At 67.6% G+C, this 54,725-nt stretch carries 61 protein-coding genes and 1 riboswitch (2 of these 62 only partly in view); of the genes, 34 read left to right on the top strand and 27 right to left on the bottom strand.

From position 1 onward, the window contains the following. On the bottom strand, positions 1-40 hold the 5' portion of the coding sequence (locus BN2156_RS30180; RefSeq protein ID WP_090518498.1) for a copper chaperone PCu(A)C domain-containing protein. It extends 539 nt beyond the left edge of the window; the window shows 40 of its 579 coding nt (coding positions 1-40); the start codon lies at positions 38-40; its stop codon lies off the left edge, out of view. A gap of 297 nt (positions 41-337) precedes the next feature. Here BN2156_RS30180 and carD point away from each other — a divergent pair, with 297 nt between their 5' ends. Genes carD through rlmB form a run of 5 tightly spaced genes read left to right on the top strand, consistent with a single transcriptional unit; the run spans position 338 to position 4,348 of the window. Next, positions 338-826, top strand: a complete 489-nt coding sequence (carD, locus tag BN2156_RS30175; protein ID WP_029369378.1) for an RNA polymerase-binding transcription factor CarD — start codon at positions 338-340, stop codon at positions 824-826. Between the two features lie 6 nt (positions 827-832). Next, entirely contained in the window at positions 833-1,513 is a 681-nt protein-coding gene (gene ispD, locus BN2156_RS30170; protein ID WP_090518497.1) for a 2-C-methyl-D-erythritol 4-phosphate cytidylyltransferase, read from the top strand. Further along, a complete protein-coding gene (ispF, locus tag BN2156_RS30165) occupies positions 1,507-1,983 on the top strand; it encodes a 2-C-methyl-D-erythritol 2,4-cyclodiphosphate synthase (protein WP_090518496.1) in 477 nt (158 codons plus the stop codon). Before ispD ends, ispF begins: the two co-directional genes overlap by 7 nt. Before the next feature lie 19 nt (positions 1,984-2,002). Further along, complete coding sequence (gene cysS, locus BN2156_RS30160) at positions 2,003-3,403, top strand: cysteine--tRNA ligase (protein ID WP_090518495.1); 1,401 nt, start codon at positions 2,003-2,005, stop codon at positions 3,401-3,403. After that, positions 3,404-4,348, top strand: coding sequence for a 23S rRNA (guanosine(2251)-2'-O)-methyltransferase RlmB (gene rlmB / locus BN2156_RS30155; RefSeq protein ID WP_090518494.1), 945 nt, complete (start codon positions 3,404-3,406; stop codon positions 4,346-4,348). A gap of 74 nt (positions 4,349-4,422) precedes the next feature. Here rlmB and BN2156_RS30150 read toward each other — a convergent pair whose 3' ends face one another. After that, entirely contained in the window at positions 4,423-5,688 is a 1,266-nt protein-coding gene (locus BN2156_RS30150) for an SLC13 family permease (protein WP_090518493.1), read from the bottom strand. Positions 5,689-5,759: 71 nt separating this feature from the next. Here BN2156_RS30150 and BN2156_RS30145 point away from each other — a divergent pair, with 71 nt between their 5' ends. Further along, a complete protein-coding gene (locus BN2156_RS30145; RefSeq protein WP_090518492.1) occupies positions 5,760-6,737 on the top strand; it encodes a glycerophosphodiester phosphodiesterase in 978 nt (325 codons plus the stop codon). Here the strand turns inward: BN2156_RS30145 and BN2156_RS30140 are convergent. Genes BN2156_RS30140 through mrf form a run of 3 tightly spaced genes read right to left on the bottom strand, consistent with a single transcriptional unit; the run spans position 6,730 to position 9,110 of the window. Then, the gene (locus BN2156_RS30140; RefSeq protein ID WP_090518491.1) at positions 6,730-7,653 is read right to left on the bottom strand and encodes an MBL fold metallo-hydrolase; all 924 of its coding nucleotides are present in this window, start codon (positions 7,651-7,653) and stop codon (positions 6,730-6,732) included. The two genes, BN2156_RS30145 and BN2156_RS30140, sit on opposite strands and share 8 nt — an antisense overlap. Positions 7,654-7,668: 15 nt before the next feature. Beyond that, the gene (locus tag BN2156_RS30135; RefSeq protein ID WP_090518490.1) at positions 7,669-7,923 is read right to left on the bottom strand and encodes a type B 50S ribosomal protein L31; all 255 of its coding nucleotides are present in this window, start codon (positions 7,921-7,923) and stop codon (positions 7,669-7,671) included. Beyond that, positions 7,920-9,110, bottom strand: a complete 1,191-nt coding sequence (gene mrf / locus BN2156_RS30130) for a ribosome hibernation factor-recruiting GTPase MRF (RefSeq protein WP_090518489.1) — start codon at positions 9,108-9,110, stop codon at positions 7,920-7,922. The genes BN2156_RS30135 and mrf overlap by 4 nt, the downstream gene beginning before the upstream one ends. Before the next feature lie 72 nt (positions 9,111-9,182). Here mrf and rpmB point away from each other — a divergent pair, with 72 nt between their 5' ends. The 8 genes from rpmB (at position 9,183) to BN2156_RS30090 (ending at position 13,718) form a co-directional block, all read left to right on the top strand. Further along, positions 9,183-9,419 (top strand): 50S ribosomal protein L28, encoded by a 237-nt coding sequence (rpmB, locus tag BN2156_RS30125; protein ID WP_090518488.1) that lies wholly within the window; start codon positions 9,183-9,185, stop codon positions 9,417-9,419. Further along, positions 9,419-9,583, top strand: a complete 165-nt coding sequence (rpmG, locus tag BN2156_RS30120) for a 50S ribosomal protein L33 (RefSeq protein ID WP_090518487.1) — start codon at positions 9,419-9,421, stop codon at positions 9,581-9,583. Before rpmB ends, rpmG begins: the two co-directional genes overlap by 1 nt. Next, positions 9,583-9,888, top strand: coding sequence for a 30S ribosomal protein S14 (gene rpsN, locus BN2156_RS30115; RefSeq protein ID WP_090518486.1), 306 nt, complete (start codon positions 9,583-9,585; stop codon positions 9,886-9,888). Before rpmG ends, rpsN begins: the two co-directional genes overlap by 1 nt. After that, positions 9,885-10,142: a 30S ribosomal protein S18 gene (gene rpsR / locus BN2156_RS30110; RefSeq protein WP_090518485.1), complete on the top strand. Its 258-nt coding sequence runs from the start codon at positions 9,885-9,887 to the stop codon at positions 10,140-10,142. Before rpsN ends, rpsR begins: the two co-directional genes overlap by 4 nt. Positions 10,143-10,152: 10 nt before the next feature. After that, positions 10,153-10,249, top strand: a riboswitch (cobalamin riboswitch). A 40-nt stretch (positions 10,250-10,289) separates the two neighbouring features. Further along, the gene (locus tag BN2156_RS30105) at positions 10,290-11,261 is read left to right on the top strand and encodes an ABC transporter substrate-binding protein (RefSeq protein ID WP_090518484.1); all 972 of its coding nucleotides are present in this window, start codon (positions 10,290-10,292) and stop codon (positions 11,259-11,261) included. Continuing rightward, the gene (locus BN2156_RS30100) at positions 11,261-12,277 is read left to right on the top strand and encodes a FecCD family ABC transporter permease (RefSeq protein ID WP_090518483.1); all 1,017 of its coding nucleotides are present in this window, start codon (positions 11,261-11,263) and stop codon (positions 12,275-12,277) included. Before BN2156_RS30105 ends, BN2156_RS30100 begins: the two co-directional genes overlap by 1 nt. Beyond that, on the top strand, positions 12,274-13,059 hold the full coding sequence (locus tag BN2156_RS30095; RefSeq protein WP_090518482.1) for an ABC transporter ATP-binding protein: 786 nt from the start codon (positions 12,274-12,276) through the stop codon (positions 13,057-13,059). The genes BN2156_RS30100 and BN2156_RS30095 overlap by 4 nt, the downstream gene beginning before the upstream one ends. Next, positions 13,056-13,718 (top strand): (2Fe-2S)-binding protein, encoded by a 663-nt coding sequence (locus BN2156_RS30090; protein WP_090518481.1) that lies wholly within the window; start codon positions 13,056-13,058, stop codon positions 13,716-13,718. Before BN2156_RS30095 ends, BN2156_RS30090 begins: the two co-directional genes overlap by 4 nt. On the opposite strand, the gene BN2156_RS30085 is transcribed toward BN2156_RS30090, so the two are convergent. The 4 genes from BN2156_RS30085 to bluB form a co-directional block, all read right to left on the bottom strand. Further along, positions 13,719-14,435 (bottom strand): TIGR03943 family putative permease subunit, encoded by a 717-nt coding sequence (locus tag BN2156_RS30085; protein WP_090518480.1) that lies wholly within the window; start codon positions 14,433-14,435, stop codon positions 13,719-13,721. Continuing rightward, positions 14,432-15,391: a permease gene (locus tag BN2156_RS30080; RefSeq protein ID WP_162491024.1), complete on the bottom strand. Its 960-nt coding sequence runs from the start codon at positions 15,389-15,391 to the stop codon at positions 14,432-14,434. The genes BN2156_RS30085 and BN2156_RS30080 overlap by 4 nt, the downstream gene beginning before the upstream one ends. Positions 15,392-15,458: 67 nt before the next feature. Next, positions 15,459-16,220 carry a LamB/YcsF family protein gene (locus BN2156_RS30075; RefSeq protein ID WP_090518478.1) on the bottom strand — a complete coding sequence of 254 codons (762 nt, stop codon included), beginning with the start codon at positions 16,218-16,220 and terminating at the stop codon, positions 15,459-15,461. A 9-nt stretch (positions 16,221-16,229) separates the two neighbouring features. Continuing rightward, entirely contained in the window at positions 16,230-16,889 is a 660-nt protein-coding gene (gene bluB / locus BN2156_RS30070) for a 5,6-dimethylbenzimidazole synthase (RefSeq protein WP_090518477.1), read from the bottom strand. 81 nt (positions 16,890-16,970) lie between these two features. On the opposite strand from bluB, the gene BN2156_RS30065 reads away from it, so the two are divergent. From BN2156_RS30065 to BN2156_RS30055, 3 genes are read left to right on the top strand one after another with little or no spacing between them, the layout of a single operon-like run. Beyond that, positions 16,971-18,083 carry a hypothetical protein gene (locus BN2156_RS30065; protein WP_090518476.1) on the top strand — a complete coding sequence of 371 codons (1,113 nt, stop codon included), beginning with the start codon at positions 16,971-16,973 and terminating at the stop codon, positions 18,081-18,083. 24 nt (positions 18,084-18,107) lie between these two features. Continuing rightward, positions 18,108-19,268, top strand: a complete 1,161-nt coding sequence (aztD, locus tag BN2156_RS30060; protein ID WP_090518475.1) for a zinc metallochaperone AztD — start codon at positions 18,108-18,110, stop codon at positions 19,266-19,268. A gap of 39 nt (positions 19,269-19,307) precedes the next feature. Further along, positions 19,308-20,135, top strand: a complete 828-nt coding sequence (locus BN2156_RS30055) for a methyltransferase domain-containing protein (protein WP_159402875.1) — start codon at positions 19,308-19,310, stop codon at positions 20,133-20,135. Here BN2156_RS30055 and BN2156_RS30050 read toward each other — a convergent pair. Then, on the bottom strand, positions 20,119-21,249 hold the full coding sequence (locus BN2156_RS30050; protein ID WP_090518473.1) for a GTP-binding protein: 1,131 nt from the start codon (positions 21,247-21,249) through the stop codon (positions 20,119-20,121). The genes BN2156_RS30055 and BN2156_RS30050 overlap by 17 nt on opposite strands. Before the next feature lie 57 nt (positions 21,250-21,306). On the opposite strand from BN2156_RS30050, the gene BN2156_RS30045 reads away from it, so the two are divergent. From BN2156_RS30045 to BN2156_RS30030, 4 genes are read left to right on the top strand one after another with little or no spacing between them, the layout of a single operon-like run. Further along, complete coding sequence (locus BN2156_RS30045; RefSeq protein ID WP_090518472.1) at positions 21,307-22,302, top strand: metal ABC transporter solute-binding protein, Zn/Mn family; 996 nt, start codon at positions 21,307-21,309, stop codon at positions 22,300-22,302. Then, positions 22,302-23,078 (top strand): metal ABC transporter ATP-binding protein, encoded by a 777-nt coding sequence (locus BN2156_RS30040; RefSeq protein ID WP_090518471.1) that lies wholly within the window; start codon positions 22,302-22,304, stop codon positions 23,076-23,078. Before BN2156_RS30045 ends, BN2156_RS30040 begins: the two co-directional genes overlap by 1 nt. Then, positions 23,078-23,944, top strand: a complete 867-nt coding sequence (locus BN2156_RS30035; protein ID WP_090518470.1) for a metal ABC transporter permease — start codon at positions 23,078-23,080, stop codon at positions 23,942-23,944. Before BN2156_RS30040 ends, BN2156_RS30035 begins: the two co-directional genes overlap by 1 nt. 11 nt (positions 23,945-23,955) lie before the next feature. Then, a complete protein-coding gene (locus tag BN2156_RS30030; protein WP_090518469.1) occupies positions 23,956-25,056 on the top strand; it encodes an Rv3575c family transcriptional regulator in 1,101 nt (366 codons plus the stop codon). 69 nt (positions 25,057-25,125) lie between these two features. Here BN2156_RS30030 and otsB read toward each other — a convergent pair whose 3' ends face one another. Both otsB and kstR read right to left on the bottom strand, forming a co-directional pair. Further along, a complete protein-coding gene (otsB, locus tag BN2156_RS30025) occupies positions 25,126-25,869 on the bottom strand; it encodes a trehalose-phosphatase (RefSeq protein WP_090518468.1) in 744 nt (247 codons plus the stop codon). A gap of 3 nt (positions 25,870-25,872) precedes the next feature. Beyond that, on the bottom strand, positions 25,873-26,550 hold the full coding sequence (gene kstR, locus BN2156_RS30020; protein ID WP_090518467.1) for a cholesterol catabolism transcriptional regulator KstR: 678 nt from the start codon (positions 26,548-26,550) through the stop codon (positions 25,873-25,875). A gap of 201 nt (positions 26,551-26,751) precedes the next feature. Between kstR and BN2156_RS30015 the strand changes: the two genes are divergently transcribed. Then, positions 26,752-28,881, top strand: coding sequence for an acyl-CoA dehydrogenase family protein (locus BN2156_RS30015; RefSeq protein ID WP_090518466.1), 2,130 nt, complete (start codon positions 26,752-26,754; stop codon positions 28,879-28,881). Here BN2156_RS30015 and BN2156_RS30010 read toward each other — a convergent pair whose 3' ends face one another. Then, entirely contained in the window at positions 28,882-29,499 is a 618-nt protein-coding gene (locus BN2156_RS30010; RefSeq protein ID WP_090518661.1) for a TetR/AcrR family transcriptional regulator, read from the bottom strand. It lies immediately after the preceding gene. 60 nt (positions 29,500-29,559) lie between these two features. Between BN2156_RS30010 and BN2156_RS30005 the strand changes: the two genes are divergently transcribed. Beyond that, positions 29,560-30,075: an Rv1443c family protein gene (locus BN2156_RS30005; RefSeq protein WP_090518465.1), complete on the top strand. Its 516-nt coding sequence runs from the start codon at positions 29,560-29,562 to the stop codon at positions 30,073-30,075. On the opposite strand, the gene BN2156_RS30000 is transcribed toward BN2156_RS30005, so the two are convergent. Beyond that, positions 30,004-30,573: a hypothetical protein gene (locus BN2156_RS30000; protein WP_162491023.1), complete on the bottom strand. Its 570-nt coding sequence runs from the start codon at positions 30,571-30,573 to the stop codon at positions 30,004-30,006. The genes BN2156_RS30005 and BN2156_RS30000 overlap by 72 nt on opposite strands. Positions 30,574-30,601: 28 nt before the next feature. Then, entirely contained in the window at positions 30,602-31,660 is a 1,059-nt protein-coding gene (locus tag BN2156_RS29995; protein WP_090518463.1) for a ferredoxin--NADP reductase, read from the bottom strand. 168 nt (positions 31,661-31,828) lie between these two features. Here BN2156_RS29995 and hsaA point away from each other — a divergent pair, with 168 nt between their 5' ends. The 6 genes from hsaA (at position 31,829) to BN2156_RS29965 (ending at position 38,035) form a co-directional block, all read left to right on the top strand. Further along, positions 31,829-33,019 carry a 3-hydroxy-9,10-secoandrosta-1,3,5(10)-triene-9,17-dione monooxygenase oxygenase subunit gene (hsaA, locus tag BN2156_RS29990; protein WP_090518462.1) on the top strand — a complete coding sequence of 397 codons (1,191 nt, stop codon included), beginning with the start codon at positions 31,829-31,831 and terminating at the stop codon, positions 33,017-33,019. Between the two features lie 3 nt (positions 33,020-33,022). After that, positions 33,023-33,913: a 4,5:9,10-diseco-3-hydroxy-5,9,17-trioxoandrosta-1(10),2-diene-4-oate hydrolase gene (hsaD, locus tag BN2156_RS29985; protein ID WP_090518461.1), complete on the top strand. Its 891-nt coding sequence runs from the start codon at positions 33,023-33,025 to the stop codon at positions 33,911-33,913. A 3-nt stretch (positions 33,914-33,916) separates the two neighbouring features. After that, a complete protein-coding gene (gene hsaC / locus BN2156_RS29980; protein ID WP_090518460.1) occupies positions 33,917-34,816 on the top strand; it encodes an iron-dependent extradiol dioxygenase HsaC in 900 nt (299 codons plus the stop codon). Between the two features lie 11 nt (positions 34,817-34,827). Continuing rightward, entirely contained in the window at positions 34,828-35,397 is a 570-nt protein-coding gene (hsaB, locus tag BN2156_RS29975) for a 3-hydroxy-9,10-secoandrosta-1,3,5(10)-triene-9,17-dione monooxygenase reductase subunit (RefSeq protein WP_090518459.1), read from the top strand. Between the two features lie 173 nt (positions 35,398-35,570). Continuing rightward, on the top strand, positions 35,571-37,049 hold the full coding sequence (locus tag BN2156_RS29970) for a hypothetical protein (RefSeq protein ID WP_235625542.1): 1,479 nt from the start codon (positions 35,571-35,573) through the stop codon (positions 37,047-37,049). A gap of 146 nt (positions 37,050-37,195) precedes the next feature. Next, on the top strand, positions 37,196-38,035 hold the full coding sequence (locus BN2156_RS29965) for a mycofactocin-coupled SDR family oxidoreductase (protein ID WP_090518660.1): 840 nt from the start codon (positions 37,196-37,198) through the stop codon (positions 38,033-38,035). Here the strand turns inward: BN2156_RS29965 and BN2156_RS29960 are convergent. Beyond that, entirely contained in the window at positions 38,028-38,621 is a 594-nt protein-coding gene (locus BN2156_RS29960; RefSeq protein ID WP_090518457.1) for a TetR/AcrR family transcriptional regulator, read from the bottom strand. The two genes, BN2156_RS29965 and BN2156_RS29960, sit on opposite strands and share 8 nt — an antisense overlap. 153 nt (positions 38,622-38,774) lie before the next feature. Here BN2156_RS29960 and BN2156_RS29955 point away from each other — a divergent pair, with 153 nt between their 5' ends. Further along, the gene (locus tag BN2156_RS29955) at positions 38,775-38,999 is read left to right on the top strand and encodes a ferredoxin (protein ID WP_090518659.1); all 225 of its coding nucleotides are present in this window, start codon (positions 38,775-38,777) and stop codon (positions 38,997-38,999) included. A gap of 3 nt (positions 39,000-39,002) precedes the next feature. After that, positions 39,003-40,286: a cytochrome P450 gene (locus BN2156_RS29950; protein WP_090518456.1), complete on the top strand. Its 1,284-nt coding sequence runs from the start codon at positions 39,003-39,005 to the stop codon at positions 40,284-40,286. Here BN2156_RS29950 and BN2156_RS29945 read toward each other — a convergent pair. The 9 genes from BN2156_RS29945 to BN2156_RS29905 form a co-directional block, all read right to left on the bottom strand. Further along, positions 40,267-41,505 carry an NAD(P)/FAD-dependent oxidoreductase gene (locus BN2156_RS29945; RefSeq protein WP_090518455.1) on the bottom strand — a complete coding sequence of 413 codons (1,239 nt, stop codon included), beginning with the start codon at positions 41,503-41,505 and terminating at the stop codon, positions 40,267-40,269. The two genes, BN2156_RS29950 and BN2156_RS29945, sit on opposite strands and share 20 nt — an antisense overlap. Further along, positions 41,502-42,905 carry an NAD(P)/FAD-dependent oxidoreductase gene (locus BN2156_RS29940; RefSeq protein ID WP_090518454.1) on the bottom strand — a complete coding sequence of 468 codons (1,404 nt, stop codon included), beginning with the start codon at positions 42,903-42,905 and terminating at the stop codon, positions 41,502-41,504. The genes BN2156_RS29945 and BN2156_RS29940 overlap by 4 nt, the downstream gene beginning before the upstream one ends. After that, positions 42,902-44,326 carry an FGGY family carbohydrate kinase gene (locus BN2156_RS29935; RefSeq protein ID WP_090518453.1) on the bottom strand — a complete coding sequence of 475 codons (1,425 nt, stop codon included), beginning with the start codon at positions 44,324-44,326 and terminating at the stop codon, positions 42,902-42,904. The genes BN2156_RS29940 and BN2156_RS29935 overlap by 4 nt, the downstream gene beginning before the upstream one ends. Continuing rightward, a complete protein-coding gene (locus BN2156_RS29930) occupies positions 44,323-45,801 on the bottom strand; it encodes an amino acid permease (RefSeq protein WP_090518452.1) in 1,479 nt (492 codons plus the stop codon). Before BN2156_RS29930 ends, BN2156_RS29935 begins: the two co-directional genes overlap by 4 nt. An 86-nt stretch (positions 45,802-45,887) precedes the next feature. Further along, entirely contained in the window at positions 45,888-46,667 is a 780-nt protein-coding gene (locus BN2156_RS29925) for a DeoR/GlpR family DNA-binding transcription regulator (protein ID WP_090518451.1), read from the bottom strand. A gap of 84 nt (positions 46,668-46,751) precedes the next feature. Further along, positions 46,752-48,143: an aldehyde dehydrogenase family protein gene (locus BN2156_RS29920; protein WP_235625541.1), complete on the bottom strand. Its 1,392-nt coding sequence runs from the start codon at positions 48,141-48,143 to the stop codon at positions 46,752-46,754. Beyond that, positions 48,125-48,922 carry a carboxymuconolactone decarboxylase family protein gene (locus BN2156_RS29915; protein WP_090518450.1) on the bottom strand — a complete coding sequence of 266 codons (798 nt, stop codon included), beginning with the start codon at positions 48,920-48,922 and terminating at the stop codon, positions 48,125-48,127. The genes BN2156_RS29920 and BN2156_RS29915 overlap by 19 nt, the downstream gene beginning before the upstream one ends. Beyond that, the gene (locus BN2156_RS29910) at positions 48,919-49,719 is read right to left on the bottom strand and encodes a mycofactocin-coupled SDR family oxidoreductase (RefSeq protein ID WP_210436727.1); all 801 of its coding nucleotides are present in this window, start codon (positions 49,717-49,719) and stop codon (positions 48,919-48,921) included. Before BN2156_RS29910 ends, BN2156_RS29915 begins: the two co-directional genes overlap by 4 nt. After that, the gene (locus tag BN2156_RS29905; RefSeq protein ID WP_090518449.1) at positions 49,719-50,549 is read right to left on the bottom strand and encodes a mycofactocin-coupled SDR family oxidoreductase; all 831 of its coding nucleotides are present in this window, start codon (positions 50,547-50,549) and stop codon (positions 49,719-49,721) included. Before BN2156_RS29905 ends, BN2156_RS29910 begins: the two co-directional genes overlap by 1 nt. 85 nt (positions 50,550-50,634) lie before the next feature. Between BN2156_RS29905 and BN2156_RS29900 the strand changes: the two genes are divergently transcribed. Beyond that, on the top strand, positions 50,635-51,195 hold the full coding sequence (locus tag BN2156_RS29900; protein WP_090518448.1) for a TetR/AcrR family transcriptional regulator: 561 nt from the start codon (positions 50,635-50,637) through the stop codon (positions 51,193-51,195). Here the strand turns inward: BN2156_RS29900 and BN2156_RS29895 are convergent. Next, positions 51,192-51,962: an alpha/beta hydrolase gene (locus tag BN2156_RS29895; protein WP_090518447.1), complete on the bottom strand. Its 771-nt coding sequence runs from the start codon at positions 51,960-51,962 to the stop codon at positions 51,192-51,194. The two genes, BN2156_RS29900 and BN2156_RS29895, sit on opposite strands and share 4 nt — an antisense overlap. A gap of 15 nt (positions 51,963-51,977) precedes the next feature. Then, on the bottom strand, positions 51,978-52,889 hold the full coding sequence (locus tag BN2156_RS29890; RefSeq protein WP_090518446.1) for a LysR family transcriptional regulator: 912 nt from the start codon (positions 52,887-52,889) through the stop codon (positions 51,978-51,980). A 118-nt stretch (positions 52,890-53,007) separates the two neighbouring features. Between BN2156_RS29890 and BN2156_RS29885 the strand changes: the two genes are divergently transcribed. Beyond that, the gene (locus BN2156_RS29885) at positions 53,008-54,336 is read left to right on the top strand and encodes an MFS transporter (RefSeq protein ID WP_090518445.1); all 1,329 of its coding nucleotides are present in this window, start codon (positions 53,008-53,010) and stop codon (positions 54,334-54,336) included. Continuing rightward, positions 54,333-54,725, top strand: the 5' portion of a protein-coding gene (locus tag BN2156_RS29880; protein ID WP_090518444.1) for a 3-hydroxybutyrate dehydrogenase. Its footprint extends 354 nt past the window's final position; 393 of the gene's 747 nt are visible here — the first part of the coding sequence; it begins with the start codon at positions 54,333-54,335; its stop codon lies beyond the right edge, outside the window. Before BN2156_RS29885 ends, BN2156_RS29880 begins: the two co-directional genes overlap by 4 nt.

Genomic DNA, 54,725 nt, shown 5'->3' with positions numbered 1-54,725 from the left:
CGGCCAGACCGGCCGAGGCGCGCATTGCGAAGCGGTTCACTCAAGCCTCCTGAGCTGGGTCGGCGTACTTCGACTATGCACAGTAGTAGGTGGCGTCGGCGGGTGGAATGCGAGGGCCGGGCAGTTGGGGCCCCAGGCGGCTCGAGAACAGGTGGCTCAGGCCCGCAACCGCTTTGCGGGGGCACCCATTTCGGGTGCTCGGAGGGCTCGGGGGTTGCACGCTTTCGTCACCATGTCAACCCCTGTTCTTCACCTGCAGTGCCCCTGACCTGCGCAGTTGGTGCGCGTGTGATCCAGGCCCGTGTTAGCATGGAGTAGCGAAAGGGGCTCGAATCAGATGATTTTCAAGGTCGGAGACACCGTCGTCTATCCACACCACGGTGCTGCGTTGATCGAGGCGATCGAAACCCGGACCATCAAAGGCGAGCAGAAGGAATATCTCGTACTGAAGGTCGCCCAGGGTGATCTGACCGTTCGAGTACCCGCAGAGAACGCCGAGTACGTCGGAGTCCGCGACGTCGTGGGCCAAGAAGGCCTCGACAAGGTTTTCCAGGTGTTGCGTGCTCCGCACACCGAAGAGCCGACCAACTGGTCACGCCGCTACAAGGCCAATCTCGAGAAGCTGGCTTCCGGTGACGTGAACAAGGTTGCCGAGGTTGTCCGCGATCTGTGGCGTCGGGATCAGGAACGCGGCCTGTCCGCGGGTGAGAAGCGAATGCTGGCCAAGGCCCGGCAGATTCTGGTCGGCGAGCTTGCGCTGGCCGAGAACACCGATGACGCCAAGGCGGAGACCATGCTCGACGAGGTTTTGGCTGCCGCGTCCTGACGCGTCGTGGCAACAACTGTCGCGGTCGTCCCGGCCGCCGGCTCTGGTGAGCGGCTAGGCGCGGGCAGACCCAAAGCGTTCGTCAATCTGGGGGACAAACCCCTGCTGGAGCATGCCCTGGATGGGCTGCTGGCTTCAGGGGTGATCGACAAGGTCGTGGTCGCGGTACCGCCTGCGCTCACCGATGAGGCCATCTTGGTGTTCGGGGAGCGCGCGCAGATCGTGGCCGGGGGAGCCGACCGCACCGAATCGGTGGCGCTGGCCTTAGACGCGCTGGCAGCCGCAGGCGATCCCGATTTCATCCTCGTGCACGACGCCGCCCGGGCGTTGACCCCTGCGGCGCTGATCGCCCGGGTGGTCACTGCGCTGGCCGACGGGCACGCCGCCGTCGTTCCCGGCCTCCCGCTGGCAGACACGATCAAGGCGGTCGACGCCAACGGTGCCGTGCTGGGGACACCTGAGCGCGCCGGTCTGCGGGCCGTGCAGACCCCGCAGGGATTCCGGACCGACGTGTTGCGTCGCGCCTATCAGCGAGCCGGTGCCGGCGCGGTCACCGACGACGCCTCGCTCGTCGAACAGATCGGTACGCCGGTGCAGATCGTCGAGGGCGACCCACTGGCGTTCAAGATCACCACGCCGCTGGACCTGTTGCTCGCCGAGGCCGTCATGGAGCGTGACGCATGTTGATTCCGAGGGTCGGGCTGGGAACCGACGTCCACCCGATCGAGCCGGGGCGGCCTTGTTGGCTGCTGTGTTTGGAATTCGAAGACGCCGACGGCTGCGCCGGACATTCCGACGGCGACGTTGCCGCGCACGCCTTGTGTGACGCGCTGCTCAGCGCGGCGGGCCTGGGCGACATCGGCGGCGTCTTCGGCACCGACCGGCCGGAATGGCGCGGGGTCACCGGCGCCGACATGCTGCGGCACATCCGCGGTTTGGTGCAGGCCGCGGGCTTCGAGATCGGCAATGCCACCGTGCAGGTGATCGGCAACCGGCCCAAGATCGGGCCGCGCCGCGACGAGGCGCAGCGGCTTCTGTCGGAGCTGATCGGGGCGCCGGTGTCGGTGTCGGCCACCACTACCGACGGCCTCGGGCTGACCGGACGGGGTGAAGGATTGGCCGCGATTGCCACGGCGTTGCTAGCTACTGCTGAATAGCCCGGTAAGCTGGCACGTCGTGACCGAACTGCGGCTGTACGACACCATGGCGGGTGCCGTACGAGACTTCGTACCGCTGCGGCCGGGGCACGCTTCGATCTACCTGTGCGGTGCCACCGTCCAGGGGTTGCCGCATATCGGTCATGTCCGTAGCGGAGTCGCGTTCGATGTGCTGCGCCGCTGGCTGACCGCCAATGGATACGACGTTGCGTTCATCCGCAACGTCACCGACATCGACGACAAGATCCTCAACAAGGCGGCCGACGCCGGCCGGCCGTGGTGGGAGTGGGCCGCGACGTACGAGCGGGCGTTCAGCGCAGCCTACGACGCGCTGGGCGTGCTGCCGCCGTCGGCTGAGCCGCGGGCCACCGGCCACATCACCCAGATGGTCGAGCTCATCGAGCGGCTGATCGAGCGGGGCCACGCCTACTCGGCGGGCGGCGACGTCTACTTCGATGTGCTGAGCCTGTCCGACTACGGCGCGCTGTCGGGCCACCGCATCGATGACGTGCACCAGGGTGAGGGTGTGGCGACCGGGAAGCGCGATCAGCGCGATTTCACGTTGTGGAAGGGCGCCAAGCCGGGCGAGCCGTCCTGGCCGACGCCGTGGGGCCGGGGCCGCCCCGGCTGGCACACCGAGTGCGTGGCGATGTGCGAGGCCTACCTGGGCGCGGAGTTCGACATCCACGCCGGCGGTATGGACCTGGTCTTCCCGCACCACGAGAACGAGATCGCCCAGGCGGTTGCCGCGGGTGACGGCTTCGCCCGGTACTGGTTGCACAACGGCTGGGTCACCATGGGCGGCGAGAAGATGAGCAAGTCGCTGGGCAACGTGCTCTCGATTCCCGCTGTACTGCAACGGGTTCGGGCTGCCGAGCTGCGCTATTACCTGGGTAGCGCGCATTATCGGTCCATGCTGGAATTCTCCGAGAATGCGCTGCAGGACGCGGTGAAGGCCTACAGCGGCATCGAAGACTTCCTGCACCGGGTACGCAACAGGGTCGGCGCCGTGGCCGTCGGCGACTGGACGCCGAAGTTCGCGGCCGCGCTACATGACGACCTCGCCGTTCCGATCGCTCTGGCCGAGGTCCATGCCGCCCGCGCCGTGGGCAACCGGGCGCTGGACGCCGGTGACCACGCGGGCGCCATGGCACAGGCCACCTCGATCCGGGCGATGATGGGCATCCTGGGCTGCGATCCGCTCGACGAGCGCTGGGAGTCCCGAGACGAGACCTCTGCCGCGCTGGCCGCGGTGGATGAACTGGTGCAGTGGGCCCTGGCGGGCCGTGCCGAGGCCCGGACCAATCGGGACTGGGCGGCCGCCGACGCCATCCGGGATCGGCTCAAGGCAGCCGGCATCGAGGTCACCGACACCGCAGACGGTCCTCAGTGGGCACTGGTGGACGGGAACGGAGCGTAGATGGCCGGGAATTCGCAGCGGCGCGGCGCAGTGCGCAAGCCGGGGACGAAGAAGGGGCCGACGGTCGGGTCCGGTGGCGTGCGGCGCCGCGGGCTCGAAGGCCGCGGGGCGACGCCACGGGCAGATCAGCGACCGCACCACCCGGCTGCCAAGAAGGCCGCCAAGGCGGCGCGTCAGGCGCAGGGGCGGCACAAGAAGACTGACGACACCGAGTTGGTGCTGGGCCGCAACCCGGTGGTGGAGTGCCTGCGGGCCAAGGTTCCGGCCACCGCGCTGTATGTCGCGCTGGGTGCGGAGGCCGACGAGCGGCTGACGGAATCCGTCCAGATCGCCGCCGACCGGGGCATCTCGATCCTGGAGGTGCAGCGCCACGATCTGGACCGGATGAGCTCGAATGCGTTGCACCAGGGCCTGGCCCTGCAGGTGCCGCCGTACGAATACGCCCACCCCGATGATCTGTTGAAGGCGGCCCGGGACGCCGGCGAGCCGGCGTTGCTGGTGGCGCTGGACAACATCTCCGACCCGCGCAACCTGGGTGCCATCGTGCGTTCGGTGGCCGCCTTCGGCGGGCAGGGTGTGGTGATCCCGCAGCGCCGCTCGGCATCGGTCACCGCCGTGGCGTGGCGCACCAGCGCCGGCGCCGCGGCCCGGACACCCGTGGCGCGGGCGACGAACCTGACCCGGACGCTGAAGAGCTACGCCGACGCCGGCCTGCAGGTGGTCGGTCTGGATGCCGGTGGTGACACCACGCTCGACGAGCTCGAGGGCAGCGGACCGATGGTCGTGGTGGTCGGCTCGGAGGGCAAGGGCCTGTCCCGGCTGGTGCGTGAGAATTGCGATGCGGTGGTGTCGATCCCGATGGCGGGGCCGACGGAATCGCTGAATGCCTCGGTGGCCGCCGGTGTGGTGCTCGCCGAGATCGCCCGCCAGCGCCGGAATCTCTAGTTTGACGTTCACTCTGCGGCTACGGCGCAGAAGTGCGAGTGCGGTCAGCCCTGACCGCAGAGTCAACGCCCGGACTAACCCCCGAGGACACGCAAGCTGACCCAAAGAGCCGCCACGGCGGCCACCAGGGTGAGCGGCGTGGTCACCAGCCCCACCCGGCTGAACTCGGTGAACCGAGCCGGCACGCCTTCGCGATGAACCACATTGCGCCACAGCAGGTTCGACAACGAGCCGATATAGGTCAGGTTGGGGCCGACGTTGACCCCGATCAGCACGGCCAGCACCGCCCCGGGCCCGGACGCCACCACCAGCGGCAGGAGCACCAGCACGGCGGGCAGATTGTTCACCAGATTGGCCAGCACGGCCGCCACGGCGGCGAAACCCAGTAGTGCGGGCAGCGAGTCGCCGACCGGGAGCACCCCGCGCATGGCGTCGCCGAGGCCGTTCTGCACGACCGCGTCGACCACGACACCCAGGCACAGTACGAACGCCAGGAACGGCACGTTGACTGCGCGTGCGATGCCGCCGATCGTGCTGCGCCGCTGGGCCAGACTGCGCACCCCGAGGACCAGCGCACCGGCCAGGGCGGCCCAGGCCGGGGACACATCGAATACCGAGGTCGCCACGAAACCTGCCAGCGTCAATCCCAGCACCACGAGCACGAACACCGGAATCTCGGGCGGCGGCGGCGCCACCTCGGTGGCCGGGCGGCTCAGCTCGCCTCGGAAAAGCAGTCGCAGCAAGACGAATTCGACCGCGATACCGGCCAGCCACGGCAGGGCCATCACCGCGCTGAACTGAGTGAACGACAAGCCGGCCACGGCGAAGGCCAACAGGTTCGTCAGGTTCGAGACCGGAAACAGCAGCGACGCGGAGTTGGCCAGATGCGCGCTGGCATAGGCATGCGGTCGCGGCGCGATCGACAGTGTGCGGGCGGTGGCCAGCACCACCGGGGTCAGCAGCACCACGGTGGCATCGAGGCTCAGCACCGCCGTCGTCGTCGCGCCGATCACAAACACCTTCGTCAGCAGCCGGCGCGGATCACCGTGGCTGGCACGGGCCATCAGCGTGCCCGCGGCGTGGAACAGGCCCTCGTCGTCGCACAGGTGGGCCAGCACCAGCACGGCCGCCAGGAACCCGACCACGGGCAGCAGGCGATTCACCTCGGCCAGGGCATCGTCCGGCGAGATGACGCCGACGACGATCAGCAGCCCGGCCGCCGGGAGCGCCACGACGGCCTCGGGCCAGCCCTCGGGCCGCGCCAGCGCGAACACCAGGACGACGGCCAGCAGCACCAGGGCCAGAAGCAACCGCGTGGATCCTTTCGGCCAGTCGAACATCCGATGACGATTCGCGCGGTCGGGCCACGCCGCCCTGACCGTACTCGGTTTGCTCGATAGCGTTGGTGACCATGCGTCCGGCTGTTCCGATGATCCTGTTGCTCGCTCTGGCCGCCGCGTTCGGGTCCGTCCCGCCGGCCGTCGCCGCGCCCGCCGGTTTCGACCTGCAGTCCCACCGCGGCGGACGCGGCGAGACCACCGAGGAGTCACTGCGGGCCTTCGCCAAGTCGTTGGAGCTTGGGGTGAGCACGCTTGAGCTCGACATCGTGCTCACCAAGGACAAGCAACCCCTGGTGTGGCACGACCCCCGGATCGACGAGACCAAATGCGCCGACACCGAACCGGCGTTCCCGGGCGACCCGATGTACCCGTACGTCGGCAAGCTGGTGCACGATCTGACGCTCGAACAGATCCGCACCCTCGACTGCGGCAAGTTGCTCAGCGGATTCCCAGACGCCGAGGTGGTACGCGGCAACAAGATTGCCACCCTGCCCGAGGTGTTCGCGCTGACCGACGCCTACCGTGCGGACGTCCGCTTCAACATCGAGACCAAGATCGAGGCCGACAAGCCGGAAACATCAGCCACCCCAGAGGAATTCGTCGGCGTGATCCTGTCCGCGGTGCGGGCGGCGGGCAAGGTCGGCAAGGTGGACATCCAGAGCTTCGACTGGCGCACACTGCCGTTGGTGCGCAGCGCCGAGCCGTCGATACCGCGGGTGGCGTTGTGGGACGACACGACGTGGGTACCCGGCTCGCCGTGGCTCGGCGGGGTGGATCCGGTCGTCACCCATGATCCGATCGTCGCCGCGCAGTCGATCGGCGCCAGCGCCCTCTCACCCCAATATCGGCTGGTGAACCGCGAGTTCGTGCAGCGGGCACACGCGCTGGGGCTCAAGGTGACTCCGTGGACCGTCAACGATCCGGCCGCCATGCGGGCGCTGATCGCGGACGGCGTCGACGGCCTCATCACCGATTATCCGACGCGGCTGCGCGGCGTGCTGGCCGATCTGGGTCTGCCACTGCCGCCGGCGTTTCAGCGGCTCAGCTGATCCACGGATCGGCACGCTCCCACAGCGTCGGCAGGTGCAGGCTGACTCCGTCGCGTTCGGCCAGCCGGGTCAGCACGCGCATCGAGACATCCAGGTCGTCGCCGGCAAAGGGCAACGCGCGCAACGGCTTGTGCAGCGGGCGGAAGAAGTCGTCCCAGTGGATCAGCACCACACGGTGCGCACCGACCGTGCGCACGGTTTCGGCCCAGTAGCTTTCGAAGTACGGCCCGGACTGCAGCCCCAACTGGCCGATCCCCAGGTAGACCACCTCGGCGCGCTGTCCGGCCAAGGCACCGGGCACCGCCCCGGCACTGCCGACGATCAGCAGGCTCCGATCGCTGGGCCGGTGACGCACCAGAGTCGACCAGGCCTCGCCGCACTTGTAGGCCGAGACTTTCACCGGCGGGACGACGGGCGCGGTGATGACACCCGGAAACCGGTCCGGTGGGCAGTGTTCGGACTCGAAGAGCGTCACGTCGTACGCGCCGAGGGTTTCGGCTGCACCCGGGGTCACCGTGACGATCCGATCGGGGGCCAGGCCTCCGCCGGCCCCGACCTGTGCGGTCGAGGTGCCGCCCACCAGCCGGGCGCCGGTGCGCTCGGCCACCACGGCCGAGTCCATGGCGTGGTCGAAGTGGGTGTGCACCGGCAGCACCGCGTCGAGTTTGTCGATGCCGAGGTGGGCCAGGCTGCCGTCGATGCGGGGCAGCGACGGCGTCAGCTTGCCGAGGCCGACGCTCAGCAGCCCGGGCCGGGAGAAGAACCCATCGGTGAGGACGGCCGAGGCGCCGTCGTCGACCAGCAGCGTGCTGACCCCGGCCCAGGTGATGGTGACCGGGGACTGCGGTGTGGCCGACGGCACGTCGAAGAACCGCGCATAGGGGGCCAGGTCGGGTCTGCCGGGCTTGAGCCGCATGGCTTCACACTAGGGCTAGATGTGTCCGTAGCGACGTCGGAATTTCTCCACCTGCCCGGCCGAGTCGAGGTGCCGGGCGGTGCCGGTCCAGAACGGGTGTGAGTCGCTGGTGACGTCGACGACGATCAGCGGATAGGTCTGGATGCCGTCGGCGGTGGGCCACTCGATGGTGCGCTCGCTGGTGGCCGTCGACCGGGTCAGGAACTTGGTGCCGGTCGAGGCGTCCTGAAACACCACGGGGTGATAGTCGGGGTGGATATCGGGTTTCACTGTGATTCGCCTTCCTGGTGGACTTCCTGATGGACGGATGCGGCGGGCTCGTCGATTCCGGGCTGACACGGTTCTTCGTGCCAATCGCCGAACGGGTCGGGGTAATCGGCCCACTCGTCCGGTCGCGCCAGCTCGTCGTCGGTGAGCAGCGCGCCGCGCAGCGCCTCGATGACGTCGCCGGGGCGGGCACCGCACACCAGCACCGTCAGCGAGATGTGGCGGTCACCGAATTGGTGGTGCCAGTCGATCGCGGCGATCGCCACGCGTTCGGGGTCGGTGTAGGCCCGCTCGGTCGCGTCCATTGCCGCCAGCCATTTTCCGGCATTGCTGAAATGCATTCCGCCGCCCGCGGATTCGATCCACATGACGTCGGCTGGACGGTTGGCCAGCCAGGCCCGGCCGCGGGTGCGCACGACGCCGTCGAGTAGCAGGTCCACCGCCTCGTGCAGGCGCAGAGGGTGGAACGGCCGGCGCGCCGCGAATTCCACGATGATCACCTCGTCGTCGGGCTCCAGAGGTGGTTCGCCGGCCAGTAGGGGATCGTGCGCGGTCGAGGTGCGCCCGCGCGGGCTGTTCGGTTCCAGATGCGCCAGGCCGAGCTCGACCCGGTCGGGGCCCACAGTGATGCGGGCGCGGGGCGCGAGCCGGCGCAGCACGGCGAGGGTGGTGGCGTCGGGCTCGTTGAGCACCAGCATGTCGGCGAATTCGGCTTGCCCGACCACCACCTGTGCCACCGTGCGTCCGTCGGGTAGTTCCTCGTCGCCGACCGACTGCTGCAGCCAGACCGTCGCGTCCAGGGAGGCGATCACCGCTTCGATGGTGACATCGCGGGCGGCAGGGCCGTCGATGTAGCCGGGACCGACGTGGACCCGGATGGTGTTGATGGCCCAGCACACCGGCTCGGCCTCCAGCCACGGCATCAACTGCACGACGATGCGCTCCACGTCGCTGCGCCGGTGCAGGCGCCGCAACAGGATCAGCAGGTCGTCGCGGACGGTGCAGGACACGCAACCGTGGGCGAGCTCGAGGCCGAGTTCGGATGTGCCGGCGCCATCGGACACGGTCCGCACGACCACTTGGCCGTCGAAGGCATGGCGCACCAGCACGGTTCCCGGCCTGCGGCCCAGTTCTTCCGCTACGCCGTCGCTGTCACCTTGACCGGCGATCAGCACCACAGGGGTTCGCACCGCACCTCCCGACGAAGTTGTTGTTGAAAACGATTATCATTATCGTGAGGCTACCCCATCCGAAGGAGACCGATGTCTGCCCACTGCCAAGTCACCGGGCGCTCGCCCGGGTTCGGCAACACGGTGTCGCACTCGCACAAGCGCAGTCGCCGACGCTGGAACCCGAACATCCAGACCAAGACCTACTACCTGCCGAGCGAGGGGCGCCGGGTCCGGCTGCGGGTCAGTGCCAAGGGAATCAAGGTGATCGACCGGGACGGCATCGAGACCGTGGTGGCCCGGCTGCGTAGCCGAGGGGAGAAGATCTGATGGCCAGCACCGACATCCGGCCGATCGTGAAGCTGAAGTCGACCGCGGGAACCGGGTACACCTACGTCACCCGCAAGAACCGCCGCAACGACCCGGACCGCATCGTGTTGCGCAAGTACGACCCGATCGTGCGCCGCCACGTCGACTTCCGTGAGGAGCGCTGATGGCCAAGCTGTCCAAGATCGTCAAGAACGAGCAGCGCCGGAAACTCGTGGAGCGCTACGCCGAACGGCGCGCTGAGCTCAAAGACATCATTCGCAATCCGGCCACCACCGGTGAGCAGCGGGCCGCGGCGGTCTCGGCTCTGCAGCGCCTGCCCCGCGATTCGAGTCCGGTGCGGCTGCGCAACCGGGACGCGGTCGACGGCCGCCCGCGCGGGCACCTGCGAAAGTTCGGGCTCTCGCGGGTCCGCGTGCGGGAAATGGCGCATCGCGGTGAATTGCCCGGTGTGCGGAAGTCGAGCTGGTGATGGCCAAGAAGACTCCCCGGAAACGTCCTCCGGCAACGGAACTGAAAAAACCCAGGCGCAATCAGCTGGACGCCCTCGGCGTGACCGAGGTCGACTACAAGGACGTCCACCTACTGCGCACCTTCATCAGCGAGCGGGGCAAGATCCGGTCCCGGCGCATCACCGGGCTCACCCCGCAACAACAGCGGCAGGTCGCCACGGCGATCAAGAACGCCAGGGAGATGGCGCTGCTGCCGGTCGTCGGCCCTGCTTGACCTACGATCGGGGCGTTAGGGCGACTGCGGATCGTGGAAGCCGGTGTGAATCCGGCGCGGTCCCGCCACTGTGATAGCCAGATACACACCGCAGTCGCCACCTCGCAAGTACTGGGGCGGATCTCCCCGGAGAGGATGGGTAGGCCCATGGCTGCTCGTTGGCTGATCGCCGCATTGGCGTCGGCACTGGTGACATCGGGGTGCGCCGCCACGGCGGCGCCGGAGGCGGCAGGCAACGCCCCACCGGGATTCCCGGTCACCATCGACAATTGCGGTGTCAGCACCACATATGACCGCCCGCCCGCCCGTGCGGTCGCTCTCAATCAGCATGCGATCGAGACGCTGTTGGCGCTGGGCCTGCAGCATTCCATGGTCGGCACGTCCTACCTCGACGACCGGATCCTGCCCGAGTACCAGGCGGCATACGACAGCATTCCGGTGCTCGCCCAGGAGTATCCGTCGTATGAAGCGCTGCTGGCCGTGGAACCCGATTTCGTCTACGGCGGCTGGGAAAGTGCCTTCGACGAGAAAGAGGGCCGCGGCAGGCAACGCCTGACCGAGGCCGGAGTTCACACCTATCTCAACATCGAGGATTGCCTGTCCGAACCCGTTGCCATGTCCACCGTGGACGACGAAATACGGAATCTCGGAACAATTTTCGGCGTCAGTGACCGGGCTGAGCAGCAGATCGAGAAGCTGCACGGTCAGCTGGCGCAGTCCCAGGCGCAAGTGCGCGGCGTCCGGCCGGTGCGGGTCGCGGTCTACGACAGCGGTGAGGCCACCGTGTTCACCTCGGGCGGCAAGGGCATCGGCAACCTGATGATCGAGGCCGCCGGCGGCGTCAACGTGTTCGCCGACGTCCCCAAGGTGTGGGGCGACGTGTCGTTCGAGCAGTTCGCCGAGCGCGCACCCGAGGTCATCGTGATCTACGACTACGGAGACCAGCCCGTCGCAGGCAAGAAGAGATTCCTGACCGAACATCCTCTGTTGCAACATGTTCCGGCAGTCGAGCACCAGCGGTTCGCGGTGCTGCCGTTGTCCTCGGTGGTGGTGGGCGTGCGGGTGGGCCGGGCGGTGGATGCCCTGGCCCGGCAGCTGCACCCGGATCGGTTTGTCTGATGCCCTACCGGCCGGCCATGGCTGCGCTGGCCGCGCTGTTGCTCGCGGCGATGACCGCCGGTGTGGCAATCGGTTCGGTGTCGATCCCGCCGGGGCAGGTGTGGGCCATCGTAGTGCACGCCGTCACACCGGGCCTCGTCGATCAGAGTTGGCCTGCGGTAAGGGAATCCATCGTGCTCGACGCCCGGCTGCCCCGCGTGGTCCTGGGAGCGGTGGTCGGCGCCGGTCTGGCGGCGTGCGGCATGGCGCTGCAGGCGGTGGTGCGCAATCCGCTGGCAGATCCCATGCTGCTGGGGGTTTCCTCGGGCGCCTCGGTCGGTGCCGTGGCCGTCCTGGTGTTCGGCGCCGGCGCACTGCAGGTGGTCACCGTGCCGCTGGCGGCCTTCCTCGGGGCCTTCCTCGCCCTCGTCGCGGTGTACTTCCTGGCCCGCTCGGGAGGCCGGATGACGACCGTACGGTTGATCCTGGCCGGGGTGGCGGTGGCTGAAGTGCTGTCGGCGGTGGCCAGTCTGCTCATCGTGACATCCGACGATCCGCACAAGACGCAGGCGGCCGTGCGGTGGATGCTGGGCGGTCTGGGCGGTGCCACCTGGCGCATGGTCTGGGTGCCCGCCGCCGCGGTGCTCGTCGGCGTGGTGGTGCTGCTGGCCTTCACCCGGTCCCTGAACCTGCTCTACACCGGCGAAGAGGCGGCCGCCTCACTCGGGTTGGACGTGCACCGGTTCCGCGCCGGAATGTTCGTGGTCGTGGCGCTCATGGTCGGAGCCATGGTCGCGGTGAGCGGCACGATCGGGTTTGTCGGGCTGATCATGCCGCATGTGGTGCGTCTGCTGGTCGGTGCCGATCACCGTCGGGCGTTGCCGGCCGCCACCTTGCTTGGCGCGGCGTTTCTGGTGCTGTGCGACATCGTGGCCCGGACCGTGGCCGCGCCCGAGGAACTGCCGGTGGGGATACTCACCGCGCTCGTCGGAGGGCCGTTCTTCCTGTGGTTGATGCGGCGTAAGGCCCAGATATGACGGCGGGCGTGACGTTCGAGGCGGTGTCGGTGTCGGTCCGCGGTACACCGTTGATCGCCGACGTGTCGTTGTCGGTCGTCCCGGGTGAGATGCTGGCGGTCGTGGGCCCCAACGGCGCGGGCAAGACCACGCTGCTGCGCACGTTGTACCGGGCGCAGCGGCCGAGCACCGGGCGGGTGCTGGTCGACGGCACCGATGTGTGGAAGCTGCCGGGCAAGCAGGCCGCACGCCGGGTCGCGGCGGTATTGCAGGAATCCACCGGCGATTTCGAGCTCACGGTGTTCGACATGGTGGCGATGGGGCGCACCCCGTACAAGCGCTCCTTCGATGCGGACAGCCGTGAGGACCGGGAGATCATCGGCGCCGCACTGGCGGCGCTGGACATCGCAGACCTCAGCGGGGCCGGCTACGGCCGGCTGTCGGGAGGGCAGAAGCAACGGGTCCTCATCGCCCGGGCGCTGGCTCAGCGCACCGACGTGATCGTGCTCGACGAACCCACCAACCACCTCGACCTGCGCCACCAACACGAGGCCCTGCACCTGTTGCGGCAGACCGGTGCGACGGTGGTCGCCGCATTGCACGACCTCAATCTCGCCGCGGCGTACTGTGATCGGATCTGTGTCCTCGACGGTGGCCGGCTGGTGGCGCTCGGCGCTCCGGCCGACATTCTCACCGAGCGGTTGTTGTTCGAGGTGTACGGGGTCGAGGCCCGGATCACCCTCGACGAAGATACCGGCAGGCCACAGGTCGCCGTCCCCGCGAAGGTAACGGTGAGGCCGTGAACATCGGTGATCAGCTGAGTGAAATCGCCTTGTACGGGGGCTTTTTCGCGATCACAGTCGGCGGGGACCCGGCCGGCTGGGTTCCGGTGCAACGCTGCTATGGCGGGGGTTGCGCCGACCTCGTCAGCGCGACCGCGCAGCGGTGCGGCACGACCGACCTGCGTATCGGTGCGTCCCTGGTCCAGTTCAGTCATGCCTCTCGGTTGTGGTCGCCCCTGCTGGCCTGCGCGCTGCGATACGGTGTGCTGCCCGACCTCACCGATCTGCAACGCCACGCCGGCAGTACCGAGTTGCGATTGCCTGTCCCCGTGGGCGCACCCGTCGACGGCGCACTGCCACCGCAGCTGTACCGAAGGGTCGTCAGCGAGCACCTCGAGCCGCTGGCTGCCGGACTGCGGGTCAAGATCGCGCCGCGGCTGCTCTACGGCAATGCCGCGGCAGCGCTGGTGGCGGCGGCGCACGAACTGGCCCGGGTGCGACCGGAATTGCGCGACGACGTCGTCGCGGTCACCGAATCGCTGTTGGGCACCGGCGATCTGGCCGGCACCGGCGACCTGACCGGCCTGACGTTCCGGCGGCGCAGCTGTTGTCTGTACTACCGGGTGCCGGGCGGGTCGAACTGTGGTGACTGTTCTCTCACGAGGCCGCGGGGGCAGTAGTCAGTAGGCGTACGGGCGTGCCGGGGGATCGGTGCGGGCCACGCTCAGCGCCGTCATCGTCGGGATTCCGCGTCGGCTCGAATCGCTTTGTCCGGCAGGGATCATGCCCTCCACCTTGATCCAGGTGTCGTCCGGATAGCCGGACACCTGAGCCGCCGCTGGCCCGGACAGATGGATGCGGGCGAGCTGGGCGTCCGCGGCGCAGCAGATGATCACCACCCGCGCCAGATCCGTGCGGTCACCGTCGCGCATGGTGAACCCGGTGACGGTGATCCTGCGATTGTCGAGGGTGCCCGCGGAGTCCTGTGCCACGCGGATCAGCGCATCGGGCAGCGAGATTTCCGGGGCAGCGCCGTCGGGTAGGGGTGGAAACGGACGGCGCAGCACATCGGTGGACACCTCGGTCACCGAGGCGGCGTCCGGGCGGATGGCCGGGGGTACCACGAAGGCCAGCAGCGCGATCGGGATGAGCAGTAGCCAGGCGACGCCGGGAGAGTGCGGATGGTCATGGCCTGCGTGCGGGTCGTCCTCGCGCCTGCCGTGCCGGATGTCACGCACGATCGCGGCGAGTGCCAGGGCGATGAGCAACACCGCGGTCGCGGCCAGATAGGGCAGCAGCCCCGGCTTGACGTAGCGGGTGTAGGCGCCCGAGATGGTGATGATGGCGGTGCTGACCCCGACGAGCAGCAGCAGGGCGTTCTCGGTCTCGCGGCTCATCGCGGCCCCAGAATCAGCAGGCCGATGCCGGTCGCCACCAGGGTGGCCACCACGAATGTGGCGGGGGCGAACCGGACGGCGAACGCGCGGCCGAACATTCCGGCCTGCATGGCGAACAGCTTGATGTCCACGGCCGGCCCGACTACCAGGAACACCAGGCGCGGCAGCAGCGGGAGCATGGTCAGGCTGGCCGCGACGAAGGCGTCTGCTTCCGAGCACAGCGCCAGCACCACCGCCAGCACCGCCATGGTGATCACACCCAGCACGATCTGTCCCGCGAGATGCTCGTACACCCACGCCGGAACCAGCACGTGCAGTGCGGCTGCTGCGGCGGCGCCGACCACCAGATAGGAGGCTGCCGAAAGGAAGTCGTGGCGTGCCGCTTCGGTGAAGATCTCCCACCGGGAGCCGTCACCGTCGTGCGGGGTGGGCAGGCGTCGGGTGATCCACTCCGGGCTGCCGAACCTGGCCCACAGCGTGCCCATGATCAGCGCGGTGAGCAGTGATGCCGCACACCGGGCAGCAACCATCTGCGGGTGGCCGGGGAACGCGACGGCGGTGGCCACCAGCACGACGGGGTTGATGGCCGGTGCCGCGAGCATGAACGTCAGCGCGGCCGCGCCGACCGTGTTCCCGTGGGCTTCGTCGCCGAAAAGCCTGCGCGCCACCGGCACTGAACCGCATTCGCAGCCGGGCAACGCCGCTCCGCCGACGCCGGCGGCCAGGATCGCCGCACCGGTGCGTCTGGGCAACCAGCGGGCCAGCCGGTCGGGCGTGACGAAAACCGCGATCAGCCCGCTGATCACCACGCCGAGCGCCAGAAACGGCAGGGCTTGGACGAACACGCCGCAGAACACCGTGGCCGCCGTCGCCACGTCGGCAGTGCCCTCGACGAATGTCTGCAGCGTGGTGCCGGCCAGGGCCAGCGCGATGATCCCGGCCACGAGCACCTGCATGGAACTCGGCCGCCACCGCATCACCGCCGGGTTTGCCACCACGCGGCCATCATGCCAGGCGAATCTGTCAGGTGAATGCGCTCAGCATCAGCCCTTCGGCGGACAGGCGCTCACGTACTGCCGTGGCGATCTGTACCGCTCCGGGTGAATCACCGTGTACGCAAACCGATTCCACGGCCACGGGGATGACGGAGCCGTCGGCGGCGGTGACCTGTCCGGCGGTGACCATGCCCACCACCCGCTCGGCGATCTCGGCCGCGTCGTGCAGCACGGCGCCGGGCTCGCGTCGGGACACCAGGGTGCCGTCGGGCCGGTAGGCGCGGTCGGCGAAGGCTTCGGACACGGTGCGCAGCCCGCGCACTCCGGCTTCCTCGAAGAACGCCGAGCCGGACAGCCCGAGCACCGGCAGGGCGACGTCCACGGCGGCCACCGCGGCGGCCACCGCGGCCGCCTGCTCCCGGTGTCCGACGATCGTGTTGTACAGCGCACCATGGGGTTTCACGTAGGTCACCGTCGTCCCCGCGGCGCGGGCGATGCCCTGCAGCGCGCCGATCTGGTAGATCACGTCGGCGGTCAGGTCTTCGGGCGTCACGTCGATGAAGCGCCTACCGAATCCGGCGAGGTCGCGATAGCTCACCTGGGCGCCGATGCGCACCCCGCGGGCCGCGGCCTCGCGGCAGGTACGCAGCAGCAGCGCCGGGTCTCCGGCGTGAAATCCGCAGGCCACGTTGGCGCTGGTGACCAGGTCCAGCATGGCCTCGTCGTCGCCGAGTTTCCACGCGCCGAAGCTCTCCCCGAGGTCGGCATTGAGATCGACGGAGGCAGCCACCCGTTCAGCCTAAGACGATGCGTCGGTCGGCCAGCCGTTCTCGGCCACGAATTCGGGCAGCGGGCGCCCGGTTGTCCAGTGCTCGATCTCCAGTACCGGCCGGTCCGGGAACTCGGGTACCGGGCCCAGGCACAGGATGGCCACCGGCTCGGCGTCGGCGGGCATGCCCATCAGCTCGCCCAGTGGCGCCGGCTCGAAGATCGACACCCAGCCCATGCCGAGCCCTTCGGCCCGTGCGGCCAGCCACATGTTCTGGATCGCGCAGGACACCGAGGCCAGGTCCATCTGGGGCAGGGTCCGGCGGCCGAAGATGTGCCGGTCGCGGTTCTCGCCGAGGGCGACGACGAACAGCTCGGCGCAGTCGAGGATGCCTTCCACCTTCAGTGCCAGGAACTCGTCGCCGCGGGCGCCGAGGGCGTCGGCGGTATGGATGCGTTCCTCGTCGACGAGGGCGTGGATCTTGCCGCGCAGCGCATTGTCGGTGATGCGGATGAAGCGCCACGGCTGCATCAGGCCGACGCTCGGCGCCGCGTGGGCGGCCTGCAGCAGCCGACCGAGCACCTCGGGCGGCACGGAGCTGCCGGGGACGAACCTGCGCATATCCCGGCGTTCGGCGATGGCCCGGTAGACGGCGCTGCGCTCGTCGGGGCTGAAGGCGTGCTCGGACACGCTTGGAGCTTAGGCGGGCCGTCGAGCCGGCCGGACACCCGGTTTATTGAAAATGAATTTCATTAATGATAAGAGTGTGGGGTGCTGAACTGGGGCCGGGCGATAGCGCTGGTGGCTGTGCTGTCGGCCGGGTGCTCGGCGGCCCCCGATGCCGAGCGGTCGGCGACCCCTCGTGAGGCCGAGCGGCCGGTGACGCGCCTGGTGCTGGTGGAGCGTGAGACGGGTGCGGCCGCGGTGCTCGATGTCGCGGACGCTGCCGAGACCGGCCTGGGGCAGGTCGGTCTCGTCAATGCCGTCAGTGGCGACGGCCGGTATGCCTACCTGCACGAGGAGGCCGGTCTGACGATCCTCGACGGCGGGGCGTGGACGTATGACCACGGTGATCACTCGCATTACTACGAGGTGTCGCCCGCAGTCGTGGGCCGCATCGACGGCCGGGTCGCCGCGGTGCACGGCGCCGGTGCGTCGACCGTCGTGCTTCGCGGCGACGGCTCCGTCGAATCACTGGACCGGGACGCCTTCCCGCGCGAAGACGTGTCGGGGGCGGCCGTGGCGGGGGCCGACAATGCAAGGGCTGCGGTCGCATTCGGCAATGACGTGCTGACCGTGACCGGGCCGGGACTGGTCAGGCACGGCGCCGGCCAGGCCACGGTCCTCGGGCACTGCCCGGAGGTTACCGGCGCGGCGGTATTGCGCCGGGCGGTGGTGCTCGGGTGCCGCGACGGCGCGCTGCGGATCTCCCGGCGCGGCGGGGCCCTGGTGGCCGACGGCATTCCGTTCGGAGTGTCTCGGCCGTCAATACCGTTGGGGCCCTTCGGTTACCGCCGGACGGGAAACTCCGTGACCGCGGTGGCCGGGGACGAGGTATGGCTGCTCAACGGCCGCCGCTGGACGTCGATGCGGCTTCCCGGTGTGGTCGCGGTGAACACCGCCGACGCCACCACCGTGCTGGCCGTGACCCGCGACGGCGCGCTGCACGCGCTCGACATGGCGGCAGGCGTGAGCGTCGGCCGCCTCGAACTGCTCGCCGCTCCGGTCGGCACGCCGGTGATCGAGGTCGGCGCCGGACGCGCCTACGTCAACGACCCAGCGGCCAGGGCGGTACACGAAATCGACTATGCGAACGGCTTACGGGTGGTGCGCACGCACCGCACGAACGTCGTCCCGGATTTTCTGGCAGCCGCGGGCTGGTGATTCCACAACAAGCAAGGAGAACGAATGCCGAATTCCACGAAGGTCGTCATGCTGGTCGGTGCGCTCGCGGCGGCGCTGACCGGTTGTGGAGGTGGAGAAACCCAGCCGGCGGCGCGGGAGCCGATACCCGATCCGCTGGTGGTCACCTATGACGGTGGGTTGTATGTGTTGGACGGCAACAGCTTGCAGGTCAAGGCCGACGTTCCGCTGGAGGGATTCCTGCGGGTCAACCCCGCCGGTGACGATGCACATGTGCTGGTGTCCACCGACCAGGGTTTTCGGCTCCTCGACGCATCGGCAGGGCAGCTGACCGACACCACTTTCATGGCCGACGAGCCGGGGCACGTCGTCGCCCATGGTGAACACACCGTGCTGTTCGCCGACGGATCCGGCGAGATCACCGTGCTCGATCCCCACGAGCTGACCGACTCCGTACCGCGGATGAGAGGCATGAAGGCGCCGCAGCCGCATCACGGCGTCGCCGTGGTTCTCGATGACGGAAGCTGGGTGCGCAGCGAAGGCAATTCCGACGAGCGCAGCGGTGCGGTCGCGTTCGACGCCTCAGACCGGGAGATCGCCCGTAGCGCTGACTGCCCCGGCATTCACGGAGAAACGGTCGCGGAAACCTCCACCGTCGTATTCGGCTGTGAGAACGGTGTGTTGACCTTCGCCGACGGTGCGTTCACCAAGATCGCCGCCCCGGACGAATACGGCCGGGTGGGTACGGTTCGCGGACACCAGGATTCACCGGTGGCGCTGGGCGACTACAAGGTCGATCCCGATGCCGAGCTGGAGCGGCCCAACCGGTTCGCCCTCGTCGACACCGCGACCGACCAGTTGCGTCTGGTGTCGTTGCCGCAGTCGGTCAGCTACTCGTTCCGGTCGCTGGCCCGCGGCCCGCATGCCGAAGGCCTCATCCTGGGCACCGACGGCAACCTCCATGTCATCGATCCGGCATCTGGGCGCACCGTCAAGACGATCGCGGTAGTCGAGCCGTGGACCGAACCCGAGGACTGGCAGCAGCCCCGGCCGAGCGTATTCGCCCGCGGCCATGACGTATTCGTCGCCGACCCGGCCACCAGGCAGATTCACGCCGTCGATGTCGAATCCGGCGAGAAAGGCGCGTCGGTGACGCTTGATCAGGCACCGAACGAGCTCAGCGGCACGGTGGGCCACGAGCACTAGTTCTTGAGCCGGCCCGGTCGGGCATCGAGAATGTCAATCATGGCGGCCGATTCCGATGAGGGCGGGCGGTACTTCGCGGCCGATTACGAGTTGGCGCAGGAGCGCGAGCGGCTGCGCTTGCTCGAATCGATCGGCGATCCGCGGACCATCCGCACGTTCGGCACCATCGGAGTCGGCCCGGGTTGGCGGTGTTTCGAAGCCGGTGCGGGTGAGGGATCGATCGCGCGCTGGCTCGGTGCGCGCGTCGGCCCCACCGGCCACGTCGTCGCCGCCGACCTGGATCCCAGATTCCTCGACGACCTGCCCGCGCTGGGAATCGAGGTCCGGCGCTGCGATGTCACGTGCGACGAGATCGAATCTGCCGCATACGACCTCGTGCATTGCCGGGTACTGATGGTGCACATGCGCGACCCGCTCGAGGTGCTCCGCCGCATGGCGGCCGCCCTCCGGCCAGGAGGATGGCTGGTGGTCGAGGAGCCCGACTACGGCACCGCGCAGTCGCTCACCCCCGACCATCCGGCGACGGCCGGCTTTCACGCCTATCTGCGTGCGCGTCACGAGTTCCTGATCGGCGCGAACGTGATGGACCTGCACTACGGTGCGCGGCTACCGGCCGACATCGACCGGTTGGGGCTGGAGGCCACGGACAGCGACGTCGGCTCGACCGTGGAGCGGGGCGGAAGCGTGAAATCGGGGTTTCTCGTGCAGAGCTTCGCGCAACTCGACGACATGATGCTCGCCGGCGCAGCGATCAGCGAATCCGAATTGGCCGATGCCCGCCGGGCCATGGAAGACCCGGCGTTCGTCTATCAGGCACCGACGATGTACACCGTGTGGGGCCGCAAGCCCCTCAGTGCGCGTGGGTGAGGTTCCAGGAAGGTAGCGGATCGGGGTAGCCCGTCCAGGCCTGCTCGCCTTCGGCGATTTCGGCGTCGGTCAGCACGGCCTCTTCGAGCAGTCGCTGGATCTTGTCCCGTTCGAGCTTGATTCCGATGAACACGATCTCCTGACCCGGGGTGATCTCGGTGCCCGACCAATACTGTGCCGGCTCGATCGTCAGGTTCGGGCCGGCCTGTGACCAGATGGCGGCGATCGTCGGGCGGCTGGCGATCCAGCAGAATCCCTTGCTGCGCAACACCCTTGTCACCTGACCGAGCGCATCGCCGAGGCGCTGGGGGTGAAACGGCCGGTCGGAGCGGAAGGTCATCGAGCTGATGCCGTACTCCTCGGTCTCGGGTGTGTGCCCATCGGCGATCTCCTCGTCCCAGCCCGGGGTCTGGGCGGCGGCCTCCGGATCGAACAACCCGGTGCCCAGCACCTCTCCGAGATCGACGACGCCGTGATCGGTCCGGATCAGCTTGGCGGTCGGATTGAGCCTGCGCAGCAGTGTTTGGACGGTGTCGAGGGTCGCCGGGCTCACCAGGTCGGTCTTGTTGAGCAGGATGACGTCGGCGAACTCCACCTGATCGGTGAGCAGGTCGGCGATGCTGCGGGCATCGCCCTGGCCGGCGGCCAGATCCCGGTCGGCCAGGCCTTCACCGCGAATGACCTCGCTCAGGAAGGTGGACGCGTCGACCACCGTCACCAGCGTGTCCAGTTTCGCCAGCCGGCCGAGCTGGAACCCGTCCTCGAACTCCCACTCGAACGTCGCGGCGACCGGCATGGGCTCGGAGATGCCGGTCGACTCGATGACCAGGTGGTCGAACCGGTTCTGTCGCGCCAGTGCGCCCACGGCCTCCACCAGGTCCTCGCGCAGTGTGCAGCAGATGCAGCCGTTGGTCAGCTCGACCAGTTTCTCCTCGGTTCGGTCGAGGTGTCCCTGCCCGGCGATGAGTGCGGCGTCGATGTTGACCTCGCTCATGTCGTTGACGATCACCGCGACGCGTCTGCCGTCGCGGTTGGCCAGGATGTGGTTGAGAAGCGTGGTCTTGCCGGCTCCGAGGAAGCCGGACAGGACGGTGACGGGCAGCAGGTCGGACATCGCACTCCTTAATGAAAATGATTTTCAATAAATCATCATCCGGGCGTGCATCCGCTAATGCAAACGGTTATCGTTATCGCCGTGCTCCCGCCCCTGAATCTCCGCGCCGCAGCCACCGCGTTGCTGCTGGCCACCCCATTCGCCCTCGCCGCCTGCGGCTCCGATGAGACCCAACCGGCCGAGTCCGCCGGGAACTGCGTGACCACACCGGTCAACGTCGTCGTCAGCGTCGACCAGTGGGGCGACATCGTGTCCGCACTGGGCGGTGACTGCGCGAAGGTGACCACGGTGCTGGCCGGCTCGTCGGTCGATCCGCACGACTTCGAGCCCTCACCCGCGGACGCGGCCAAGTTCCAGGGCGCGCAGCTGGTGGTGATCAACGGCGGACACTACGACGAGTGGGCAGCCAAGCTGGCTCAGAGCACCGCGCCCAACGCCGTCGTCGTCTCGGCCATAGGGACCGGCGATGACGATCACGATCATGACCACGGCGAGGGGGACGGCCATGCCCACGACCACTCCAACAACCCGCACGCCTGGTACAACCCCACCGCGGTGACCGGCGTCGCCGACACGGTGACCGAGGAGCTGGGTCAGCTGGCTCCCGACGCACGCGACTACTTCGCGCAGCGCCGCGCCGAGTTCACCACCTCGATGCAGCCCTACCAGCAACTGATCACCGACATCAAGACCAAGGCCACCGGTAAGCGCTACGCCGCCACCGAAGCGGTGTTCGACGACATGGCCGCCGCCGTCGGCCTGGTCAACGCCACCCCGGCGGGCTATCAGGCCGCCTCGTCCAACGAGACCGACCCGTCGCCGGCGGATCTGGACGCGTTCCTGCGCCTGCTCGCCGATCGCGGCGTCGACGTGCTGATCTACAACACCCAAACCGAGGGCTCACTGCCCAAGCAGATCCGGACCGCTGCCGAGGGTGCGGGTATTCCGGTTGTCGATGTCACCGAAACGGTGGCGCCGGGAGCGGATTCGTTCGAGGCTTGGCAGGTGAACCAATTGACGGCGCTTGCCAAAGCGCTCGGGATCCAGGCCTAGTGCCCGACAGCGCAGACCCGCCTGCCCTCGTCTTCGACGACGTCAGTGCCGTGCGCGGCGGGCGGCTGATCTGGTCAGAGGGCACCTTCGAGATTCCCACCGGCGGCATCGTCGCGCTGATCGGCTCGAACGGATCGGGCAAGTCCACCATGCTGCAGGTCATGCTGGGCCTGCTGCCCGCGGCGTCCGGGTCCGTGCAGGTCCTCGGTGGCGCGCCCGGTGAGCACAACGACCTCATCGGCTACGTCCCGCAGGATTACGCCGCCGGCGCGGGGGAGGCCATCCGGGCCCGCGGTGCGGTGACCCTGGGCCTCACCGGACGGCGGTGGGGGTTCACCCGCACCTCGGCCGCCGATCGGGCCCGGGTCGACGAGGCATTGGCATGGGTCGAGGCCACCGGGTTCGCCAACATGCGGCTGTCGGAACTGTCGGGAGGTCAGCGGCAGCGCATCGCCCTGGCCAATGCCCTTGTCGGACATCCGAAGATGCTCATCCTCGACGAACCGCTGGCCGCGCTCGACCTCCGCAACCAGCACGAGATCGTGCAGTTGCTGGCCCGGCTCAACCGGGACCTCGGGGTCACCATTCTCGTTGTCGCCCATGACCTCAACCCGCTGCTGAGCGTTCTCGACAGTGCGATCTATCTGCTCGACGGGCACGCCCACCACGCGGCCATCGACGAGGTGGTGGACGCCGAGTTGCTGACCCACCTGTACGGAACCAAGGTGCAGGTGGCCCACACCCCGTTGGGTCAGATGTACATGAGGAGTGGGTGATGTCGGTGGCGCTGCTGGCTCAGGGCAGCTTCGCGATGGGCTACCAGCACAACTGGTGGCAGATCCTGACTTCCGCGTTCATGCGCAACGCATTGATCGGCGGCACGCTGGTGGCACTGGCCGCCGGCCTGATCGGATATTTCGTCATCGTGCGCAATACCGCGTTCGCCGCCCACGCCCTGGCCCACATCGGGCTTCCCGGCGCCACCGGTGCGGCGCTGCTCGGGCTTCCGGTCGGTATGGGGCTGTTGGCGTTCTGTGTCGGCGGCGCCCTGGTGATCGGGGCGCTGGGCAGCCGGGCGCATGACCGCGAGGTGGCCACCGGCACGGTGCTTGCCCTGGCCACCGGGTTCGGTCTGTTCTTCAACTCGTTGGCCACCAAGAACTCGTCGACGCTGACAAACGTGTTGTTCGGCAACCTGCTGGCCATCACGCATCAGCAGCTGCTCACCTTTACCGCGCTGCTGGTGGTCCTGGCCGCCACCGTCGTATTCGTTTTTCGCCCATTGCTGTTCGCGTCGGTCAACGCACAGGTGGCCGAGGCCAAAGGGGTGCCGGTACGCGCCTTGTCGGTGCTGTTCATGGTTCTGCTGGGGATCGCGGTGACGATGGCGGTGCTGGCGGTGGGCACCCTGCTGTTGTTCGCCCTCGTCGTCACCCCGGCCGCCACGGCAATCATGGTGACCGCGCGGCCGATTCTCGCGATGGCCATCTCGACCGGGATAAGCGTGGTGTCGGTGTGGGCCGGGCTGACGGTCTCGGCAATCTTCAACATGCCGCCGAGCTTCGTGATCGTCACGATCGCCTGCGGATTCTGGCTGGCGGTGTGGACGGTTGACCGGGTGAGGAATTCGGCGATCCACTAGCCTCAGAAAGCATGCCACGGAGTCCCCACCCGCCACGGCGGGCCACTCTGGCTTCGTTGGCGGCCGAACTCAAGGTTTCGCGGACCACGATCTCCAACGCCTACAACCGTCCTGACCAGTTGTCCGCCGAGCTTCGCGACCGGATCTTCGATGCGGCCAAACGGCTGGGCTACGCCGGTCCGGATCCGGTGGCGCGCTCTCTGCGGACCCGTAAGGCCGGAGCCGTGGGGTTGATCATCACCGAGCCGCTCAACTACTCCTTCAGCGACCCCGCCGCACTGGATTTCGTTGCCGGACTTGCCGAATCGTGTGAGGCGGTGGGGCAGGGGCTGCTGCTGGTGGCGATCGGGCCCAACCGCAGTTTCGAGGACGGCTCGGCGGCGGTGCTCGCGGCCGGCGTCGACGGATTCGTGGTGTATTCGGCCTCCGACGATGATCCGTATCTGCCGGTGGTGCGCCAGCGTCAGTTGCCGGTCGTGGTGGTGGATCAGCCCAAGGACGTTCCCGGGGTGTCGCGGATCAGCATCGACGATCGCGGCGGGATGCGGCGGCTGGCCGAGCACGTGCTGGAGCTGGGCCATCGCGATATCGGCCTGCTGACCATGCGGCTGGGCCGCGACTGGCCGCATGGGGGCACGAAACCCGCACTGGCAGACCCGGATCGGGTGTTGTCCCCGCATTTTCACGTGCAGCGCGAGCGGATTCACGGCGTGTATGACGCGATGACGGCCGCGGGCCTGGCCCCGGCCACGCTGACGGTGGTGGAGAGCTATGACCATCTGCCGACATCCGGAGGGGCGGCCGCCGAGGTGGCGCTGGACGCCAATCCCCGCATCACCGCGCTGATGTGCACTGCCGACGTGCTGGCCTTGTCGGCCATGGACTATCTGCGCTCGCGAGGTATCTACGTGCCGGGGGAGATGACGGTGACCGGTTTCGACGGGGTGCCGGAGGCGTTGCGGCGCGGCCTGTCCACGGTGGTGCAGTCCAGTGTGGCCAAGGGACGCCGGGCCGGTGAACTGCTGCACAATCCGCCGCGGGACGGGCTGCCGGTGATCGATGTGCTTCCCACCGAGGTGGTGCGGGGCCGGACGTCGGGCCCGCCGGCCTGATCCTTTCGCCGAAACGGCATTCCGGCAGGCGATTACTCGCACTTCTTCTGCTGGAATGCCATTTCGGCGTCAGCGGCGCGCGGCGAGCAGGAATTCCAAGGCGGCGACGACATCTTCGGGGTCGTCGACGCGGTAGCCGGCCAAGGTCTCGCCGGGGCCCACCTTGACGCCGATGTCGCCGTCGCGCAGCCGGCGAAACGCCTTCTCGTCGGTGACGTCGTCGCCGAAGTAGATCACCGCGGACGCTCGGTGCTCGTCGCGCAGGATGTCGATCGCCTCGCCCTTGTCGGTGCTGATCACCGCGAACTCGAGCACGGCCTTGCCCTTGGTCAGCTGTGCATCCCATGCCTGTGCGGATTCGTGCGCCTGCGCCAGGGCGGCTTCGGCGTCGCCGGGTTCGGCGTTGCGGACGTGCAGGGCCACGCTCGCCGGTTTGAGTTCGACGGTCACTCCGGGACGGGCGGCGGCGATAGCGCTCAGTTCGGCGGCTATCCGGTCGAGCAGGCCGCGGTCGATGGGATGGGAGAATCCGGAGTCGAATTCGGCGCCGTGACTGCCGACCATGTGCACCGCCGCGGGCATCCCGGACAGCTCGCGCAGTACCTCTAACGCACGGCCGGAGATCAGGGCGGTGGAGGTGTTCGGACACTGAGCCAGTGCCACAAGGGCGTCGGCACCCGCGCGAAGCGGGCGCGCGTCGGCCGGGTTGTTGACGATCGGGGCGAGGGTGCCGTCGAAATCGGAGGTGATCAGCAGCCTGGGTGTGAGTGCAGCCCGGGCCAGTGCGTCCTGGAGGTTGGCGGGAAGGCTCACCCGCTAGATCTTAGGTTTGTCCTCGGCGCCGATCAGCAGCCGCACGGCCAGGTCGAGTCGCTTGCTGACGTCGGTGGCCGAGGCCCGGCGCGTCAGCCAGGCCAGCAGATTGGACAGCCACACGTCGGAGATGACCCGAGCGATGTGGTACTGGTCCTCGGTCGGCTCGCCGTCGCTCATGGCCCGGGCGAACATCGAGTCCATCAGCTTGCCGACGTGGTCTACCTCGCCCGCAGCCGATGCGTCGGCGAAGACGAAGGCCCGCGTCATGGCCTCGGTGAGCAGCGGGTTGCGCTGCATGGCCCGGTTCAGCTTGCCGACCATGAAACTCAGCCGCTGGTAGGGGGTACCGCCGGTCAGCGCGGCCCGATCGGTCTTGGCGTCGATGCGCTCGAACTCGCGGCCGAGGGCCGACACCAGCAGATGGACCTTGGAGGGGAAGTAGCGGTAGAGCGTGCCGACGGCGACATCGGCGCGTTCGGCCACAGCCCGCATCTGGACGGCCTCGTAGCCGCCCTTGGACGCGATGGCCAGGGTGGCATCGAGGATGCGCTTGCGGCGCTCCCGCTGTGCTTCTGAGCCGAGCTCGGATTCGGCAAGGACTGCCACGTTCAGAACCTCACGCGGTCGGGTGTCCGACCCGGACGATTCGCTGCCTGCCTGCTGTGGTGCGCTGGACATGCGGTGTGTGGCCCCCTCTCGTCGCGTACCTCGTGGAAAACGATACGCACGGCGATCTCCTTCTACGCACCTCCGCGCCGGTAAACACACGGACGTGTCCTGCTGTGATGCGGGTCGACTTGACGGTCGAACACTGTCACCATTAGAACACGTTCTAGTGGGAAGCACGGACTTCTCGCGTTAGGGGCTAGGAGGTCCACCATGTCCGGCGCTTCTGCGACCATCACTGACGAGCAGTTTGCCGCCCGTGACCTGGTGCGGAGCTGGGCGGCCGCAGCCGCCACGGCCGCCGCCGTCCGTGAGGCCGAACACGATGCCGATGCGTGGCGCTCACCGTTTCAGGGACTCGCCGAACTAGGGATCTTCAGCGTTGCGGTCCCCGAGGAGCAGGGCGGGGCCGGCGGCACGGTCGAGGACCTGTGCGCCATGGTCGACGAGGCCGCTGCCGCTCTGGTGCCCGGTCCGGTGTCGACGACCGCCCTGGCCACCCTGGTCGTGAGCGACGAGGCGGTACTGGAGGCCCTGGTGTCGGGTGAGCGCACCGCGGGTGCGGCGCTGGACGCTGACCTGCGCCTCGACGGTGACACGGTGTCGGGCACCGCCGAGTACGTCTTGGGCGCCGACGCCGCCGGGGTGCTGTTGCTGCCTGCCGGCGATCGCGTGGTTCTGGTCGATGCGAGTGCCGCCGGGGTGGGCATCGAACTGCTCACCGCCACCGACTTCTCGCTGCCGTTGGCCCGGGTGGTGCTGGATTCGGCGCCGGCGCAGGTGCTCGACGTTTCGCGGCAGCGGTTCTCCGACATCACCGCGACGGTCCTGGCCGCCGAGGCCGCCGGGCTGGCGCGCTGGACCCTGCAGACGGCCACCGAGTACGCCAAGGTGCGCGAGCAGTTCGGCAAGCCGATCGGCAGCTTCCAGGCGGTCAAGCACATGTGCGCCGAGATGCTGCTGCGTTCCGAGCAGATCTCGGTGTCGGCAGCCGACGCCGCCCGCGCGGTATCGGAATCCGACGACTCCCAGTTGTCGATCGCCGCTGCGGTGGCTGCGGCCGCGGGCGTGGATGCGGCCGAGGCCAACGCCAAGGACTGCATCCAGGTGCTCGGCGGTATCGGCATCACCTGGGAACACGAAGCGCATCTGTATCTGCGTCGCGCATACGGGATCTCGCACGCGCTCGGGGGAAAGCGCCGCTGGATCCGCCGGGTGTCGGCACTCACCCAGCAGGGTGTGCGCCGTGAGCTGCGGATTGACCTGGAGTCGGTGGCCGCCCTGCGTCCGGAGATCAGCGCCGCGGTCGCCGAGGTGGCCGCGCTGCCGGTGGAGAAGCGTCAAGTGGCCCTGGCCGAGTCCGGCCTGCTGGCCCCGCACTGGCCAAAGCCCTATGGCCGCAACGCATCTCCGGCCGAGCAGCTCCTGATCGACCAGGAACTCGCCGCGGCCGACGTGGAGCGCCCGGATCTGGTGATCGGCTGGTGGGCGGTCCCGACCATCCTGGAGCACGGCAGCGCCGAGCAGATCGACCAGTTCGTGCCGGCCACCCTGCGCGGTGACCTGGCCTGGTGCCAGCTGTTCTCCGAGCCGGGTGCGGGTTCCGACCTGGCCGCCCTGCGCATGAAAGCTGTTCGCGCCGAAGGCCCGAACGGTGAGCCGGGTTGGAAGCTGACCGGGCAGAAGGTGTGGACCTCGGCGGCGCAGAAGGCGCACTGGGGCGTGTGCCTGGCCCGCACCGACGCAGACGCTCCCAAGCACAAGGGCATCACCTACTTCCTGATCGACATGAAGACGCCGGGCATCGTGATCCGCCCGCTGCGCGAGATCACCGGTGACGAGCTGTTCAACGAGGTGTTCTTCGACGACGTGTTCGTGCCCGACGAGATGGTGGTGGGCACCGTCAACGACGGCTGGCGGCTGGCCCGCACCACGCTGGCCAACGAGCGGGTGGCGATGGCCGGCGGTACCGCGCTGGGCAATCCGATGGAGGAACTGCTGCGCACCCTCGGTGCGAAGCCGGACGTGGATCCGGCCGATCTCGACCGCCTCGGCGGGTTGATCCTGACGGCCCAGGTGGGTTCACTGCTGGATCAGCGGATCGCCCAGCTGGCGGTCAGCGGCCAGGACACCGGCGCGCAGGCCAGCTCCCGCAAGCTGATCGGGGTTCGCTACCGCCAGACGCTGGCGGAGTTCCGGCTGGAACTGTCCGACGGCGGGGGCGTGGTGCGTAACCAGGAGGTGCACGACTTCCTCAACACCCGCTGCCTGACGATCGCGGGCGGAACCGAGCAGATCCTGCTGACCGTCGCCGGTGAGCGGTTGCTCGGCCTGCCCCGCTAGTCAGCGACCTCGTAGATACCCCGCCAGCATCGTGACGATGCTGTCCTCGAGTTGTTCGGCGCCGGCGGGCTTCTCACAGGCCAGCAGCCGGTGGGTCAGCGACTCCACGGTCGCCACCACCATGCGCGCCGCGAACGCGGTGTCGGTCACCGTCACGTCGGAATGGTTGTCCAGCAACGCTTTTGCCGCGCTGACCGCCTCTTCTTCGGTGTGGTGCAACCGGTTCAGCAGGGCCGGTGACCGTGGGGCTTCTTCGAACAGCACGCGGTGCAGACGGGTGTCGTCGCGGTGGTTGTCGATGGCCGCCCGGACGAACACGCGCAGCAGGTCTTCGAGGGATTCGGGCAGGCCCGCGGCCGTGCGCTCGCGCAGCAGCGCCGTACCGGCGTCGACGTGTGCGTCGGTCAGCGCAGACAGGATCGCGTCCTTGTTCGGGAAGTACTGATACAGCGATCCGATCGACAGATCCGCTGCTTCGGCGATGCGGTTGGTGGTGCCCGCGGCATATCCGTATTCGGCGAAAATGCGAGCCGCCGCCTCGAGGATGGCCTGGCGGGTTTCCACGGCACGCTGTTGTCTGGGCTGCTTGCGGGCACGAAACCGGTCGGTGGGGGTCATCGTCACCTCCGCACGAAAAGCGAGTAGTCAGCCGCTGCGTGGCGCTCGAAAATTGGTGACATGCAGCGCATCCACGTTGAGACGATTCTGCCCACCGACACCGAACGAGTGTGGCAGGCCATGCAGCAGGTCCCGACATTTCTCTATGTTTGTCGCGGCCTGTTCGGCGTGCCGGCCCTGGCCGGCCGCACCGAACCGTTCCAGGCAGGGGACCGGGGCACCGGTTGGCTGTTCGCGTTCCACGTGATCCCGGCCTACCGCCACACCATCGAAGTGCTCGATGTCGACGGCGCCACGCGCACGATCCGCACCCATGAGTACGGCGGGGTGCTGCGGTCCTGGGACCACACATTGCACGTCGAACCGGTCACCGATCGGTCGTGCCGGTACAGCGACACCGTCGAGATCGACGCCGGCCGGCTCACTTCCGTGGTGGTGGCGCTTGCCCGCGGGATCTACGCGTACCGGCACCGCCGGTGGCGCAGGCTCGTGGACAAGCACATGTCAGAAGCCGGTCTGGGTGCAGGCGGTGGGCGTGGTCAGGTTGACGCCGCCGAACACCACCTGGATGACTGAGCAGATGATGAACTGGTCCTTGGTGTTCGGCTGACCGGTCCGCCACTCGGTGGGGGTCGATATGCCCTCGATGCGGAAGCGTTCGATCGGCCCGCCGCCGAAGTAGGTCGCCGAGATCTCGACCTTGTTGATCGAGCGGTAGAGCTTCGACAGCACGTTGTCGTGGTTGGAGCCCTTGATCTCCCGCGGCATCCCGGCCGGGGCGCTGTAGGAGGCCTCCTGCCAGGTGTCCTTGTTCGTGCTCCGCAGGGTGATGGTCTGCCGTGCCCACGTATCACCCGGGAACCCGATGGGTCCGTCCGGCGTGAGCAGGTTGGCCTGCGTGTTGAACGTGCACTGGGTGCCCGCGCAGTCGGCGCTGACGTGCATCTCGATGTCGCCCTGCGGGCTCGGAATCGAGGTGACGGAGGAGTTCGCGGCAGCCGTGGCCGACGCGGGAAACGCCAGCGCAGCCGCGGTCAGCACTGCTGCCGTGCTCGCTGCGGAGAGCCTGTTGATCGTCATCGTCAAGAAAGGTATCCGCTCGTTACTCGTCGTAGGTGACTTCGACCGAATCCGACACCGGCGTGGCCTGGCAACCCAGGATCAGGCCCTCGTCGAGGTCGGAGGGTTCGAGCACGTCGTTGATCTTCATCTCGACGTCTCCGGATTTCTTGAGCACCGCACATGCGCCGCAATGGCCTTCGCGGCAGGAGAACGGGGCGTCCAGGCCCTTGTCCAGCAGGACGTCGAGCAGCGTGGCCGAACGCGGCCAGCGGACCTCGTGGGTGGTGCCGTCGAGGGTGACGATCGCGGTGGCCGGACCCTGGTCGCTGTCGTCTTCTTCGATCACAACGGCGGCGAAGGGGTCGGAGTCCAGCGACTTGAACACCTCGATGTGGATGCGCTCGTCGGTGGCACCGGCCTGCTGCAGCGCCTGCTCGGCTGCCGCCATGAACGGTCCGGGCCCGCAGATGAAGGCCTCGCGCGAGGCGTAGGGCGCGACCAGCCCGGCCAGCGCGGCGGGGCTGGGTAGCCCCTGCACGGTCTCCAGCCAATGCACGACGGTGAACCGGTCGGGGTACTTGGCGGCCAGCTCACGCAGGGTCGCGCCGAAGATGACGGAGTTCTCGTCGCGGTTGGCGTACACGAGGACGACGTTGCCGCTGCCCTCGGCGAGTGCCGACTTGCAGATCGCCATCATCGGCGTGATGCCGCTGCCCGCGGCCAGCAGCAGGAAGTCGGTGTCGAGGTCCTTGGGTACGAACGTCCCCGACGGAGCCAGCACGTGCATCCGCATCCCGGCGTGGGCGTTGTCGCACAGCCAGTTTGACGCGTAGCCGTCGGCAGTCCGCTTGACCGTCACGGTCAGCTGATCGTCGGTCACCGGGGAACTGGACAGCGAATAGCAGCGGGCCACCGAGCCGGTGCGATCGCTCGGCACCCGCAGGGTCAGGAACTGGCCAGGGGCGTAGCGCAACCGGTCGGCAGGGATGTCCGAACCTTCAGGAACGCAGAACACCAGAGACCGCGCGTCGGCTGTCTCCTCGACGACTGCGCTGACCTGCAGTTCGAGTACATGGCTGCCCAGTGGCTCATCGGTCACGGCTGGACCCTCTCTTCACTCATAACTAGAACAGGTTACAAAAACGTACTTGCCCAGGTCCAGCCCCGCATTGCCAGGCCCTGCTCGACACAAATCGTAACGTGTTCTAATCTCTGTCTAGGCGGTCAGCTCGCGCTTATCGCAGTCCGATTCTTGGGAGGCATTTCCGTGACATCCATTGAACAGCGTGACGTGCAGGCAGTTCTGGCCGGCATCGACGAACTGCTGCCGACGCTGCGTGAGCGCGCTCAGGAGACCGAGGATCTGCGCAAGCTGCCCGATGCGAACGTGAAAGCGCTGGAAGAGGTCGGCTTCTTCAAGCTGCTGCAGCCGGAGCAGTGGGGTGGCCTGCAGTGCGATCCGGCGGTCTTCTACGAGGCGGTCCGCCGGCTGGCCAGCGCCTGTGGTTCGACCGGCTGGGTGGCCGGCATCATCGGCGTGCACAACTGGCACCTGGCGCTGTTCGACCAGCAGGCCCAGGAAGACGTCTGGGGTGAGGACACCTCGGTCCGCATCTCCTCCTCCTACGCCCCGATGGGTGCCGGTGTCGTCACCGAGACCGGCGACGGCTACATCGTCAACGGCGCTTGGAACTGGTCCTCGGGTTGCGACCACGCCACCTGGGCCTTCCTCGGTGGCCCGGTCATCAAGGACGGCCGGCCGGTCGATTTCGGCAGCTTCCTGATCCCGCGGACCGACTACCAGATCGACGACGTCTGGAACGTGGTCGGCCTGCGCGGCACCGGCAGCAACACCGTCGTGGTCAAGGACGTGTTCGTGCCCAAGCACCGCTTCCTGTCCTACAAGGCCATGAATGACGGCACCGCCGGCGGGTATCGGACCAACACCGCCCCGGTCTACAAGATGCCTTGGGGCACAATTCATCCCACCACCATCTCGGCCCCGATCGTGGGTATGGCCTACGGCGCCTACGACGCCCACGTCGAGCACCAGGGCAAGCGTGTCCGCGCCGCCTTCGCCGGCGAGAAGGCCAAGGACGATCCGTTCGCCAAGATCCGGATCGCCGAGGCCGCCAGCGACATCGACGCCGCCTGGCGCCAGCTGTCGGGCAACGTTGCCGACGAGTACGCGCTGCTGGTCGCCGGTGAGGAGATCCCGTTCGAGCTGCGCGCCCGCGCCCGTCGCGATCAGGTGCGTGCCACCGGCCGCGCGATCGCCTCGATCGACCGGCTCTTCGAGGCCTCGGGTGCCACCGCGCTGTCCAACGACGCTCCGGTACAGCGGTTCTGGCGTGACGCACACGCCGGCCGGGTGCACGCGGCCAACGATCCCGAGCGCGCCTACCTGATCTTCGGCAACAACGAGTTCGGCCTGCCCCCGGCCGACACGATGGTCTGATACATGACTGTGTCTGTTTCAACCACACCAGGAGCCCCTACGTTCGAGTCCACCTCGCGGTACGCCGACGTGCAGGCCGGCGAGCTGGCCATGCGGTTGCACTACCACGAGGCCGGGGACCCGGCGGCGCAGACCATCGTGCTGCTGCACGGCGGCGGACCCGGTGCGTCCAGCTGGTCGAACTTTGGCCGCAACATCGCCGTGCTGGCCGAGAAGTACCACGTGCTGGCCATCGACCAGCCGGGTTACGGCTTGTCCGACAAGCACACTGAGCACGAGCAGTACAACCGCTACAGCGCCAAGGCCGTACTCGGTCTGCTCGACAAGCTGGAGATCACGGGACGGGTACCGCTGCTGGGCAATTCGCTCGGCGGGGGCACCGCGGTCCGCTTCGCGCTGGATTACCCGGACCGCGCGGGCAAGCTGGTGCTGATGGGCCCGGGCGGCCTGAGCGTCAACCTGTTTGCGCCGGATCCGACCGAGGGTGTCAAGGCGCTCGCCAAGTTCAACTTCGAACCGACGCGCGAGAACCTCGAAGCCTTCATCCGGATCATGGTGTTCGACCAGAAGCTCGTCACGCCTGAGCTGGTCGACGAGCGGTTCGCGATCGCCAGCACGCCGGAGTCGCTGGCCGCCACCCGTGCGATGGGTAAGTCGTTCGCCGGTGCGGACTTCGAGCTCGGCATGATGTGGCGCGAGGTGTACAAGCTGCGCCAGCCGGTGCTGCTGATCTGGGGCCGTGAGGACCGGGTCAACCCGCTCGACGGCGCACTGGTCGCGGTCAAGCAGATTCCGCGGGTACAGCTGCATGTCTTCGGGCAGTGTGGACACTGGGCTCAGGTCGAGAAGTTCGACGAGTTCAACAAACTCACCATCGATTTCCTTGGGGGTTAGCAGATGAGCATCAAGGCACTCGGCTACATGCGCATCGAGGCCACCGACGTGGCGGCCTGGCGCGAGTTCGGGCTGAAGGTTCTCGGCATGGTCGAGGGCGAGGGTTCCATTCCGGGCGCGCTCTACCTGCGGATGGATGACTTCGCGGCGCGCCTGGTGATCGTGCCCGGCGAGCAGGACCGCCTGCTGATCTCCGGCTGGGAGGTCGCCGACGCACCCGCGCTGCAGAACCTGCGCGAGAGCTTGTCCAAGGCGGGCGTCGACTTCGTCGAGGGCACCAAGGACGAGATCCGTGAGCGCCGGGTCGAAGGCCTGATCCGGTTCTCCGACCCGTCCGGCAACGTCCTCGAGGCGTTCTACGGCGCGCAGTATCTGGGCCGCCGGTTCGTGAGCCCCTACGGCCACAAGTTCGTCACCGCCGAGCAGGGCCTGGGGCATGTGGTGCTGACCTGCGACGACGACGCCGCGGCGCAGGCGTTCTACCAGGATGTGCTGGGCTTCCGGCTGCGCGACTCGATGCAGCTGCCCCCGCAGCTCGCCGGCCGCCCGGCCGATGGCGATCCGGTGTGGCTTCGCTTCTACGGCTGCAACCCGCGCCACCACGCGCTGGCCTTCATGCCGATGCCCAACCCGACCGGCATCGTGCACCTGATGGTCGAGGTGGAGAACTCCGACGACGTCGGTCTGTGCCTGGACCGCGCCAACCGCCGGAAGGTCAAGATGTCGGCGACGTTGGGCCGGCACATCAACGACAAGATGCTGTCCTTCTACATGAAGACCCCGGGCGGGTTCGACATGGAATTCGGTTGCGAAGGTCTCGAAGTCGAGGACGACAGCTGGATCGCGCGCGAGAGTGTGGGCGTGAGCCTCTGGGGCCACGACTTCTCCGTCGGCTTCAAGTGACGGCTCCCGACATGTCCAACGCTGAGCCGATCGACCCGCGCACGTTCCGAAATGTGCTGGGGCAGTTCTGCACTGGCGTCACCGTTATCACGACTTTTCATGATGACGCGCCGATAGGCTTTGCCTGTCAATCGTTCGCCGCACTGTCGCTCGATCCGCCGTTGGTGTTGTTCTGCCCGACCAAGCAGTCTCGGGCGTGGCAGGCCATCGAGGCCAGTGGGAAGTTCTGCGTGAACATGCTGCATGAGAAGCAGCAGCATGTTTCCGCGCAGTTCGGCTCGAAGGCGCCGGACAAGTTCGCCGGAATCGATTGGACGCCATCGGATCTCGGCTCTCCGGTGATCGCCGGCAGCTTGGCCCACATCGACTGCAACGTGCATTCCGTGCACGACGGCGGTGACCACTTCGTGGTGTTCGGTGCGGTGCACTCGTTGTCGGAAGTCCCCAAGCGTAAGCCTCGGCCGCTGCTGTTCTACCGCGGCGAGTACACCGGGATCGAGCCGGACAAGAACACCCCGGCGCAGTGGCGTGACGATCTGGATGCGTTCCTCACCGCAACCACCTCTGACACCTGGCTCTGACTTTTCCTCGTTGACACAGACTGGGCCCCCTTCCGCCGGGAGGGGGCCCAGTTCGTTTTCCAGCACATATTTACGATCCAGAAAGTCAGGGTAGGCATACCTATTGATATTTAGGGAAAGCTAAGCTAATTTTTGGTCGTTCCTCAGTCAACTATCAGCTTTCAGGAGTTTTCGTGCCCCTACCTGCCCTTTCCTCCGGCCATGCCCCGGCGGCAAGTCGCAAGGACAAGTTCCTTCTCGCCGGCGTCGCCATGGTGAGTGCCAGCGCCATCGCGGTGACCCCGGTTGCCCAGAACACGACGCTCATTCAGCAGGCGCAGAGCTTTGCCTACGACCTGACGGCGTCGACGATGGACGCCACCGCGTCGCCGGTCGATGTCTACGGGACGCTCGTCAGCAACACGTTCAGCAACCTCGAACTTCTGGGTGCGGCGATCGCGGCCAATCCGGCTCCGTTCCTGAGCCAGGTCTTGGAGAACCAGCAGGGGTACGCGGCAAAGTTCGGCGCGGCGTTCACCGCCATCCCGACCAACCTGCAGAACTGGTACAACGGTGCCAACGGGCAGGCCCGGTTGGCCCAGGCGCAGGCCGCACTCGAGGCCGGTGACATCGGCGAGGCATACCGCTGGTTCAACCACTCCATGCTGTACGCGTTCCAGGGCGCCTTCGGTTCGCTGATCGCTCCCGGGTTCATCCTCTCGGGCACGCCGCGTGGCGGGACCGAGTACCTGGCCGGTATCCCAGAGCAGATCGCGCAGAACTTCACGAATCTGATCGCCGCGACCTTCACCTCGAGCGTCGTCGTCAGCGCCCTGTTCCAGGGTGCTTTCGCGACGGTCAGCGGCCCGGCGTTCGAGCTGGCGCGGGTCGCTGAGGCGATCAGCACCAGCGTGTCCACCGGAGACGTGCAGGGTGCCTTCAATGCCGTGATCAACACGCCGGGCATCCTGGTCAACGCGGCACTCAACGGATTCAAGTACTCCGACCCGGACCCCGAGACGGGCACCGGCGGCTACACCGAGTGGCCGGCCCTGCTCACGTTCGCCGATCCCGGCGAGCAGGGCGGCGCCCGAATTGTCGCGGGCCTGCTGCAGAACCTGCTGGTGAACATCCCGAAGACGCTCGCCGATGCGATCGACAACACTCCGGAAACCCCGGCTCCGGCGGCTGCTCCGTCGTCGGTGCCCGCGAGCATCTCGGCTCAGCTGGTGTCCGCGATCGCGCCCAAGGCGGCGGAGACCGAGTCGGTCGTCGAGTCCGTCAAGGAAGCGGCCCCGGCCGTCGAGGCCCCCAAGGCTGAGGCACCGGCTGTCGAGACTCCGAAGGTCGAGACCCCGGCAGTCGAGACCCCGGCTGTCGAGGCCGTGAAGGTGGAGACCCCGGCTGTCGAGGCTGTCAAGGTTGAGGCGCCGGTCGCCAACACCGTTGCGACGGCCACCGAGGAGGCGGCCACCGGAACTGCCGCCACCAAGCCCGCGAGCAAGGCCAAGGTCGCCGACCGGATCAAGGCCAAGATCAACGAGGCCAAGGAAGCCCGGCAGGCCAAGGCCAAGGAAGCCAAGGCGGCCAAGGAGGCCAAGGCCAAGGAGACGAAGTCCAGCGAGTCCAAGAGCAGCGACTCCAAGGACAGCTCGGGCTCCTCGTCGGAGTAGTCAGCACTGCGCGTAGCTGGGCCCCATCCTTCGGGATGGGGCCCAGTTTCGTATGAAAGCTGACCGCTTGATCAAAGGAATCATTGACAATCGGCCTGACAAATGTAACGGTTTGATCGACTGATCAAATCATCGAAAGGATGGCCATGGCAGGCAGAGTCGAGGGCAAGGTAGCCCTCGTTACCGGAGCGGCACGCGGGCAGGGGCGCAGTCATGCGCTGCGACTGGCGCAAGAAGGCGCCGACATCATCGCCGTCGACGTCTGCCGCCCCGTCACGGACACCAGCGCGATCCCGGCGTCGACTCCCGACGATCTGGCCGAGACCGCGGATCTGGTCAAGGGGCTGAACCGTCGCATCGTCACCGCCGAAGTAGATGTGCGTGACTTCGATGCGCTCAAGGAAGCCGTCGACAGTGGTGTCGAGCAGCTGGGCCGCCTCGACATCGTGGTCGCCAACGCCGGTATCGGCAACGGCGGGGACGTCCTGCACGAGACCAAGGAATCCGACTGGGATGACATGATCGGCGTCAACCTGTCGGGTGTCTGGAAGACCGTCAAAGCCGCTGTGCCGCACATTCTTTCCGGTGGCCAGGGTGGTTCGATCGTTCTCACGAGCTCGGTCGGCGGCCTCAAGGCCTACCCGCATACCGGCCACTACATCGCGGCCAAGCACGGAGTGATCGGTTTGATGCGCAGCTTCGCGGTGGAGTTGGGTCAGCACTCGATCCGGGTGAACTCGGTATGTCCGACGAACGTGAACACCCCGATGTTCATGAACGAGGGCACGATGAAGCTGTTCCGTCCCGACCTGGAGAACCCGGGTCCCGACGACATGGCCATCGTCGCCCAGCTGATGCATGTGCTTCCGGTCGGCTGGGTGGAGCCCGTCGACATCAGTAATGCGGTGCTGTTCCTGGCCTCCGACGAGGCCCGCTACATCACCGGCCTGCCGGTCACGGTGGATGCCGGGAGCATGCTCAAGTAGCGGCCTGACCGGTACCGAACCGGCGCAGGAACCGCTCGACGAAGGCGCGGAACTCGGCGTGGCCCTCGGTCACGCCGACCGCCTCTTCGTTGCACAGGCTGCGGGCGGACTGCGTGAGCAGCATCGACATCACCACCGGGGGGAATTCCTCCATGTCCACACCGTGGGCGCGCAGCACTCCCGCCATGGCGGTCGCTTCGATGTCGCGGACCCGCTCCGAGTAGGCCTTGAGTTCGACGCCGATCGCCTTGCGGTGATTGGCCAGGGCCATGAATTCGGTGTTGAGCCCGGTGACCCGCGAGTCGGAGTTGATCAGCCACAGGGCGCGGAGCGGATCGTCGGTGGTGATCGCCTCGCGCAGCCGCGCCAGGGCCGCGTCGGCACCGCTGCGCAGCACCGAGATGAACAGGTCGTCGAGGGTGTCGAAGTAGTAGTACACCAAAGCCGAACGCACACCGGCCACCGCTGCTATGCGCCGGGTGGTGGCCGCCGCGTAGCCCTCGTCCCGGATGACCTGGGCGGTTGCCTCAATGAGGCGCTTGCGGGTGCCGGCGTCCTTCTCCTTGGCCGCCCGCGCCGCCGCCATCAGTGCGCCCTCCGAAAATCCTTGCCCGACAACGGATGTTTCCGGCCGGCCGAGATCCTTGACCGCCGAAGGTCGGGGGTGGTAAGCATGAGCCATCCTAACGGTTTGATCGATTGATCAAATTCAGAACTGAGGAAACCGATGCTCGAAGACATGAGCGCGACCCCGGTCCGGGTCGACGCCGGCCTGTGTGAAGGCCATGCCCTGTGCATCCAACTTGCCCCTGAGGTGTTCGACCTGTCCGACGACGAGGTGGCCAGCGCTGCCCGGACCGACGGACAGTGGGATCAAGATACCTGGGACAACGTGAAATCTGCCGTCGACGCCTGCCCGCGTCAGGCGATCAGCCTGCTCAACACCAGCACGAAAGGCCAGTGAGCCATGACCGATCTCGCCTCCGTCGACTACTTCGCCGATCCGGCCGTCGCCCAGGATCCGTACGAGTACTACGAATATCTGCGCAGCAACGGGCCGGTGTTCGCCGAACCTCATCACGGTGTGGTGGCGGTGACCGGCTATCAGGAAGTCATGGCGGCGTTCAAGGACCACGCGTCGTTCTCCGCGGTGAACGCGATAGGCGGTCTGTTCCCGCCGTTGCCCTTCGAGCCCGAGGGCGACGACATCAGCGAGCAGATCGAGGCGCACCGCCACCTGTTCCCGATCCACGAGCACATGGTGGTGATGGACCCGCCGCAGCATGAGCGGGCCCGCTCGCTGCTGAGCAAGCTGCTCACACCGCGGCGGCTCAAGGAGAACGAGGACTACATGTGGCAGCTGGTCGATCACCAGCTCGACCAGTTCATCGACAACGGTAAATGCGAGTTCCTGTCGGAGTACGCCAAGCCCTTCGCCACTTCGGCGATCATCGACCTGTTGGGTGTTCCGGAGGAGGACCGCCCCGAATTCCTTGCCGCCCTGGGTGCGGAGCGGCCGGAGGGCAACCGGGTCGGGGCGCTCGACGGTGAGCCGGTGGGGCTCGACCCACTGCAGTACCTGGATGACAAGTTCGCGGGATATCTCGCGGAGCGCCGCCGCGAGCCGCGCGGCGACGTCCTTTCCGGCATGGCCACCGCCACGTATCCCGACGGCTCCACGCCGGAACTCCTGGAGGTGGTGAAACCGGCGACGTTCCTGTTCGCCGCCGGCCAGGAGACCGTCACCAAGCTGCTCACGGCCGCGGTCCAGACCCTGGGCGACTACCCGCAGTACCAGCAGGCGCTGCGTGAGAACCCGGACGGCATACCGACTTTCATCGAGGAGGCGCTGCGCATGCACGCCCCGACGAAGGTCGACTTCCGGCTGGTCCGCAAGACCACCACACTCGGCGGCGTGCATCTGAAGGCCGGCACGATCGTGATGCTCTGCCTCGGCGCGGCCAACCGGGATCCCCGAAAGTTCGAGGATCCCCAGGAGTTCCGCCCCGACCGCAAGAACGTCCGCGAGCACATCGCATTCGGTCGTGGCATCCACACCTGCGCCGGGGCGCCGCTGGCCCGGGTGGAAGGGCAGATCACCGTCCGCCGCCTGCTGGATCGCATGCGCGACATCGGGATCGACGAGTCCGCACATGGGCCGGCTCGGCAGCGGAACTACAACTACGAGCCGACGTTCCTGCTGCGGGGCCTCACCGAACTGAACATCACGTTCACCCCAGTGAAAGGCTGACCGGCCCGCCGCGGTGGTCGACCGCGTCGAGGATGCTCGACGGCACCCGGAACACCCGGCCCGGCGAGGCGGGCCACGGCAGGGTCTTGCGACCGATGACCTTGCCATCCTGGCGGGCAACCACTTTCGGAATGCGCACCAGGGTGTCGGTCCACAGCAGGAGCCGGTGCCGTGCCGGTGCCGGGTCGCCGGGCCGCAGCAGGCCCGGCGCGACCCAGCGCAGCGGGGCGCCGGCTTCGATGCGTACCCCGTGCTCCGGCGTGGTGGTACCGCCCAGGTAACGACGTACCTGGGCGGCCACGTGGCGACCGTCGAGGGCGGCGATGTCGGCGGTGTCCACCGGGTGCAGCAGATTGCCGATCGCGAACACCCCCTCCCGGCTGGTCCGTAGTGCGGTGTCGACGACCGGCCCCAGACTGCTCGGGTCCATGTCGAGGCCGGCCGATCGGGCGAGCTCGTGGTCGGGAATCCAGTCGCCGGTGAAGACCACGGTGTCGCAGGCCACGATGCGGCGTTGTCCGGTGCGGGTGTTCTCGACCTCCACACCGGCGACGACGCCCTTGCCGATGATGCGGGTGACCCGGGTGGTCGTGGCGACCTCGACGCCCAACAGCGGGGTGCGGCCGGCGATGTTGAACACTCCGTAGGACTCGGGCGACGGGTATTCGCTTGTCATCAGGACGGTTTCGCATCCGGCATGCTTGAGGGTGAGGACCGCCGAGTAGCTCACCAGTTCGGCGCCGACGATGACGGCGCGCTTGCCGACACTGCGGTGCTGCAGGTGCACGGTGTTCTGCAGCTGACCGGTGGTGTAGACACCACTGGGCCGGTCACCGGGGATCATCCGGGCCGGACGGGCCCGCTCGCGGGCGCCGGTGGCGAGGATGATCGCACGTGCGTCGAGCGTCTCGCGGCCGGTGGGCGAGGTGAGCTCCAGCGACCTGTCGCCCGCCCAGCCGGTGACCATGGTGCTGGTCCGGATCTCGGCCCCGGCCGCGGCTGCCGCACGGACCAGGCGACGCGCGTATGCCGGCCCGCCGATGAACGTCTTCATGTCGCGGATGCCGTAGCCCGGGTGGTCACTGTGCCGCGGAATGCCGCCGGCCTCGGACTCGCGTTCCAGCACAACCACATTCAGTTTTGAGCCGCGACCGAGCTCGGCGGCCGCGGTCAGGCCCGCGGGCCCGCCGCCGATGATCGCGACGTCGTAAGTGCTCACTGGTAGTTCTCCTGAGATTCCCGCTCGAAGACCGACTGCACCTCGGCGCCGCAGAAGAATGCCTGGCAGCGGCCGTTCATCACGCGGGTGCGCCGACGGAGGCCTTCGAGGGCCGAGGGTGGGATGACCGAATGGCAGGCGTCGCGCAGTTCACCTTCGGTGACCCGTTCGCAGAAGCACACGATCCGGCCGTAGGCGGGGTCGGCCGCGATCTTCTCGGCCTGCTGGTAGGGACGGGGGAATGCCTCGCCGAGGTTGGGCATCCGCGGCGGGTCGGGCAGTTCACCGGCCGGGATCAACACGAGTCCGGCCGAGATCAGTTGATCGCGAGCGTATTCGGCGATCGCCATGCCCGCGGTCAGCCCGGTCGAGCGGATTCCGCCGACCAACAGGTAGTGCTGCGCCGGGTCGGCCTCGATCAAGTAGTCGGCGTGGTCGATGGCGGCGCGCAGCCCGGCATAGGTCGCGGTGACCTCCTCCTGCAGCAGACGTGGCATCAGCGCGCGCCCCTTTTCCAGCAGGAACTCGAAGCCGGTCTCCGAGGTCCCGGTCGCGGTGCGGTCGCTGAGGTCCTCGGAGGTGGGGCCGAGCATGACGTTGCCGTAGATGGTGGGGCTGACCAGAACACCCTTGCCGCGCGCCGTCGGTACCGGCAGCACGATCTTGTCGACCAGTGGCCGGGCCAGCTTGTCGTAGACGATGAGTTCGCCACGGCGCGGGGTGACGGTGAATCGGGAGAAACCGAACAGGTTGTCGATGACGTCGGCTCCCAGTCCGGCCGCGTTGACCACCCACCGGGTGCGTACGGGGCCGGCGGAGGTGTGCAGCGTGGTGATCTCGGCGCCGGTCTCGACGCGTTCCATCCGGTGATCGGTCAGCAGGGTCGCGCCGCGGTTGACGGCATCGGTGGCCAGCGCGAGGTTGACCGTCCAGGTGCAGATGATCGACTCATCCGGCACGGTGAGCCCGCCGAGGGCGCCTGGCCCCAAATCGGGAACCGCGGCGTACACGGCTGTGGTGTCGACGATCTCGCACCGGTGATACCCGTTGGCCTCGGCCTTCTCTTTCAGCCCGGGCAGGGCCTCGAGCTGTTCGTCGTCCCAGGCCACCAGGATGGCGCCGGTGTGCTCGACAGGGATCCCGGTGCGGACCGCGTACTCGGACAGCAGTTGACAGCCGCGGCTGACCATGGCGGATTCCAGCGTGCCGGGTTTGGCGTCGAATCCGGTGTGCAGGATCGCGGTATTGGCCTTGCTGGTGCCGTCGCCGACATCGTCGCGGGCTTCGAGCAGGGCCACCGAGAGTCGGTATCCAGACAACTCGCGCGCTATGGCCGATCCGACGATGCCTGCTCCGATGACCACGACGTCGAACTCGTCGGGTCCACTCGGGGTGCTCATGAAATCTCCTGGTTGTACGTGGTCGTGGCGAGTTCGCGCCAGGCCGTTCGGAATTCGGTGGCGCGTGCCGCGCTCCATCGAGGTTCGTAGCCGGCCGACGGGGTCCAGTCGGTGACGACGTCGGCCACCGCCTTGTCCGGCGACAGGCTGAGCCGGGCCAGTGCGGCGGCACCGAGCGCGGTGGCATGCGCTGAGGGATAGACGTCGACGGGAACCTGCAGGATGTCGGCGCAGGCCTGCATCAGCACCGCGGATTGGGTGAGCCCGCCGTCGGCCCGCAGCCGGGTCAGCGGCGGTGCGTCGGCGTCGATCGCCGAAACCAGCTCGGCGACCTGCGCGGCGATACCCTGCAGCACCGCCAGCACGATGTGGCCGCGTCCCGTCGACAGGCTCATCCCCGAGATGGTCGCGGTGGCATGGGATTTCCACCACGGTGCGGCCAGGCCGGCCAGTGCGGGTATGCAAAGTACGCCCCCGCTGTCGGTCTCGGCGATGGTGTCCATCTCTGCGGCTGAACTGATCACGCCGAGCGAGGTGAGCCATTTGACGGCGGATGCCGCGGTGTAGACCTGGCCGTCGATGCAGAACGTGTCAGTGCCGCCGACCCGCCAGGCTACCGACGAGGTCAGGCCCGCGGTGGAGCGCACCGGGGTGGTCCCGGTGTTGGACAGCAGGAACGCGCCGGTGCCGAAGGTGCACTTGGCCATGCCCGATTCAAGGCACGCCTCGGCCAGCAGCGCAGCCTGCTGGTCCACGACGATGCCGCCCACCGGCACTTCTGCTCCGAAAGCCGATGTGGTGCCGATGGTCTCGTCGTTGGCGGCAATGCGGGGCAGTTGTTCGCCGTCGAGGCCGAACAAGGCCAGCAGCTCGGGGCTCCAGTCGCGGGCGCCCAGTTCCACGGCGGCCGACCGGCTGGCCGTGGTGGCGTCGGTGACGAACTCGCCGGTGAGCTGGTGTAGCAGCCAGGTGTCGGACGTGGTGATCACGCCGGCACTCTCGACATTGCGACGCAACCAGGCCATCTTCGGCGCGGAGAAATACGGGTCGAGGACCAAACCGGTGCGAGCGGCCAGCATCTCCCCGTGTGGGCTCAGTTCTGCACACAGGGACTCGGCCCGGCGGTCCTGCCACACGATGGCCGGGGACAGGGGCTTGCCCGTGCCGGGGTCCCAGGCCAGCACGGTTTCGCCCTGATTCGCCAGCGAAACCGCGTCGACGGAGCGGCCGGCCTGCTCGAGTGCGGCGCGGCCGGCGCCGAGCACGGACTCCAGCAGTTCTGCCGGATCCTGCTCGACGCCTCCGCCGTCGAGGTAGCGCGGATGGACCGGAACCTCGGCCAGACCGACCACGCCCTGTTCGGGGTCGACAACGATCGCCTTCGTCCCCGAGGTGCCTTGGTCGATGGCCAGTACCGTCATTTCACGGCATCCAGTTCGGCATCCAGTTCGGCGTCGATCGAGGCCATTTCGGGCATCTTGAGGCCGTCGCGGCCGCGGGTGATCAGCAGGTAGCCGAGGTAGACCGCACCGATCGCGACCATTGCCAGGACGTACAGCCACGGGTCCTTGAAGGATGCGTCGCGAAACAGTGACAGCTCGAACACCAGCCACACGACGGCGACCACGAGGACCGGCACCTCCCAGCGCCCGAGGCTGAAACCGGTGCTGGCCGGCAACTTCTTGCGGGTCGCGATGTAGAGCGCGATGGTGATGGCATAGATCGAGGCGGGCAGCAGGGTGGCGGCGGAGAACAGCTTGAACAACGCATCGGTGCTGGTCGAGAAGATGCCGAGGATCACCGCCGAGGTGGCTGCCATGAACACGGTGGCATTCGCCGGGGTGCGGAAGCGCGGTGAAACCTTGTGCAGCACCTGCCATCCCGGGAAGCGCTGATCACGTGACATGGCCCAGACCAGACGCACGCCGCTCATCAGGATCACCAGGCCGCAGGCGAAGATCGCGATCGCCACGAGGACGAGCAGCGCGGTGCCCACGAATGAGCCGAGGATGTCGCGGATGATGTCGGCGATGGGTGTGCCGGACTGGGCCAGGGTGGTCGGATCGTTGACGGCGGCGGTCACCACCAACAGGAACAGGAAGCCCAGAATGCCGGAGGCCAGCACGGCCTGCCACATGGCGCGCGGCACAACGATTTCGGGCGTCTTGGTTTCCTCGGCGAGGTTGGCGGCCGACTCGAAGCCGACGATGGTGAAGGCACCGAGCAGGAAGCCGAGCATCCACGGGCCGACCGAGGTGGCGGTGCCGAAGCTCCAGTACCCCTCAGCCGGGATGTCGCCGCGGGAGAACAGGTTGCCGACCGAGAGTTTGTGGGCGAGCACGCCGACGATGAAGAGCAGGACAACGAGCGCGATCATGCCGATCAGCTCCGCGGTGACCGCGAAGTTGTTGACCCGTTCGGTCCATTTGGTCGAGAGACCGACCAGGATCGCCTGCAGCAGTAGCACTCCCGCGGTGATCTCGAACGACGTCAACGGTGTCCCGGTGAAGTCGAACAGCGCGGGCACCACGGTGGCGGCGACGGTGTAATCCACGGCGACCACGACGATCGCCAGGAAGGTGAACGAGATCCAGCCGGTGATCCAGCCGAGGATGGGGTTGGCCAACCGCGACACCCACTGGTAGGCGTATCCGGTCACCGGGATCCTGGCGGCCAGTGAGCCGAGCAGCAGAGCCACCGCCACCTGGCCGATGATGACGATCGGCCAGGTCCAGATGCCCATCGGGCCCGAGCTGTTGAGCACGCTGCCGTAGGTGGTGAAGATCCCGGTGGCGATCGAGACGAACGCGAATGCCACGGCGAACGAGGCGAATTTGCCGGTTCCGCGTTCCAGGGTCTCGGTGTAGCCGTACGGCGATGTGGAAGAATTTGTCATAGATCGAGCTTTCTGAGGGAATTTGACTGTTTCGCGAAGAATTGGCTCGGTCCGCGGGCGGCGCTGCAACGTCGCCCGCACCCGTTTCAGGCGCTTGCCGGCCGGGCCGGCATGACCACACCTCCCGTCTCTGCGAAGGCGGATTCGACGGCCAGGTCGGTGCTCTGGTCGGTGATCAGTCCGTTGACGGCGCCCAGATCGCACACCCGGTAGGGCGCGACCTGTCCGAGTTTGGACGAGTCGGCGAGGATGTAGCTGCGCGCGCTGTTGGCGATGATCGTGCGGCGTACGTCGATCTCGTCGAGATGGAAGTCGGTGAGCCCGGCTACCGCGTCCACCCCGCCGGATCCGAGCAGGGCTATGTCGGCGTAGACGTCGGTGAAGAAGGACTTCGTGTGGGCGTTCGAGCAGGCCAGGTCGCCGGCCCGGACCCGTCCGCCGGCCAGCAGCAGCTCGATTCCCGGGCGGTCGGCGAGTTCCACCGCGACCGGCAGCGACGGGGTGATCACGGTGCCGGTGAACGCGCGCGGGATGGCCTGGGCAACGGCGACGGCGGTGGTCCCGATGTCGATGATCACCGTCTGCCCGTTTTCGAGCAGCCCCGCGGCGACCCGGGCAAGTTGGGCTTTCGCCTGGTGGCGGATCATCGTGCGCTCGGAGTAGGAGGGCTCGATGGGCCGGTGGTCGGCGACCGCGGCGGCCCCGCCGTGTACCCGGCGCAGTGCTCCGCGTTCCTCGAGAAACGCCAGGTCGCGGCGCACGGTCTCGGCCGAGACCCCAAGGCGGCGGACGAGTTCGTCGGTGCTCACCACCTGGGCGGTGCCTACGGCCTCGACGATCGCCTCTTGACGCTCAACTGGCAGCACAGCTGACCGTCAATGTGGATTTCTGACCGTTCATGACGGTTATTGTGGGGTGTTGCCTGGCTCACGTCAACCGGAACCAGGAAATCAGCGCACGGCGATCCGGATGTTCTTCACCTGCTGGAACTCGTGCAGGCCCTCGATACCGCCGGTGCGGCCGGAGCCGCTCTCCTTGTAACCGCCGTAGGGACCCTGGGGAGAGATGTCGCTGAACTGGTTGATCCAGACCGACCCGGATTCCAGCCGGCGCGCCACCCGATGGGCACGGTTGAGATCGGTCGTCTGGACGAAGGCGTTGAGGCCGTACGGGGTGTCGTTGGCGATCCGCACGGCCTCGTCCTCGTCGCGGAACCTCATCACCGAGACCACCGGCCCGAAGGTCTCCAACTGTGCGAGCTCCGAGCCGTTGTCCACGTCGCCGAAAACTGTCGGTTCGACGTAGTAGCCCTCGCTGTCGATCCGCTTGCCGCCCAACAGCAGTTCGCCTGCCCCGCTGGACACCGCGGTGTCCACCGCAGAGAGGATCCGATCGGCGGCGCCCTGGCTGATCACCGGCCCGAACGTGGTGGTCGGATCCATCGGGTCACCGATGCGGGCCGCACCGACCACGCCGAGGAACTTCTCCAAGAATCGGTCGTAGACCGCGTCGTGGACGAGTATCCGGCTCGCGCAGGCGCAGCTCTGCCCTGATTGCATGAGCGGACCCTGGTGGGCCGACAGCGATGCGGCCAGATCGAGGTCGGCGTCGGCGAAGATGAGGTTGGCCGATTTGCCGCCCAGCTCGGTGACCACCGGCGTCAGATTCGTTGCGGCAGACTGCAATACCTTACGCGCCGTCGCGCCGCCCCCGGTGAAGGCGATCTTGCCGATACCCGGATGACGCACCAGGGCGCCGCCGCCCTCGGCATCGGCGGGGGCAACGGTGACCAGACCCTCCGGCAATCCAGCTTCCAGGCACAGCTCGCCGAAACGCAGCGCCGCGAACGGTGCCAACTCCGACGGCTTGAGCACGACGGCATTGCCGGCGGCGAGCGCCGGGGCGACGCATGAGCCGGTGACCACCAAGGCGCCGTTCCACGGCGTGATGACGCCGACGACGCCGTACGGCTCCCGCTCGACGAGGTTGATGTCGAACGATCCGTTGACCGGCGTCGTCACCCCGTGCGGCTTGTCGGCGTAGCCCGCGAAGTGTCGCAGGAACCGTTCGAGAAGCACTGCGGTGCCGGCGAAAGAGATCGGCACCGCGTAGTCGGTCACATTGAGTTCGGCGAGTTCGTCGAGGTGTTCGTGCACCACGTCGGCCAGGCCGATCAGCAGGTCCCGCCGCCGGTCGACGGTCAGGGAAACCCATTCGCGTTGTGCTTTGGCTGCTGCCTGCACCGCATTGTCGATCTCGGCCGGACCGGCCAGCGTCAGGGTTCCGTTCGGCCGGCCCGTGGCCGGGTAGATGTGCTCGAAGATCACGCCTCGGATTCCCATTCCTGCAGTACTCGCTGCTTCTGCTCGCCGATCACCTGATTGAGGTTCGACGCCTTGGGCCATCCGTAATAGGCCGCGAAATGCAGTGCCAGTTCGTCCATTTCGTCGAATGAGACATCGCGGCTCTTGAGCGCGGCGTACACGTGGCTGAGGATCGGCAGGGGAGCGTCCTGAAACGCCACGCAGGCCACCGTCACCAGGCGTCGCTCCTTCATGCCGAGCCCGGGGCGCAGCCACATCTCGCCGAACACGAAGTTGAGGATGCCTGCCCCCGAGTACGGGTTGTCGCGGGTCGGGGCGAACGGTATGCAGTTGATGTCGCGGAATGACTGCTCACCGCACAGCAACCGGTCCTCGGGATCGCTCGGCGTGGGCAGCGGTAGCAGCGGTTCGGGCGCGGGCGGCGTCAGCCCGCGTTCGCGGTGGATCCGGTCCCACTGTTCGTCGACCATGATGTTGAACCGTGAGGCCTTGGGCCAGCCGGCGTACACCGCGAAATGCAATACGGTCTCCCGCATTTCGACGATCGACAGGTCACCGCTGTTGAGTGCGGCGTAGACGTGGTCACGCAACGGTCCCTCGGCGTCGGCTGCCGCGACGCACGGCAGCGTGACGAAGCGCCGGTCCCGGCGGCTCAGCGCGGTGCGCGGCCACACCTCGGCGAACACGAAGTCGATGAGGTTGGCGGTCGCCGGGCTGCTGTCCGACGGAGCCGCGAATGTCATCACCTCGGCGAATTCGCGCCGGCCCCGCTCGGCCCGGGTGTCGGAGGCGGTCATCGGATCGTCGCCCCGGCGTCGACCTTGAACTCCAGCCCGGTGACGTGCCGGGCTTCATCGGAGATCAGGAAAAGCACCGCGTTGCTGATGTCCAGCGCATCGGTCATCTGGATCGGCAGCGCATTCTGGAAAATCGGGCCAAGGTCTTGACGGGTCTCGTGGATCAGGGTGTGCAGGGTATCGGGCCGCAGGCCGGTGGCGACTCCGGTGGGATGCACCGTGTTGACCCGGACATTCACCGCCGCAAGCTCATTGGCCAGGGCACGGCTGAGACCGACGACACCGTGTTTGGATGCCGTGTAGGGCGTGTGCAGCGGTGAGCCCTTGACTCCCGCCACCGAACTGACATTGATCAGGCTGCCGCCACGTTCGACCAGATGCGGCAGTGCGGCCGCGCAGGTGTTCCAGGTGCCGATCAGGTTCACGTCCACGACGGTGCGCCATTGCTCGGCGGTGGTGGTGTCCCAGGTGCCTGCGGTCAGGACCCCGGCGTTGGCCACCGAGGCGTCCAGGCCGCCCAGCTTCTCCACGCCGTCGGCGACCGCCGCGCTCAATGCCGCACCGTCGCGTACGTCGACCACGTAGGTCAGCGCGCGCTGCCCGTGCTTCTCGACCAGGCGGGCGGTTTCGTCCAGATCCTCACGGTTGGCGAGGGGATACTCCACCTCTGGCAGCGATTCGCAGATGTCGACGAGGATGACGTCGGCGCCCTCCTCGGCCAGACGTACCGCGTGGCTTCGGCCCATGCCGCGTGCTGCGCCGGTGATCAGCACGCGCTTGCCGGTGACGCGCCCCATCAGAGCTTGTTCGTGAAGCCGGCGTCGACGGGGAGGGTGACCCCGGTGACGTATTTGGCAGCGTCGGAAACCAGGTAGCTGATCGTCGCGCTGATGTCCTCGGGCTCGAGCAGTGAGACCGGCATCGGGTTCTGCAGGTGCGGACCGCCGTCGGGGTAGTTCTCCAGGAACGCCGTCATGGCCGGGTTGACCGCCATCATGGTGTTCACCGCGGTCGGGTGCACGGTGTTGACCCGGATGCTGTGCGGGGCAAGGGCATTGGACAGGGTACGCATCAGTCCGACGATGCCGTGCTTGGACGCCGCATAGCCCAGGCCGCCGCCCTGCATCCCGCCGAAGCCGCGCAGTCCGGCGGTGGAACTGGTGAACACGATTGACCCGCCTCGTCCGCCTGCGATGAGGCGGGGAATGGCGGCCTTGGCGGTGTGGAACGAGCCGACCAGGTTCACGCCGACCGCATCGGACCACATCTCGAGGTCTTCTTCGATGGTCACTTCGCGAAACGCGGTGGGGGCGACGCCGGCATTGGCGAGCACGATGTCCAGTCGGCCGAACTGTTCGACACCCGCGTCGAGTGCGCTCTTGACGGCGTGGAAGTCGCGCACGTCGGCGACCGAACCGAGCATCTTGCCGCCGGCCGCTTCGACCAGGGCGATGGTCTCGTCGAGCTCGTCGCGGCTGGCCATCGGGTACGGGTTGGATGCGATATCCGCGCAGATGTCCACCCCGATGATGGACGCGCCTTGCTCGGCAAGCGTCACCGCGTGACTGCGTCCCTGACCTCGGGCCACCCCGGTGATGAAGGCGACTTTTCCGTCCAGATTTCCCATTGATCCTCGCTTCGCCGAATGGCTGTAACCGTGTTACAGCGGTACGGTAACGTGGTTACTCTCCGGCGGCAAGGGTGTTCTCGAAGTGGCAGATGAGCGTGATCGGATCCTCGACATCGTCGTGGAGATACTCGAGTCCGAGGGCTACGAGGCCGTGCAACTGCGGGAGGTGGCGCGCCGGGCCAAGACCTCGCTGGCCACGATCTACAAGCGCTACTCCACCCGCGACGAGTTGATCCTGGCCGCGCTTGATTCGTGGATGGCGGAGAACCGGTACTCGGGTGTGGCCGGTCAGACGCGCGCACCGGGGGAGTCGCTGTACGAGGCGCTGATGCGGATGTTCCGCACGATCTTCGAGCCGTGGGAGAAGCACCCCGACATGCTCAGGGCATACTCGCGGGCGAGGGCGGCACCGGGTGGGGACCGGCTGGAGCGCCGTGGGCTCGACGCGGTGGTTCCCGCGGGCCTGTCGATCCTGGCCGGGGTCGACGAGGAGTTCGTGCACGACCTCGACACCATCCTGATGAGCCTGGTCTTCGGGCTGGTCGGCCGGTTCACCGCGGGCGAGATCGCGATCACCGAGATCCTGCCCAGCCTCGACCGGACTGTCTACTGGCTCACCGCGGGGTACGAGGCGCGGCGTTAGCCGATCTGCGCGTCGATGAACGCCACGATGTCCGTCGCCACCTCGCGGTGCACATCCTCGTTGAGGATGTCATGGCGTCTGCCCGGAAATTCCTTGAACTGCAAGGGTTCTATCTGTCCCGAATAGGCCTTGACCGCGTCGGCCGGGGCGATCACGTCGGCCGAGCCGTGCAGCGCCAGGGTGGGCACCGTGAGCTTGGGCAGTTCTGCGCCGAAGCGGTCCCAGGCCCGGTCCAGCTCGCGGGTGAGCGCGGCCCCGTCGGCGTCGACGAAGGCCAACGGGTCGTTTTCGAGGGCGTCCAGGTAGAACGGATCCGACGAGAGCCAGCTCGGGTCCAGGTCCAATGACGTGTCCTTGTCGAGCATTTCGGGTATCGGGACCAGCGGGGCGCCGGAGATGATGCCGGCTCGGTAGCGGTCGGGTTGACCGAGAAGCCGGAACAGCGTCACCACCGACCCGAATGAATGTCCTTGTGCCACCAGCGGGATGTCCGGGGTCTCACGCTCGGCGAGCACGGTGAGCGCCTCGGCCAGCGACGAACTGTCCTCGATCGAGCCGAAATCCCCGCGCGTCCCCGGGGTCAGGCCGTGCCCGAACTGGTCGACCGCCCACAGGTCGATGCCGGCGGCGTTGAGTGCGAAACCGTAGCGGTGGTAGACCCCGCCGTGTTCACCGAACCCGTGCAGGAAGACGACGGCCGCGCGGGGTTCGGGTACGGCCCAGTGCCGGTAGTAGGCCCGCCCGCGATCGTGCTCGATGAATGGCATACCGCTCACTCTGCATCAGCGAGTGCCCAACAGCACGTCCTGTTGGTCGGACATCCGGTCGTGGATGGCTTCGACCACCGCTGCCACCACCGGCCGGCGCAGCGTTTCGGCCCGGGCCACCAGCCAATAGCTCAACCGAACCGACAGCTCTGCGGGCAGTACCCGCACCAGGTCCTCGTGCCGGTCGGCCATGAAACACGGCAGCAGGCCAAGGCCCGCCGCGGCGCGGGTGGCCTCGACGTGGACGAACACGTTGGTCGACGTCACCGATTCGCGCATGGTGGGCGCAAAGCTGGTGGCCATGTCCAAATCGTCGACCTGCAGCATCGAGTCGATGAAGTAGACCAGCGGGAAGCGTGCGAGGTCCGCGACGTCGGCCGGGGTGCCGTGCTCGGCGAGGTAGTCCCGTGAGCCGTAGAGACCCAGGCAGTAGTCACCCAGTCGGATCGCCTCGGCGCGCCGAACCTGCGGCGCCCCCACGACGATCTCGAGGTCCAGGCTCGAACGCTGTTGGGAGGCACGCCGGGTGGCGGTCACGATCTCGACCGTCAGTCGGGGGTGACGACGTTGCACCTGGGCCGCCGCGGGCGCGGCGATGTACGCGCTGAAGCCGTCGGTTGCCGAGATCCGCACCACGCCCTCGAGTTGCCGGGCCCCGGAGGCGCCCAGCGCGGACACCGCGGACTCGACGGCTTCGGCGGCGGCCAGTGCCTCGCGGCCGAGGTCGGTGAGTTCCCACCCGCCGCCGGCCCGGGTCAGCACCCGGCCCCCGATGGCCTGCTCGAGCGCGGCGATGCGGCGCGAGATCGTGGTGTGGTTGATGCCCAGCTCATCGGCGGCCGCGGTGTAGCGGCCGGACCGCCCGACCGCCAGTAGGACGAGCAGATCGTCCGCGCTCGGGCGGCCGGGCCTTTGCGCACCATCCATATCTGCATTTTTGCAGACTGTTGGTGCGGTTTTACCCATTGCGGACGCTTCGGCGTGCATGAATACTCACCGAGGGATTGTGGTCCAGGTCATATCAAGCCCAGAAGGAGAGCCGCGGATGAGCGCGCCCAATACGACCGGTTTGCGCCGCGTCGTCGCCGCCTCGATGGCGGGCACGGTGGTCGAGTGGTACGAGTTCTTCCTGTACGGAACCGCCGCCACCCTGGTGTTCAACAAGTTGTTCTTCCCGCAGGGCGGCAATGAGCTGGACGCCATCATGGCGGCCTTCGGCACGTATGCCATCGGCTTCCTGGCCCGCCCGCTCGGCGGCCTCGTGTTCGGGCATTACGGCGACAAGTTCGGGCGCAAGAAGCTACTGCAGTTCAGCTTGATACTCGTCGGCCTGGCCACGTTCCTGATGGGCTGCCTACCGACCTACGCACAGATCGGCTACCTGGCTCCCATCCTGCTGGTGATCCTGCGCTTCCTGCAGGGTTTCGCCGTCGGCGGCGAGTGGGGCGGCGCGGTGTTGCTGGTGGCCGAGCACAGCCCGAACCGGTCGCGGGGGTTCTGGGCCAGTTGGCCGCAGGCCGGCGTGCCGGTGGGCAACATGCTCGCCACCGTGGTGTTGCTGCTCCTCAACGGGCTGCTCAGCGCCGATGCGTTCCTGTCCTGGGGTTGGCGGGTGGCGTTCTGGCTGTCGGCGGTGGTGGTGCTGATCGGCTATTACATCCGAACCAAGGTCACCGATGCACCGATTTTCGTTGCGGCCCAACAGGAAGCCGAGCAGATCAAGGCCAGCTCGTTCAGCGCGATCGAGGTGCTCAAGCGCTATCCGCGTGGGGTGTTCACCGCGATGGGCCTGCGTTTCGGCGAGAACATCATGTACTACCTGGTGGTCACGTTCTCGATCACCTATCTCAAGGAGCATGTGCACTCCGATACCAGCGACATCCTGTGGTGGCTGCTCATCGCCCACACCGTGCACCTGGTGGCCATCCCGACGGTCGGGGCGCTGTCGGACCGTTACGGCCGTCGCCCGGTGTACTTCGTCGGCGCCGTAGGCGCAGCCTGCTGGGGCTTCTTCGCCTATCCGATGATGGACAGCGGTCAGTACCTGCCGGTGATCGGGGCGATCACGCTGGGCCTGGTGATCCATGCCCTGATGTATGCGCCGCAGCCCGCGCTGATGTCCGAGATGTTCCCCACCCGGATGCGGTATTCCGGTGTCTCCCTTGGCTATCAGGTCACGTCGATCGCTGCCGGTTCGCTGGCCCCGATCATCGCCGTGTGGTTGCTGAAGACCTACGCCTCCTCGGTGCCGATCGCGGTGTACCTCGCGCTGGCCGCGCTGGTGACGCTGATCGCGCTGGCGTTCACCCGTGAGACCAAGGGTGTGGACCTGGCCGACATCGACGCGGCCGACCTGCAACGGTCCGCGGCATGAGCGATCTGGCCGGCCGCACAGCCCTGGTCACCGGGGCGGCGAGTGGGATCGGTGCGGCCTGTGCCCGCGAGCTCGCGGCTCGCGGGGCGGTGGTTACGGTGGCCGACATCAACGGACCCGCTGCGGCTGCCGTGGCCGACGAGATCGGTGGAAAGTCCTGGGCGGTCGATCTTCTCGACGTGGGAGCCCTGGAGGCGCTGCAACTGGACTGCGACATCCTGGTGAACAACGCCGGGGTGCAGAGCATCCACCCGATCCAGGAGTTTCCGCCCGAGCGGTTCCGGATGCTGATGACGTTGATGGTCGAGGCGCCGTTCCTGTTGATCCGCGCGGCCCTGCCGCACATGTATGCCCAGGGGTTCGGTCGTGTCGTCAACATCTCCTCGGTC

The organism is Mycolicibacterium neworleansense (assembly GCF_001245615.1).
Lineage (GTDB): Bacteria > Actinomycetota > Actinomycetes > Mycobacteriales > Mycobacteriaceae > Mycobacterium > Mycobacterium neworleansense.
Note: the sequence above shows the minus strand (reverse complement) of the source record. Positions and strands in the feature narration are given on the sequence as shown.

Bases quoted from the DNA above. Each gene is read 5' to 3' on its own strand.
- BN2156_RS29905 (WP_090518449.1), bottom strand. From the start codon at position 50,549: ATGGGAAATCTGGACGGAAAAGTCGCCTTCATCACCGGGGTGGCCCGA.
- BN2156_RS29930 (WP_090518452.1), bottom strand. From the start codon at position 45,801: ATGACAAATTCTTCCACATCGCCGTACGGCTACACCGAGACCCTGGAA.
- BN2156_RS30100 (WP_090518483.1), top strand. From the start codon at position 11,261: ATGCCCTACCGGCCGGCCATGGCTGCGCTGGCCGCGCTGTTGCTCGCG.
- rpmG (WP_090518487.1), top strand. From the start codon at position 9,419: ATGGCCAGCACCGACATCCGGCCGATCGTGAAGCTGAAGTCGACCGCG.
- BN2156_RS29965 (WP_090518660.1), top strand. From the start codon at position 37,196: ATGGCAGGCAGAGTCGAGGGCAAGGTAGCCCTCGTTACCGGAGCGGCA.
- BN2156_RS30095 (WP_090518482.1), top strand. From the start codon at position 12,274: ATGACGGCGGGCGTGACGTTCGAGGCGGTGTCGGTGTCGGTCCGCGGT.
- BN2156_RS29885 (WP_090518445.1), top strand. From the start codon at position 53,008: ATGAGCGCGCCCAATACGACCGGTTTGCGCCGCGTCGTCGCCGCCTCG.
- BN2156_RS30140 (WP_090518491.1), bottom strand. From the start codon at position 7,653: ATGCGGCTCAAGCCCGGCAGACCCGACCTGGCCCCCTATGCGCGGTTC.
- BN2156_RS29920 (WP_235625541.1), bottom strand. From the start codon at position 48,143: ATGGGAATCCGAGGCGTGATCTTCGAGCACATCTACCCGGCCACGGGC.
- BN2156_RS29940 (WP_090518454.1), bottom strand. From the start codon at position 42,905: ATGAGCACCCCGAGTGGACCCGACGAGTTCGACGTCGTGGTCATCGGA.
- BN2156_RS30005 (WP_090518465.1), top strand. From the start codon at position 29,560: ATGCAGCGCATCCACGTTGAGACGATTCTGCCCACCGACACCGAACGA.
- kstR (WP_090518467.1), bottom strand. From the start codon at position 26,550: ATGTCCAGCGCACCACAGCAGGCAGGCAGCGAATCGTCCGGGTCGGAC.
- BN2156_RS30050 (WP_090518473.1), bottom strand. From the start codon at position 21,249: ATGTCCGACCTGCTGCCCGTCACCGTCCTGTCCGGCTTCCTCGGAGCC.
- BN2156_RS30085 (WP_090518480.1), bottom strand. From the start codon at position 14,435: ATGAGCCGCGAGACCGAGAACGCCCTGCTGCTGCTCGTCGGGGTCAGC.
- BN2156_RS29960 (WP_090518457.1), bottom strand. From the start codon at position 38,621: ATGGCGGCGGCGCGGGCGGCCAAGGAGAAGGACGCCGGCACCCGCAAG.
- ispF (WP_090518496.1), top strand. From the start codon at position 1,507: ATGTTGATTCCGAGGGTCGGGCTGGGAACCGACGTCCACCCGATCGAG.
- BN2156_RS30035 (WP_090518470.1), top strand. From the start codon at position 23,078: ATGTCGGTGGCGCTGCTGGCTCAGGGCAGCTTCGCGATGGGCTACCAG.
- BN2156_RS30080 (WP_162491024.1), bottom strand. From the start codon at position 15,391: ATGCAGGTGCTCGTGGCCGGGATCATCGCGCTGGCCCTGGCCGGCACC.
- rpmB (WP_090518488.1), top strand. From the start codon at position 9,183: ATGTCTGCCCACTGCCAAGTCACCGGGCGCTCGCCCGGGTTCGGCAAC.
- BN2156_RS30145 (WP_090518492.1), top strand. From the start codon at position 5,760: ATGCGTCCGGCTGTTCCGATGATCCTGTTGCTCGCTCTGGCCGCCGCG.
- BN2156_RS29955 (WP_090518659.1), top strand. From the start codon at position 38,775: ATGAGCGCGACCCCGGTCCGGGTCGACGCCGGCCTGTGTGAAGGCCAT.
- hsaC (WP_090518460.1), top strand. From the start codon at position 33,917: ATGAGCATCAAGGCACTCGGCTACATGCGCATCGAGGCCACCGACGTG.
- BN2156_RS29910 (WP_210436727.1), bottom strand. From the start codon at position 49,719: ATGGGGCGCGTCACCGGCAAGCGCGTGCTGATCACCGGCGCAGCACGC.
- BN2156_RS29890 (WP_090518446.1), bottom strand. From the start codon at position 52,889: ATGGATGGTGCGCAAAGGCCCGGCCGCCCGAGCGCGGACGATCTGCTC.
- BN2156_RS29915 (WP_090518450.1), bottom strand. From the start codon at position 48,922: ATGACCGCCTCCGACACCCGGGCCGAGCGGGGCCGGCGCGAATTCGCC.
- rpsN (WP_090518486.1), top strand. From the start codon at position 9,583: ATGGCCAAGCTGTCCAAGATCGTCAAGAACGAGCAGCGCCGGAAACTC.
- carD (WP_029369378.1), top strand. From the start codon at position 338: ATGATTTTCAAGGTCGGAGACACCGTCGTCTATCCACACCACGGTGCT.
- BN2156_RS29950 (WP_090518456.1), top strand. From the start codon at position 39,003: ATGACCGATCTCGCCTCCGTCGACTACTTCGCCGATCCGGCCGTCGCC.
- BN2156_RS30045 (WP_090518472.1), top strand. From the start codon at position 21,307: ATGCAAACGGTTATCGTTATCGCCGTGCTCCCGCCCCTGAATCTCCGC.
- BN2156_RS29935 (WP_090518453.1), bottom strand. From the start codon at position 44,326: ATGACGGTACTGGCCATCGACCAAGGCACCTCGGGGACGAAGGCGATC.
- BN2156_RS30105 (WP_090518484.1), top strand. From the start codon at position 10,290: ATGGCTGCTCGTTGGCTGATCGCCGCATTGGCGTCGGCACTGGTGACA.
- hsaD (WP_090518461.1), top strand. From the start codon at position 33,023: ATGACTGTGTCTGTTTCAACCACACCAGGAGCCCCTACGTTCGAGTCC.
- BN2156_RS30030 (WP_090518469.1), top strand. From the start codon at position 23,956: ATGCCACGGAGTCCCCACCCGCCACGGCGGGCCACTCTGGCTTCGTTG.
- hsaB (WP_090518459.1), top strand. From the start codon at position 34,828: ATGTCCAACGCTGAGCCGATCGACCCGCGCACGTTCCGAAATGTGCTG.
- BN2156_RS29895 (WP_090518447.1), bottom strand. From the start codon at position 51,962: ATGCCATTCATCGAGCACGATCGCGGGCGGGCCTACTACCGGCACTGG.
- BN2156_RS30150 (WP_090518493.1), bottom strand. From the start codon at position 5,688: ATGTTCGACTGGCCGAAAGGATCCACGCGGTTGCTTCTGGCCCTGGTG.
- rlmB (WP_090518494.1), top strand. From the start codon at position 3,404: ATGGCCGGGAATTCGCAGCGGCGCGGCGCAGTGCGCAAGCCGGGGACG.
- BN2156_RS30055 (WP_159402875.1), top strand. From the start codon at position 19,308: ATGGCGGCCGATTCCGATGAGGGCGGGCGGTACTTCGCGGCCGATTAC.
- BN2156_RS30015 (WP_090518466.1), top strand. From the start codon at position 26,752: ATGTCCGGCGCTTCTGCGACCATCACTGACGAGCAGTTTGCCGCCCGT.
- aztD (WP_090518475.1), top strand. From the start codon at position 18,108: ATGCCGAATTCCACGAAGGTCGTCATGCTGGTCGGTGCGCTCGCGGCG.
- BN2156_RS30010 (WP_090518661.1), bottom strand. From the start codon at position 29,499: ATGACCCCCACCGACCGGTTTCGTGCCCGCAAGCAGCCCAGACAACAG.